58 protein-coding genes, 3 tRNA genes and 1 pseudogene (1 of these 62 running past the window's edge) are annotated in these 55,229 nt (G+C 59.3%); 37 read left to right on the top strand and 25 right to left on the bottom strand.

The window, feature by feature from the left end:
- Together EJA72_RS29200 and EJA72_RS09695 are read right to left on the bottom strand one after the other, a co-directional pair.
- Positions 1-706, bottom strand: the beginning of a protein-coding gene (locus EJA72_RS29200) for a hypothetical protein (protein ID WP_256679665.1). Its footprint begins 1,043 nt before the window's first position; 706 of the gene's 1,749 nt are visible here — the first part of the coding sequence; the start codon lies at positions 704-706; its stop codon lies off the left edge, out of view.
- Positions 707-1,156: 450 nt separating this feature from the next.
- The gene (locus tag EJA72_RS09695) at positions 1,157-2,344 is read right to left on the bottom strand and encodes a pyridoxal phosphate-dependent aminotransferase (RefSeq protein ID WP_157711246.1); all 1,188 of its coding nucleotides are present in this window, start codon (positions 2,342-2,344) and stop codon (positions 1,157-1,159) included.
- A 260-nt stretch (positions 2,345-2,604) separates the two neighbouring features.
- Here EJA72_RS09695 and EJA72_RS09690 point away from each other — a divergent pair.
- Positions 2,605-2,718, top strand: a pseudogene (locus tag EJA72_RS09690) (DUF6124 family protein); the annotation flags it as partial.
- Between the two features lie 154 nt (positions 2,719-2,872).
- On the opposite strand, the gene EJA72_RS09685 reads toward EJA72_RS09690, so the two are convergent.
- Both EJA72_RS09685 and EJA72_RS09680 read right to left on the bottom strand, forming a co-directional pair.
- Positions 2,873-4,015, bottom strand: coding sequence for a glycerate kinase (locus EJA72_RS09685; RefSeq protein WP_157711244.1), 1,143 nt, complete (start codon positions 4,013-4,015; stop codon positions 2,873-2,875).
- 193 nt (positions 4,016-4,208) lie between these two features.
- The gene (locus EJA72_RS09680) at positions 4,209-5,360 is read right to left on the bottom strand and encodes a sugar diacid recognition domain-containing protein (protein ID WP_157711243.1); all 1,152 of its coding nucleotides are present in this window, start codon (positions 5,358-5,360) and stop codon (positions 4,209-4,211) included.
- A gap of 160 nt (positions 5,361-5,520) precedes the next feature.
- On the opposite strand from EJA72_RS09680, the gene EJA72_RS09675 reads away from it, so the two are divergent.
- The 3 genes from EJA72_RS09675 to rarD all read left to right on the top strand — a co-directional run bounded on the left by EJA72_RS09675 (position 5,521) and on the right by rarD (position 9,191).
- Positions 5,521-6,831 carry an MFS transporter gene (locus EJA72_RS09675; RefSeq protein WP_157711242.1) on the top strand — a complete coding sequence of 437 codons (1,311 nt, stop codon included), beginning with the start codon at positions 5,521-5,523 and terminating at the stop codon, positions 6,829-6,831.
- A gap of 194 nt (positions 6,832-7,025) precedes the next feature.
- On the top strand, positions 7,026-8,039 hold the full coding sequence (locus EJA72_RS09670) for an aldo/keto reductase (RefSeq protein ID WP_157711241.1): 1,014 nt from the start codon (positions 7,026-7,028) through the stop codon (positions 8,037-8,039).
- Positions 8,040-8,309: 270 nt separating this feature from the next.
- The gene (rarD, locus tag EJA72_RS09665; protein ID WP_157711240.1) at positions 8,310-9,191 is read left to right on the top strand and encodes an EamA family transporter RarD; all 882 of its coding nucleotides are present in this window, start codon (positions 8,310-8,312) and stop codon (positions 9,189-9,191) included.
- 128 nt (positions 9,192-9,319) lie between these two features.
- Here the strand turns inward: rarD and hppD are convergent, their stop codons facing one another.
- Positions 9,320-10,396 carry a 4-hydroxyphenylpyruvate dioxygenase gene (gene hppD / locus EJA72_RS09660; RefSeq protein ID WP_157711239.1) on the bottom strand — a complete coding sequence of 359 codons (1,077 nt, stop codon included), beginning with the start codon at positions 10,394-10,396 and terminating at the stop codon, positions 9,320-9,322.
- A 417-nt stretch (positions 10,397-10,813) separates the two neighbouring features.
- On the opposite strand from hppD, the gene EJA72_RS09655 reads away from it, so the two are divergent.
- Together EJA72_RS09655 and EJA72_RS09650 are read left to right on the top strand one after the other, a co-directional pair.
- Positions 10,814-12,349 carry an EAL domain-containing protein gene (locus EJA72_RS09655; protein WP_157711238.1) on the top strand — a complete coding sequence of 512 codons (1,536 nt, stop codon included), beginning with the start codon at positions 10,814-10,816 and terminating at the stop codon, positions 12,347-12,349.
- A 234-nt stretch (positions 12,350-12,583) separates the two neighbouring features.
- The gene (locus tag EJA72_RS09650) at positions 12,584-12,949 is read left to right on the top strand and encodes a histone-like nucleoid-structuring protein, MvaT/MvaU family (RefSeq protein WP_157711237.1); all 366 of its coding nucleotides are present in this window, start codon (positions 12,584-12,586) and stop codon (positions 12,947-12,949) included.
- A gap of 173 nt (positions 12,950-13,122) precedes the next feature.
- Here the strand turns inward: EJA72_RS09650 and EJA72_RS09645 are convergent, their stop codons facing one another.
- Positions 13,123-13,647: a DUF4946 domain-containing protein gene (locus EJA72_RS09645; RefSeq protein WP_157711236.1), complete on the bottom strand. Its 525-nt coding sequence runs from the start codon at positions 13,645-13,647 to the stop codon at positions 13,123-13,125.
- A 144-nt stretch (positions 13,648-13,791) separates the two neighbouring features.
- On the opposite strand from EJA72_RS09645, the gene gloA reads away from it, so the two are divergent.
- The gene (gene gloA, locus EJA72_RS09640; protein ID WP_157711235.1) at positions 13,792-14,313 is read left to right on the top strand and encodes a lactoylglutathione lyase; all 522 of its coding nucleotides are present in this window, start codon (positions 13,792-13,794) and stop codon (positions 14,311-14,313) included.
- A 128-nt stretch (positions 14,314-14,441) separates the two neighbouring features.
- Here the strand turns inward: gloA and ahpF are convergent, their stop codons facing one another.
- The 3 genes from ahpF to EJA72_RS09625 all read right to left on the bottom strand — a co-directional run bounded on the left by ahpF (position 14,442) and on the right by EJA72_RS09625 (position 17,780).
- Positions 14,442-16,007, bottom strand: a complete 1,566-nt coding sequence (gene ahpF / locus EJA72_RS09635) for an alkyl hydroperoxide reductase subunit F (protein WP_157711234.1) — start codon at positions 16,005-16,007, stop codon at positions 14,442-14,444.
- Between the two features lie 132 nt (positions 16,008-16,139).
- Positions 16,140-16,703: an alkyl hydroperoxide reductase subunit C gene (gene ahpC / locus EJA72_RS09630; RefSeq protein WP_010460707.1), complete on the bottom strand. Its 564-nt coding sequence runs from the start codon at positions 16,701-16,703 to the stop codon at positions 16,140-16,142.
- A gap of 105 nt (positions 16,704-16,808) precedes the next feature.
- Complete coding sequence (locus EJA72_RS09625; RefSeq protein WP_157711233.1) at positions 16,809-17,780, bottom strand: site-specific integrase; 972 nt, start codon at positions 17,778-17,780, stop codon at positions 16,809-16,811.
- A 214-nt stretch (positions 17,781-17,994) separates the two neighbouring features.
- Here EJA72_RS09625 and EJA72_RS09620 point away from each other — a divergent pair, with 214 nt between their 5' ends.
- Entirely contained in the window at positions 17,995-19,005 is a 1,011-nt protein-coding gene (locus EJA72_RS09620) for a DNA-binding protein (protein ID WP_157711232.1), read from the top strand.
- Here the strand turns inward: EJA72_RS09620 and gorA are convergent.
- Complete coding sequence (gene gorA, locus EJA72_RS09615) at positions 19,002-20,360, bottom strand: glutathione-disulfide reductase (protein ID WP_157711231.1); 1,359 nt, start codon at positions 20,358-20,360, stop codon at positions 19,002-19,004. The genes EJA72_RS09620 and gorA overlap by 4 nt on opposite strands.
- A 131-nt stretch (positions 20,361-20,491) precedes the next feature.
- Entirely contained in the window at positions 20,492-21,331 is an 840-nt protein-coding gene (gene galU, locus EJA72_RS09610; protein ID WP_054050566.1) for a UTP--glucose-1-phosphate uridylyltransferase GalU, read from the bottom strand.
- A 270-nt stretch (positions 21,332-21,601) separates the two neighbouring features.
- On the opposite strand from galU, the gene EJA72_RS09605 reads away from it, so the two are divergent.
- The gene (locus tag EJA72_RS09605; RefSeq protein ID WP_059405464.1) at positions 21,602-21,790 is read left to right on the top strand and encodes a hypothetical protein; all 189 of its coding nucleotides are present in this window, start codon (positions 21,602-21,604) and stop codon (positions 21,788-21,790) included.
- 139 nt (positions 21,791-21,929) lie between these two features.
- Complete coding sequence (locus EJA72_RS09600; RefSeq protein WP_157711230.1) at positions 21,930-22,211, top strand: hypothetical protein; 282 nt, start codon at positions 21,930-21,932, stop codon at positions 22,209-22,211.
- Between the two features lie 11 nt (positions 22,212-22,222).
- Here EJA72_RS09600 and EJA72_RS09595 read toward each other — a convergent pair whose 3' ends face one another.
- Together EJA72_RS09595 and EJA72_RS09590 are read right to left on the bottom strand one after the other, a co-directional pair.
- A complete protein-coding gene (locus EJA72_RS09595; RefSeq protein ID WP_157711229.1) occupies positions 22,223-22,453 on the bottom strand; it encodes a hypothetical protein in 231 nt (76 codons plus the stop codon).
- Positions 22,454-22,524: 71 nt separating this feature from the next.
- Positions 22,525-22,881 (bottom strand): hypothetical protein, encoded by a 357-nt coding sequence (locus tag EJA72_RS09590; RefSeq protein WP_157711228.1) that lies wholly within the window; start codon positions 22,879-22,881, stop codon positions 22,525-22,527.
- A 213-nt stretch (positions 22,882-23,094) separates the two neighbouring features.
- Here EJA72_RS09590 and EJA72_RS09585 point away from each other — a divergent pair, with 213 nt between their 5' ends.
- The 5 genes from EJA72_RS09585 to ada all read left to right on the top strand — a co-directional run bounded on the left by EJA72_RS09585 (position 23,095) and on the right by ada (position 26,256).
- Complete coding sequence (locus tag EJA72_RS09585; protein WP_007946189.1) at positions 23,095-23,397, top strand: DUF1883 domain-containing protein; 303 nt, start codon at positions 23,095-23,097, stop codon at positions 23,395-23,397.
- 28 nt (positions 23,398-23,425) lie between these two features.
- Positions 23,426-23,602, top strand: coding sequence for a hypothetical protein (locus tag EJA72_RS28945; protein ID WP_178129225.1), 177 nt, complete (start codon positions 23,426-23,428; stop codon positions 23,600-23,602).
- A gap of 124 nt (positions 23,603-23,726) precedes the next feature.
- Entirely contained in the window at positions 23,727-24,434 is a 708-nt protein-coding gene (locus tag EJA72_RS09580) for a 2OG-Fe(II) oxygenase (protein ID WP_178129223.1), read from the top strand.
- Positions 24,424-25,104: a DNA oxidative demethylase AlkB gene (gene alkB, locus EJA72_RS09575; RefSeq protein ID WP_157711227.1), complete on the top strand. Its 681-nt coding sequence runs from the start codon at positions 24,424-24,426 to the stop codon at positions 25,102-25,104. Before EJA72_RS09580 ends, alkB begins: the two co-directional genes overlap by 11 nt.
- An 87-nt stretch (positions 25,105-25,191) precedes the next feature.
- Positions 25,192-26,256, top strand: coding sequence for a bifunctional DNA-binding transcriptional regulator/O6-methylguanine-DNA methyltransferase Ada (gene ada / locus EJA72_RS09570; protein WP_157711226.1), 1,065 nt, complete (start codon positions 25,192-25,194; stop codon positions 26,254-26,256).
- On the opposite strand, the gene EJA72_RS09565 is transcribed toward ada, so the two are convergent.
- Positions 26,257-27,240: an MDR family oxidoreductase gene (locus EJA72_RS09565; protein WP_157711225.1), complete on the bottom strand. Its 984-nt coding sequence runs from the start codon at positions 27,238-27,240 to the stop codon at positions 26,257-26,259.
- A gap of 168 nt (positions 27,241-27,408) precedes the next feature.
- Between EJA72_RS09565 and EJA72_RS09560 the strand changes: the two genes are divergently transcribed.
- The 9 genes from EJA72_RS09560 (at position 27,409) to EJA72_RS09520 (ending at position 36,089) form a co-directional block, all read left to right on the top strand.
- The gene (locus EJA72_RS09560; RefSeq protein WP_157711224.1) at positions 27,409-29,862 is read left to right on the top strand and encodes an autotransporter; all 2,454 of its coding nucleotides are present in this window, start codon (positions 27,409-27,411) and stop codon (positions 29,860-29,862) included.
- A 104-nt stretch (positions 29,863-29,966) separates the two neighbouring features.
- Positions 29,967-31,031 carry a nitronate monooxygenase family protein gene (locus EJA72_RS09555; RefSeq protein WP_157711223.1) on the top strand — a complete coding sequence of 355 codons (1,065 nt, stop codon included), beginning with the start codon at positions 29,967-29,969 and terminating at the stop codon, positions 31,029-31,031.
- Positions 31,032-31,309: 278 nt separating this feature from the next.
- The gene (gene modA / locus EJA72_RS09550; protein WP_157711222.1) at positions 31,310-32,077 is read left to right on the top strand and encodes a molybdate ABC transporter substrate-binding protein; all 768 of its coding nucleotides are present in this window, start codon (positions 31,310-31,312) and stop codon (positions 32,075-32,077) included.
- The gene (modB, locus tag EJA72_RS09545; RefSeq protein ID WP_157711221.1) at positions 32,078-32,758 is read left to right on the top strand and encodes a molybdate ABC transporter permease subunit; all 681 of its coding nucleotides are present in this window, start codon (positions 32,078-32,080) and stop codon (positions 32,756-32,758) included. It begins immediately after the preceding gene.
- A gap of 3 nt (positions 32,759-32,761) precedes the next feature.
- Entirely contained in the window at positions 32,762-33,841 is a 1,080-nt protein-coding gene (gene modC / locus EJA72_RS09540) for a molybdenum ABC transporter ATP-binding protein (protein ID WP_157711220.1), read from the top strand.
- Positions 33,842-33,916: 75 nt separating this feature from the next.
- A complete protein-coding gene (locus EJA72_RS09535) occupies positions 33,917-34,957 on the top strand; it encodes a DNA topoisomerase IB (RefSeq protein ID WP_157711219.1) in 1,041 nt (346 codons plus the stop codon).
- A 72-nt stretch (positions 34,958-35,029) separates the two neighbouring features.
- Positions 35,030-35,251: a hypothetical protein gene (locus tag EJA72_RS09530; RefSeq protein ID WP_157711218.1), complete on the top strand. Its 222-nt coding sequence runs from the start codon at positions 35,030-35,032 to the stop codon at positions 35,249-35,251.
- Between the two features lie 129 nt (positions 35,252-35,380).
- Entirely contained in the window at positions 35,381-35,611 is a 231-nt protein-coding gene (locus EJA72_RS09525; protein WP_140671772.1) for a hypothetical protein, read from the top strand.
- A gap of 193 nt (positions 35,612-35,804) precedes the next feature.
- Positions 35,805-36,089, top strand: a complete 285-nt coding sequence (locus EJA72_RS09520) for a hypothetical protein (protein WP_157711217.1) — start codon at positions 35,805-35,807, stop codon at positions 36,087-36,089.
- On the opposite strand, the gene EJA72_RS09515 is transcribed toward EJA72_RS09520, so the two are convergent.
- On the bottom strand, positions 36,086-36,769 hold the full coding sequence (locus EJA72_RS09515; RefSeq protein WP_178129221.1) for a TetR family transcriptional regulator: 684 nt from the start codon (positions 36,767-36,769) through the stop codon (positions 36,086-36,088). The genes EJA72_RS09520 and EJA72_RS09515 overlap by 4 nt on opposite strands.
- Positions 36,770-36,922: 153 nt before the next feature.
- On the opposite strand from EJA72_RS09515, the gene EJA72_RS09510 reads away from it, so the two are divergent.
- The 3 genes from EJA72_RS09510 to EJA72_RS09505 all read left to right on the top strand — a co-directional run bounded on the left by EJA72_RS09510 (position 36,923) and on the right by EJA72_RS09505 (position 39,033).
- A complete protein-coding gene (locus tag EJA72_RS09510; protein WP_157711216.1) occupies positions 36,923-37,762 on the top strand; it encodes an NAD(P)H-binding protein in 840 nt (279 codons plus the stop codon).
- Positions 37,763-37,887: 125 nt separating this feature from the next.
- Positions 37,888-38,082, top strand: a complete 195-nt coding sequence (locus EJA72_RS29195) for a hypothetical protein (RefSeq protein WP_256679664.1) — start codon at positions 37,888-37,890, stop codon at positions 38,080-38,082.
- A 132-nt stretch (positions 38,083-38,214) separates the two neighbouring features.
- On the top strand, positions 38,215-39,033 hold the full coding sequence (locus tag EJA72_RS09505) for a 2OG-Fe(II) oxygenase (protein WP_157711215.1): 819 nt from the start codon (positions 38,215-38,217) through the stop codon (positions 39,031-39,033).
- Between the two features lie 291 nt (positions 39,034-39,324).
- Here EJA72_RS09505 and EJA72_RS09500 read toward each other — a convergent pair whose 3' ends face one another.
- On the bottom strand, positions 39,325-39,522 hold the full coding sequence (locus EJA72_RS09500) for a PLD nuclease N-terminal domain-containing protein (RefSeq protein ID WP_178129219.1): 198 nt from the start codon (positions 39,520-39,522) through the stop codon (positions 39,325-39,327).
- Positions 39,523-39,708: 186 nt separating this feature from the next.
- Complete coding sequence (locus EJA72_RS09495) at positions 39,709-40,278, bottom strand: YSC84-related protein (RefSeq protein ID WP_157711214.1); 570 nt, start codon at positions 40,276-40,278, stop codon at positions 39,709-39,711.
- Positions 40,279-40,772: 494 nt separating this feature from the next.
- Here EJA72_RS09495 and EJA72_RS09490 point away from each other — a divergent pair, with 494 nt between their 5' ends.
- Together EJA72_RS09490 and EJA72_RS09485 are read left to right on the top strand one after the other, a co-directional pair.
- Positions 40,773-41,024 (top strand): hypothetical protein, encoded by a 252-nt coding sequence (locus EJA72_RS09490; protein WP_157711213.1) that lies wholly within the window; start codon positions 40,773-40,775, stop codon positions 41,022-41,024.
- 35 nt (positions 41,025-41,059) lie between these two features.
- A complete protein-coding gene (locus tag EJA72_RS09485; RefSeq protein WP_157711212.1) occupies positions 41,060-41,266 on the top strand; it encodes a DUF4224 domain-containing protein in 207 nt (68 codons plus the stop codon).
- Positions 41,267-41,378: 112 nt separating this feature from the next.
- Here EJA72_RS09485 and EJA72_RS09480 read toward each other — a convergent pair.
- From EJA72_RS09480 to EJA72_RS09445, 8 genes are all read right to left on the bottom strand, one after another.
- Positions 41,379-41,465: transfer RNA gene (locus EJA72_RS09480), tRNA-Leu, on the bottom strand.
- 162 nt (positions 41,466-41,627) lie between these two features.
- Positions 41,628-41,701, bottom strand: a tRNA-Cys gene (locus tag EJA72_RS09475).
- A gap of 46 nt (positions 41,702-41,747) precedes the next feature.
- A tRNA-Gly gene (locus EJA72_RS09470) sits at positions 41,748-41,823 on the bottom strand.
- 63 nt (positions 41,824-41,886) lie between these two features.
- Positions 41,887-42,447 carry a CDP-diacylglycerol--glycerol-3-phosphate 3-phosphatidyltransferase gene (gene pgsA, locus EJA72_RS09465; RefSeq protein WP_157711211.1) on the bottom strand — a complete coding sequence of 187 codons (561 nt, stop codon included), beginning with the start codon at positions 42,445-42,447 and terminating at the stop codon, positions 41,887-41,889.
- A gap of 32 nt (positions 42,448-42,479) precedes the next feature.
- Complete coding sequence (uvrC, locus tag EJA72_RS09460) at positions 42,480-44,303, bottom strand: excinuclease ABC subunit UvrC (RefSeq protein WP_157711210.1); 1,824 nt, start codon at positions 44,301-44,303, stop codon at positions 42,480-42,482.
- Positions 44,304-44,305: 2 nt separating this feature from the next.
- On the bottom strand, positions 44,306-44,947 hold the full coding sequence (gene uvrY / locus EJA72_RS09455) for a UvrY/SirA/GacA family response regulator transcription factor (RefSeq protein ID WP_008015884.1): 642 nt from the start codon (positions 44,945-44,947) through the stop codon (positions 44,306-44,308).
- A 126-nt stretch (positions 44,948-45,073) separates the two neighbouring features.
- Positions 45,074-45,517: a GNAT family N-acetyltransferase gene (locus tag EJA72_RS09450; protein WP_157711209.1), complete on the bottom strand. Its 444-nt coding sequence runs from the start codon at positions 45,515-45,517 to the stop codon at positions 45,074-45,076.
- Positions 45,517-46,269 (bottom strand): carbon-nitrogen hydrolase family protein, encoded by a 753-nt coding sequence (locus EJA72_RS09445; protein ID WP_178129217.1) that lies wholly within the window; start codon positions 46,267-46,269, stop codon positions 45,517-45,519. Before EJA72_RS09445 ends, EJA72_RS09450 begins: the two co-directional genes overlap by 1 nt.
- Before the next feature lie 160 nt (positions 46,270-46,429).
- Between EJA72_RS09445 and EJA72_RS29190 the strand changes: the two genes are divergently transcribed.
- From EJA72_RS29190 to EJA72_RS09410, 8 genes are all read left to right on the top strand, one after another.
- Positions 46,430-46,558 carry a hypothetical protein gene (locus EJA72_RS29190; RefSeq protein WP_256679663.1) on the top strand — a complete coding sequence of 43 codons (129 nt, stop codon included), beginning with the start codon at positions 46,430-46,432 and terminating at the stop codon, positions 46,556-46,558.
- Positions 46,559-46,892: 334 nt separating this feature from the next.
- Positions 46,893-47,966, top strand: a complete 1,074-nt coding sequence (locus EJA72_RS09440; protein WP_157711208.1) for a 3-deoxy-7-phosphoheptulonate synthase — start codon at positions 46,893-46,895, stop codon at positions 47,964-47,966.
- 228 nt (positions 47,967-48,194) lie between these two features.
- The gene (locus EJA72_RS09435) at positions 48,195-49,076 is read left to right on the top strand and encodes a triacylglycerol lipase (RefSeq protein ID WP_157711207.1); all 882 of its coding nucleotides are present in this window, start codon (positions 48,195-48,197) and stop codon (positions 49,074-49,076) included.
- A 107-nt stretch (positions 49,077-49,183) separates the two neighbouring features.
- A complete protein-coding gene (locus EJA72_RS09430; RefSeq protein WP_008150918.1) occupies positions 49,184-49,465 on the top strand; it encodes a peptidylprolyl isomerase in 282 nt (93 codons plus the stop codon).
- Positions 49,466-49,599: 134 nt separating this feature from the next.
- Positions 49,600-51,468, top strand: a complete 1,869-nt coding sequence (locus EJA72_RS09425; RefSeq protein WP_157711206.1) for an extracellular solute-binding protein — start codon at positions 49,600-49,602, stop codon at positions 51,466-51,468.
- Positions 51,468-52,529 carry a microcin C ABC transporter permease YejB gene (locus EJA72_RS09420; RefSeq protein WP_157711205.1) on the top strand — a complete coding sequence of 354 codons (1,062 nt, stop codon included), beginning with the start codon at positions 51,468-51,470 and terminating at the stop codon, positions 52,527-52,529. Before EJA72_RS09425 ends, EJA72_RS09420 begins: the two co-directional genes overlap by 1 nt.
- Positions 52,529-53,551 carry an ABC transporter permease gene (locus tag EJA72_RS09415; RefSeq protein ID WP_157711204.1) on the top strand — a complete coding sequence of 341 codons (1,023 nt, stop codon included), beginning with the start codon at positions 52,529-52,531 and terminating at the stop codon, positions 53,549-53,551. The genes EJA72_RS09420 and EJA72_RS09415 overlap by 1 nt, the downstream gene beginning before the upstream one ends.
- A gap of 18 nt (positions 53,552-53,569) precedes the next feature.
- Complete coding sequence (locus EJA72_RS09410; protein WP_157711203.1) at positions 53,570-55,141, top strand: ABC transporter ATP-binding protein; 1,572 nt, start codon at positions 53,570-53,572, stop codon at positions 55,139-55,141.
- The last annotated feature ends 88 nt before the right edge of the window (positions 55,142-55,229 follow it).

The raw sequence follows: 55,229 nt of genomic DNA, 5'->3' as shown, positions 1-55,229 counted from the left end.
CGGTGCTGTTGGTGATGCCCGGCGCGGGCGCTTTGCCAACATAAATCGGGGGTGTCGAGAGCGGGTCATCCGGGATGTTTTTTGAATCAATCAGGTAAAACGCGATTTCGTCCGAAGCGTTCCAATCCGGATAGCCCGGCACAGTGACCGTCAGCTTGCCGCCGACGGGCAAATTGGTGTCGTCAAGAAAATCCCCGGTGAACACAGGTATTTTTGGGGGCGCGTCTTCGTTAGGGGCTATCACATCGCAAATAAAGGTGTAGATCTGCGAATCAACCGCCGGATCGCCCGCGAAATTTTGAAAGGTGTATTTCAGCCGGCACGTGGCGTTCCTGGGGAGATCGTTTGGCGCAATGGTCATGGGGTTTGGAAAAGTGTCCGGAAAATCGGTTTCACCCGCAGGAATCGAAAACTCTTTCGCCGGCCCCAGGTTCACGAAAGACCCGCTGCCGCGATCGATTTGCAGCTGGATTTTGTCCGACAGCCCTGAACCGGCCGGTGGCAATACCGTCCACTTGGGGATTTTGACCGTCAGCCCTGCTGTTTTGAGTTTCGGCCCATTCAATAAGCCGCTGGGCTTGTCGGCATAGACGTCGTCGTCGATCACCATCTCCAGATCCACAAGCTGACTGCGATGCTCGGCGCGCATTTTCAGATAGGCGTAGTTTCGGTCGGCCTGCTTGTTCTTGGCCTGTTCAATTGCCATGTTCTTACCCCTCCTGCAACAGACGTTATTGGTGCCGTGGACAATTCCAGGGCCACTGCGTTGGTCAACAGCTGAGCGCTGCAGGCGCGTTCGACACACCAGGTCGCGCCGCAGGCCGAAATGACCTTGGACGGATTAAGCGCGCGTTGAAAAAAAAGCGAAACTGTCAGAGTTGACAGGTGGGGATCTGTACAGGGGAGGTATCAGACGCGGGAATCGCGGGAATGGCAGTGCCTGGCGGGGCTGAAAAATTCGGAGCCCGGCAAGCAGCAATCGCCAGCAGGCTGGCTCCCACAATTGAAATGTGTACACCTGTGGGAGCCAGCCTGCTCTCACTTTTGCAGTGCGGCATTCAGATGTGGGAGCCAGCCTGCTCCCACTTTTGCATTGCGGCATTCATTTGTGGGAGCCAGCCTGCTGGCGAAGAAGCCGCCAACAACCACACAAGTTTCAGGCCCGACGCGCCACCAGCAAATCCGCCGCACACAGCGCAATCCGCCGGCAGGCCTCCGCCAGCTTGGGCCTGTCGACCACCAGCCCAAGGCGAATATGCCCCGCCGCGCTCGGCCCGAAGGCTTCACCGGCCAGCACCGACACGCCATACCCTTCCAGCAGCCGCTCGGCGAAGTGCTGGGCAGACAACCCGGTCTGGCGCACATCGACCATCACGAACATGCCGCCGTCCGGCCGAACCGCCCGAATGCCGGGGCAATGATTGAGGCTCGCGCACACCAGGTCGCGCCGCTGGCGATACTCCTCGCGCATCAGTGCCACTTCCGGCAGGTCTTCATCCAGCGCCAATTGCGCAGCGTTCTGAACGAACTCCGGAATGCCGAACAACATGGTCATCGACAGATTCACCAGGTGTTCGCACAAGGTGCTCGGCCCGATCACCCAACCTACCCGCCAGCCGCTCATGGCGTGGGATTTGGACAGGCTGTTGATCGTCGCGGTGCGGTCGGCCATGCCCGGCAAACTCGCCGGGCTGATGTGTTCGCCCTCGTACAAGAGGTCGCTGTAGACCTCGTCGCTGATCAGCCACAGGTCGTGACGGATACACAGCGACGCCAGTTGCTGCCAGATCAAAAGTGACAGACTGGCGCCGGAAGGGTTGTTGGGGCTGTTGAGCAAAAGGGCGCGGGTGTTGGGGGTGATGCGTGACGCGACGTCGGCCGGATCGACCCGAAAGCCGTTCTGCGGCCGCACCGGCACCGGGATGACTTTAGCCCCGCAGGCGCCGAACACGCCTTCGTAGGTCACGTACATCGGTTCGGCGACGATGACCTCGTCCCCCGGATCGAGCAGGCATTGCGCGACCGAATACACCGCGCACTGCGCGCCTGGAAACACGACCACATGTTCGGCGCTTACCGCTTGACCACTGCGCTGGCGATGGCGCCGGGCGACGCTGTCGCACAAGCCTTGGCTGCCGCGTACCGCCGGATAGTGGGTATCACCGGCCAGCAAACTGGCGATGGCGGCTTGAACGATGGGTTGTGGCGTGTCGAAATCCGGGTCGCCGATCGACAGCAGCAACACATCGGCGCCCTGTTCGCGCAGTGCCAGCGCTCGATCATGAATCTGCCAGGCCGCCGCTCCGTCACCGGCGATTCGTTGGGTCAAGGCTGAATAGCGCATGTGGTTCTCCTGTCGCGCGGTCTCCAATGCCACAACCCTATCTGAAATCCCGAAACGCGCCAGCGTCGCGTTCATCTCGCGTTTTAAACATCGCCGCCCAGTGCCTGTTTAAAAGCGCTCGGGGATACTTGAGGAAAGCTACAAGAACTTGCGCCGTTGCCTACGGGTACGCCAGAATCGGCCGGCTTGTGCGCCTGGGTACTGCTCGGTAACTTGATCTCCGTCACTGCTCATCAGTGATCGGGTTTAGTCGCCTGCGGGTGGACCTGCTGGATGGCGGCTCGCGCAATGCGCTGCTGGGAATTTCCAACAGCATCATGCTGGCGGAAATCACCGCGAATCGGGTGCTGGATCAGATTGATCCGCCGGAGTAGTCGCCCCCTAATTGCCGCCCGGCACAACACACCTTTGTGGCGAGGGAGCTTGCTCCCGCTCGGGTGCGCAGCAGCCGCCGCTTTTGGGGCCGCTTCGCGGCCCAGCGGGAGCAAGCTCCCTCGCCACAGTGACCTCATTGCCTTTCGGGATGAGTCAGTCCTTGCGAGCAGCCAACCGCCACACCCGAGCAATGTCTGTCGCCCGCTCACGCAACAACTGCGGTGCGTCGGCGCACGCCTGCGCCAGTGTCATAGGCCCGCTGGCCAGGGCAAACGCCGCGTCGATGCCATGGGCATACAGCTGCTGATACCCCTCGCCCAGCGTGCCGGCGATGACGATGACGGGCACGCCCTGTTGCTGGGCAATGCGCGCCACACCAAACGGGGTTTTGCCGCGCAGGGTTTGTGCGTCGAAACGCCCTTCGCCGGTGATTACCAGATCAGCGCCGGCAACCGCATCGGCCAGGCCAACCAACTCGGCAACCACGTCAACACCGGCCTTGAACTGCGCACCGAGAAAGGCCTTGGCCGCAAAGCCCAAACCGCCCGCCGCACCGCTGCCCGGCTCGTCGCGCACGTCTTTGTTCAAGGCGTTGGCGCAGTGATCAGCGAAGTGCCCGAGGGCGTGATCCAGTAGCTGGACCTGCCCCGGCGAAGCGCCTTTTTGCGGACCGAAAATCGCCGAAGCACCGTGGGGCCCACACAGCGGATTGTTGACGTCGGCGGCGATGTCGAAGCGCACCTCGGCCAGGCGTGGATCGATATCGCTCAGGTCGATGCGGAACAGCTGTGCCAGGGCGAGGCCGCCCGGCTGCAAAGGCTGGCCTTGTGCATCGAACAGTTTCACGCCCAGGGCCTGCATCGCCCCCGCGCCGCCATCGTTGGTCGCGCTGCCACCGATGCCCAGAATCACGCGCTGCGCCCCGGCATCGAGCGCGGCGTGAATCAGTTCACCGGTGCCAAAGGTGCTGCTGATGCACGCATCGCGCTGGTCCACCGGGACGAGTTGCAAACCGCTGGCTTCAGCCATTTCGATGATGGCGGTGTGGCTCTCAGGCAACCATCCCCAGGCCGCCTCGACCGCAACGCCCAGCGGCCCGCGAACAGTGGTCCGGCGCAACTCGCCATCGCACGCCGCCAGAATCGACTCGACCGTCCCTTCCCCGCCATCGGCCATCGGGCATTTGATCAACTGCGCCTCGGGCCACACTTCTGCCAGGCCGAGGGCAATGGCATCAGCCACGCCTTGTGCGCTGAGACTGTCCTTGAACGAATCGGGGGCGATGACGATTTTCATGCGAATTCTCCAGTTCCAATGCCCCCATGCTGCCAGCCGCCATGAACAATAACGCCGGTCCGCTGCACAAGGGGCACTGAGGATTATTGTTCATTTCCACAAAACCCGTGGTGTACCACGATCCACTGTAGGAGCGAGCTCGCTCGCGATGCACTTGAGAACGCCGCGGGGTGTCAGGCGAGCAGCGTCATTGTTAACGTCCATCGCGAGCAGAGCTCGCTCCTACAGGTGGCGCGTCGGTTTCGGGGAGCAGTTGGACGCCGAGATAGAGGGCGAGCATTCCATCGAGGCGCAAGGGGTCGACGCCGCTGAGCTCGGCAATCCGCTCCATCCGGTACCTCAAACTGTTGCGATGAATCCCCAGCGCATCCGCACACGCCTGGCTCTGGCCATCGTGCTCGCACCAACTGCGCAGGGTCGCCAACAGTTGGCCGTTGCTGTCCTTGGCGATGACTTTGCGCAACGGGCTGAGCAGCTCGTCGAGCGCATCGTCGTTGCGATGGCGCCAAAGCATCACCGGCAGACGATAGCGATTGAGGGTCAACAACCGCGACCGGGGCAGCACGTCACGGCCGTAAGCCAGCAAGTCACCGACCCGGCGATAACAACGGCGCAAGCCCGACAAGCCATCGGCCTGCCCGCCCACCGCCACGCGCAAAATGTTCCAGCCGAGGCCGTCGAGCTTTTCCAGTAGTCGATCATTTTCCACGGTCTGACTGGCGGGCCGGCACCACAGCAGCGACGACTTGGCCGAACTCACGCACCAGCTGTCCGGGTAGCGGGTGGTCAGCCAAGCACTGAGCGCCTCGACGGTTTGCCCCGGGCCGTGTTCCAGGCCCAATTCAAACAGGTACGGCACCCGCGTGATCTGTGGCTTGAGCCCCAATTGCTGCGCTTCATCGATCAGCCTCGGCGAATCCCCGGTCTCACTGAGCAGCAACGCCAGCAGATCATCACAACGCTGGCGCCGCCATTGTTGCTCGGCCTGTTGATTACGCTGGCCCACCAGCATCTCGGCGGTCATCCGCACCAGCTCGGCGTAGGTGCGCAATGGCTCGGGTTCGCCGGTGATGCCCAACACGCCGATCAAGCGCTGATCGAGCATCAGCGGCAAATTGATCCCCGGTTGCACACCCTTGAGATGAATCGCGGTCTGGGCGTCGATCTCGACCACGCGACCATTGGCCAACACCAGTTGCGCACCCTCGTGCCGAGTGTTGATCCGCTCCGGTTCGCCGCTGCCGAGAATCAAGCCCTGACTGTCCATGACGTTGACGTTGTACGGCAGGATGGCCATCGCCCGGTCGACGATGTCCTGGGCCAGGTCGTGATCGAGTTCGAACATGGTGGTGGTCCTTCAAAATGCGGTTGTTCACCCGCACAGGGCTGGGTGGCAAACCCTGTGCTCAGGCACAAAGACAGCAGCCCCGAGGGTGGTCGAGACTCTCAGGGCGATCAACGTTACCCTTTGCATCGCAAAAAATCATAATAAAGAGAGAGCCGCCATGTCACAGAGCGCCGCCGCTACCCAGGCCATCGTTGACGAAAAAAACGCCGTCTACAAACGCATTACCCTGCGTTTGATCCCCTTCATCTTCATCTGCTACCTGTTCAACTACCTCGACCGGGTGAACGTTGGATTCGCCAAGTTGCAGATGCTCGACGCCCTGAAATTCAGTGAAACCGTGTACGGCCTCGGCGCCGGCATTTTCTTTATCGGCTACGTGCTGTGCGGCGTCCCGAGCAACCTGGCGTTGACCAAATTCGGTCCACGGCGCTGGATTGCGCTGATGATGATCGTGTGGGGCACGCTGTCGACCTGCTTGTTGTTCGTCACCACACCGACCGAGTTCTACACCTTGCGCCTGTTTACCGGTGCGGCAGAAGCCGGGTTCTTCCCGGGCGTGGTGCTGTACCTCTCGCAGTGGTTCCCGACCTTTCGCCGGGGCCGCATCATGGCGCTGTTCATGTCGGCGATTCCGGTGTCCGGCCTGCTCGGCAGTCCGTTTTCCGGCTGGATCCTCAACCACTTCGGTGCCGGGCAAGGCGGCCTGGCGGGCTGGCAGTGGATGTTTTTGCTGCAAGGCATTCCGACGGTGATCCTCGGCGCCCTCGCCTACTTCCTGCTTAGCGACAGCTACGCCAACGCCAAATGGCTCACGCCGTTCGAGCGCTCGGTGCTGGAAGCCGACCACGCCGAAGACCTGGCCAACAAACCTAAAACCACCACCGACTCGCTGCTGGCGGTGTTCAAGAACCCGGCGATCTGGGCGTTCGGCCTGATCTATTTCTGCATCCAGAGCGGCGTCTACGCGATCAACTTCTGGCTGCCGTCGATCATCAAGAACCTGGGCTTCAGCGATAACCTGGTGATTGGCTGGTTGAGTGCGATCCCGTACCTGCTGGCGGCGGTGTTCATGCTGCTGGTCGGCCGCTCGGCGGACTTGCGCAAAGAACGCCGCTGGCATCTGGTAGTGCCGATGTTGATGGGCGCGGTGGGCCTGTTGATTGCCGTCAACTTCGCCGCCCACCCGGCCATCGCGATTCTCGGCCTGACCATCGCCACCATGGGCGCCCTCACCGGCCTGCCGATGTTCTGGCCGGTGCCGACCGCCCTGCTCAGTGCCGGTGCGGCGGCGGGCGGGCTGGCGTTGATCAACTCGATGGGGCAGATGGCGGGTTTCCTCAGCCCGTACCTGGTGGGTTGGGTCAAGGACAGCACCGGGTCGACCGATGCGGCGTTGTATGTGCTGGCGGGTGTGATTGTCTGTGGCAGTTTGCTGGCGTTGCGCATGACCCGCACGCTGCGCGCCTAAACAACGAACATCCCCTGTGGGAGCTAGCCTGCTAGCGATGGCTGAGTGTCAGTCAGCATTGATGTGGCTGACACGCCGCCATCGCTAGCAGGCTAGCTCCCACATTTTGATTTGTGGTGTTTGATATTTCTGTTTGATACCCGCGACCGTTCTGGTATTTGATGAGCCTTTCCCACCGGTAAAAGGATGTCGTCATGAGCTACCGCACGCTGGGTCATTCGGGCCTGCAGGTGTCCACCCTGACCCTGGGCACCATGATGTTTGGCGAACAGACCCGCACCGAAGATTCCCTGCGGATCATCGACAAGGCCTGGGACCAGGGCATCAATTTCATCGACACCGCCGACGTCTACACCAACGGCCGCTCTGAAGAAATCGTCGGTGAAGCTATCGCCGGGAATCGTCACGAATGGGTGCTCGCCACCAAGGTCGGTTTCGGCCCGGTGGACGGCGTGCCGAACCGCAGCGGGCTGAGCCGCAAGCACATTTTCAACGGCATCGACGCCAGCCTTACACGTCTGGGCACTGACTACATCGACGTCTATTACCTGCACCGCGAGGACCACAACACGCCCCTTGAGGTCACGGTGTCGGCCATCGGCGACCTGATTCGACAGGGTAAAATCCGCTATTGGGGCTTGTCGAATTACCGGGGCTGGCGCATCGCCGAGGTGATTCGCGTGGCCGATAAACTGGGCGTCGACCGCCCCGTCATCAGCCAGCCGCTGTACAACATCGTCAACCGTCAGGCCGAAGCGGAGCAGATTACCGCCGCGCACAACTATGGCCTCGGCGTGGTGCCGTACAGCCCGTTGGCACGCGGAGTGCTCAGCGGCAAGTACGCGCCGGATGTGCAACCCGACGCGAACAGCCGAGCCGGCCGCGCCGACAAACGTATTCTGGAAACCGAATGGCGCGTCGAGTCCCTGCGTATCGCCCAGCAGATTCAGCAGTACACCCAAAGCCGTGGCGTGGGCATTGTCGAGTTTGCGATTGCCTGGGTGCTGAACAACAGCGCCGTGACCTCGGCCATTGTCGGGCCGCGTACTGAAGAACAGTGGGACGCCTACACCAAGGCGCAGGCGGTGAAGATTACGGCTGAGGATGAGGCGTTTATCGATTCGCTGGTGACGCCGGGGCATGCGTCGACGCCGGGGTTTAATGATGTGAGCCATTTTGTGTCTGGCCGAAAACCGCTTATTGCTTGAACTTTTTCGCGAGCAAGCTCGCTCCTACAGGTTTTGTGTCGAGCTGCTGACTAAGCTTTGACCAGGCCCAACTGTAGGAGCGAGCATGCTCGCGATGGTGGTCAACGATAACGCGGGGTGCCTGCGTGCCCGCGGTGCCTAATCGCTCATCGCGAGCAAGCTCGCTCCTACAAGGGGACATGTTGTAAATATTGATCATCCGGTCAATATTCAGCACAAAAACCACGTATCCTTCGCACCCCGTTTTACGCTCAACTTCGCGAGGACAGTTTGTCTAAAGGTATCGCTCTATCGGTGACAGCCTCGGTGCTGTTTGCCGTCATGTATTACTACACTTCGTTGCTCACCCCATTAAGCGGCGTGGAAATTTTCGGCTGGCGGATGCTCTTGACCGTCCCCTGCATGACCGTGTTCATGGTGGTGTCCGGCGAATGGAAACGTGTGGTCGAGATCGTTCGGCGCTTCAACACCCAGCGTAAACTGATTCCCGCTCTGCTCGCCTCCTCCGCGCTGCTCGCCGTGCAACTCTGGTTGTTCATGTGGGCACCGCTCAACGGCTACAGCCTTGACGTGTCGCTGGGTTATTTCCTGCTGCCGCTGACCATGGTTCTCACCGGGCGCATCGCCTATGGCGAACGCCTGTCCTACCTGCAAAAAATCGCCGTGGTGTTCGCCTGCCTCGGCGTGATCAACGAGCTGTACCAGGTTGGCGGTTTTTCCTGGGCAACCTTGCTGGTGTGCATCGGCTATCCGACGTACTTCGTGGTGCGCAAGCGCCTGGCGACGGACAATCTGGGCGGGTTATGGCTGGACATGACCTTGATGCTCCCCGTGGCATTCTGGTTCGTCCAGAGTGGCGAGCAAGGCTTCAATGTGTTCGAGCAACACCCGTGGCTGTCGCTGCTCATCCCGTTGCTCGGCCTGATCAGCGCCTCGGCGCTGGTGGTCTACATCATCGCCAGCCGCTTGTTGCCGTTCAGCCTGTTCGGGCTGCTGAGTTATGTGGAACCGGTGCTGTTGCTCGGCGTTGCGTTGCTGCTCGGTGAAAGCATCAAGGCCGGTGAATGGCTGACCTACATTCCGATCTGGATGGCGGTGCTGGTGTTGATGTTCGAGGGGTTTAAACACCTGATGCGCCACCGCAGACCTTAAGGGCATACAAAAATCAATGTGGGAGCGAGCCTGCTCGCGATGGCGTCATCAGCCTCAACATAATTGTTGACTGAAAGAACGCTATCGCGAGCAGGCTCGCTCCCACAGTTTTTTACCGCGGTATCGATTTAGTCGGTGGACAACACACCACGCCGAACCTGATCGCGCTCGATCGATTCGAACAACGCCTTGAAGTTGCCTTCGCCGAAACCATCATCGCCTTTACGCTGAATGAATTCGAAGAACACCGGCCCCATCAGGGTTTCCGAGAAGATCTGCAACAGCAGGCGCTTGTCGCCGGATTCGGAGGAACCGTCCAGCAGAATCCCCCGCGCTTGCAGCTGATCGACCGGCTCGCCGTGGTTTGGCAGACGGCCTTCGAGCATTTCGTAGTAGGTGTCCGGCGGTGCGGTCATGAAGCGCATGCCGATTTTCTTCAGGCGATCCCAGGTGTCCAGCAGGTTATCGCTGAGGAAGGCCACGTGCTGGATGCCCTCGCCGTTGAACTGCATCAGGAACTCTTCGATCTGCCCGGCACCTTTGGACGATTCCTCGTTCAACGGGATGCGAATCATGCCATCCGGCGCGGTCATGGCTTTGGAGGTCAGGCCGGTGTATTCGCCCTTGATGTCGAAGTAGCGGATTTCGCGGAAGTTGAACAGCTTCTCGTAGAAGTTGGCCCAGTAGGCCATGCGACCGCGATACACGTTGTGGGTCAAGTGATCGATGATCTTCAGGCCCGCGCCTTCAGGGTTACGATCCACCCCTTCGATGAACACGAAATCGATGTCGTAGATCGAGCTGCCTTCGCCGAAACGGTCGATCAGGTACAGCGGCGCGCCGCCGATGCCTTTGATCGCCGGCAGGTGCAGTTCCATCGGGCCGGTTTCGATGTGGATCGGCTGAGCGCCGAGCTCCAGGGCACGCTTGTAAGCCTTTTGTGAGTCCTTGACGCGGAACGCCATGCCACACACCGACGGGCCATGCTCAGCGGCGAAGTACGACGCTACGCTGTGGGGCTCGTTGTTGAGGATCAGGTTGATCTGGCCCTGGCGATACAGGTGCACGTCTTTGGAGCGGTGGGTCGCCACCTTGGTGAAGCCCATGATCTCGAAGATCGGCTCCAGGGTGTTCGGGGTTGGCGATGCGAATTCAATGAATTCGAAGCCCATCAGGCCCATCGGGTTTTCGTATAAATCTGCCATGGTGGCGCCTCATCATTTTTATCAATTAACTAATGTTAGTTGCTAGCAATGCTGAGACCGGCGGGTGGCGCACAGGAGATGCCCCGCACGCTGCGGGCGAGGAAGTCACCATAGATCAGTTGAAACCCAAAACTCTTCATTGTCGACCCAAGGCTCTTGCGGGCGAGGCTTCTGCTGCTGCCAGAAGACGTTTATTATTGTATGCGTAACCGGATTCTACACAGCGTAAATCTGTTTGTCCGCCTTCTGTATCAAATCCCCTTTCCCGCCGGTCGCGCAAGGGGTTTGTTTACACGCTGAATCACCGTTGGGCGGCATAAATGCCGAGCTCCATCTATCATGGGCCGTACTGAACTCTTTATGGATGGCGAGTCCTCCAGCATTTGAGAGCCCTTTTTATCGTCACAGGTTTCGCAAATGCCATTGACCGTCAAACCCCGCCGCAAACGCGGTACCCGGATCGTCGTGACGGTCCTGAGCGGTCTGCTCCCGGTGGTGCTCGGCTTCGCCATTCTCTACATGCAGGCCGGGCGCACCCTCTCGCAAAGTACCGCGCAGACCGCTGAAGAGGCGATCCGCCAGTTCGAACTGATGCTCGATAACAACGCCCAGGCCGCGGCCGATTTACTGCCGCTGGCCGGGCAACCTTGCGCCGATGTCAATCTGGCCTTGCGTGAACAGGTTACACGCCGTCCGTTTGTACGTTCGACCAGCCTGATCTGGGACAACACCGCTTATTGCAGCTCCTTGTTCGGTGATATTCAGGAAAAAATCAGTGCCGGCAACTACACCCACGGCCAGTTGTCGTTATTGGAAGGCAACTCGGTGACGCCGGATTCCGCGCTGTTGGTGTACCGACTCAGCGACGGAGAAAAGAGCGCACTGAGCACCCTGGACGGTTTTCACTTGAGTAACGTGCTGCGCCTGATCGGTCGCAAAACCTCGCTGGTCCTGCAAGTCGGCCCCCATTGGCTGAGCCCCGACATGACATTCCACACGGGGCCGCTGCCCGTTTTCCCGGTGGCACCTGCCACGTTGGGTTCCTCACGCTACCCCTTCACCGTGGCGGCCGGTTTCCCCGAGGGCGAAACCTGGCGCTACATGAGCAGTGAATACCCCCCCCTGTTCAGCCTGTTGATTTTCTTCGGGGTGATTGCCGGCTTTATCGGGCATTTTCTGCAGGGGCGCTCTACATCACCCAGCCATGAACTGCACCGGGCGCTGGAAGCCGCCGAGTTCATTCCGTACTTTCAACCGTTGGTCTATGGCGATAATAAAAAGTGGTCAGGGGCAGAAGTCCTGATGCGCTGGAACCACCCTAAAGAAGGCTTGGTGCGCCCGGACCTGTTTATCCCGTTCGCCGAACACTCCGGGCTGATCGTGCCGATGACCCGGTCATTGATGCGACAAACCGCGCAATTGTTAGCGCCCACCGTAGCCTCGTTGCAGGAACCGTTTCACATTGGTATCAACATCACCGCCAGCCATTGCAAGGACCTGGAACTGGTTGAGGATTGCCGTGAGTTCCTTGAAGCCTTCGCACCGGGCAGCATCATCCTGGTACTGGAATTGACCGAGCGCGAACTCATCGCACCCACTGCCATCACCCATCAACTGTTCGAACAACTTCATGCGCTGGGCGTGAAGATCGCCATCGACGATTTCGGCACCGGCCATTCCAGCCTGGGCTATCTGCGTCAGTTCAACGTGGATTATCTAAAAATCGATCAGAGTTTTGTTGCGATGATCGGCGCTGATGCGCTCTCCGGGCACATTCTGGACAGCATCATCGAACTGTCCGCCAAGCTGGATCTGGGCATCGTCGCCGAGGGTGTGGAAACACTGGAGCAAAGTGATTACCTGACCGCTCACGGGGTGAACTTCCTGCAAGGTTATCTTTATGGGCGCCCGATGCCCGGCGCAGAGTTCACTGAAGCATTAAGCCATCATTAACTAACGGTTTTAAGCGACGAGACAACGGAAAATCGCACCAATTTGAATCAATAGTTCGCTCTTGTTACATGAAGAAAACGTCAGGATTTACTCTTGGCCAATTAACTACTACAATTTTTCATGCCTGCGCTAGATTGGCAGGTGCACCACTTATCACCGAGTCGCTTCAAGGCTCTTGGCTTATAGCTTTGTTTGCGGTTGGTATCAGCCAAACACACTATTGGAGTAAAGATATTGTCCAGACTCGCTGAATTTCGTGCCGCTGAAAAGGCCCTTCAAGAGCAGCTCAAACAGCTGGAATCCCTGAAGAACGATGCCGGGCTCAAGAAAGAAATCGAATTCGAAGAGAAGCTCCAGGGGCTGATGAAAACCTACGGCAAAAGCCTGCGCGACATCATCGCCATTCTCGATCCGAACCCGGCCAAATCCGGCCTGCAACATACCGCAGCGCCTAAAACCCGTCGCGCTCGCGTGGTCAAGGTTTATCAGAACCCGCACACCGGTGAACTGATTGAAACCAAGGGCGGCAACCACCGCGGCCTGAAAGCCTGGAAGGAACAATACGGTGCAGCCACCGTTGATTCCTGGCTCCGTGGCTAAGCTCTCGCAGCGACAAAAAAAGCCCTGCCAATGCAGGGCTTTTTCATGGGTGCCACTAACAGCGGCGAATGGAATCGATCAACTCGTAACTTGCTGACTAACTTTGTGCTTAATCCGTTCGGGTATCTAAAAAAACTGAACGTTTTGAGATCTGTGATTTCACAAATCCTCAACTAAAGTTTCAAGCTGTTACGAGTAGCACCTATTTCATCTTCACTTGCCTTATAAGCCTCGGCCTGCCCGGCGTACGAAAGGACATAGGCCTTATCGGCATCCACCGCCGCGACCAATGTTTGTGACAGCACATGTCGACCGTTCTGCGTAATCGTGCAGGTAGTTTCCAGCGCCGATAAGCGGCTCAAGGTTGTCGGATGAATCCGGTTGCAAACACTTTGATAACCGCCTTGAAAAAAGCCCTTTTGCACCGACTTGCGCATCTCCAGCAGTACGCCCTGCAGGTTCACCTGATGACCGCTCTCCACCTGAGTCATGGTCAGCTCCATCACCATGACTGGCGTGCCATCCTGATCGTTTTTAACCGCGCGCTGACGGATCACCTCAGGCTTGGCGTCGGTCTGCGGGATCTCTTCGACTTCCCAGCCACTGGGCCAGGTCACGATCGGCGCGTCTGCCTGTGCTCGGGCGATACCTGAAAGCATGCACATCAGGACCAGCAGCGGTTTGGACAATCGAATCATTGCAATGAACACTCACGGGTTGAGCGGCAAAGTCTGAGCTTCGCCCGCCTGTCAGGCAATAGCCGACGCTTTCGGTTTGGTGATGTCTGAACCCTTGCGTATCATTGTCGCCATTCGTTAGCCCCACTTATGACCGGAGGGCCCATGAGCCTGCACGATTTGAACACCTTCCCGGGCGTGACCGCCCAACCTGACACCGCCACCCGGAAGTTTGTCTTCAACCACACCATGTTGCGGGTCAAGGACATCACCAAGTCCCTGGATTTCTACACGCGCATCCTCGGATTTTCGCTGGTGGAAAAACGCGATTTCCCGGAAGCCGAGTTCAGCCTGTACTTCCTGGCGCTGGTCGATAAAGACCAGATCCCGGCCGACGCAGCAGCGCGCACGGAATGGATGAAATCGATCCCGGGCATTCTCGAGCTGACCCATAACCACGGCACCGAAAACGATGCCGATTTCGCCTACCACAACGGCAACACTGACCCGCGCGGTTTCGGCCACATCTGCATCTCGGTCCCGGACATCCGCGCGGCGTGCGAACGCTTTGAGGCACTGGGTTGCGATTTCCAGAAGCGCCTGAACGACGGCCGCATGAAGAGCCTGGCGTTCATCAAGGACCCGGACGCCTACTGGGTCGAGATCATCCAGCCCGCCCCGCTCTAACCCACGCGAAAGATCCGCTGTGGGAGCGAGCAGGCTCACTCCCACAAAAGCCAGTCTCACATTTGGGATAGTCAGGACAAAAAAAACCCATGATCACTCATGGGGTTTTGTGTTTTCAGCGTCGGCGTTTATGCCGGGGCCGAGGTCCGGATCAGGTGATCGAATGCGCTCAGCGAAGCTTTTGCGCCCTCGCCCACTGCAATCACGATCTGCTTGTACGGCACCGTGGTCACGTCACCGGCTGCGAACACCCCCGGCAATGAAGTTTCACCACGGGCATCGACGATGATCTCGCCGCGCGGCGATAGCTCGACGGTGCCTTTGAGCCAGTCTGTATTGGGCAACAAGCCGATCTGCACGAAGATGCCGTCCAGGTTCACCGTGTTGAACTCACCCGAATCGCGGTCCTTGTACACCAGGCCGGTCACTTTCTGGCCGTCACCCTTGACTTCGCTGGTCAGCGCGCTGGTGATGACATGCACGTTCGGCAGGCTGAACAACTTGCGCTGCAGCACCGCATCGGCGCGCAGCTTGCTGTCGAATTCCAGCAGCGTGACGTGGCTGACAATACCGGCCAGGTCAATCGCGGCCTCAACGCCGGAGTTGCCGCCACCGATCACCGCGACACGCTTGCCTTTGAACAGCGGACCGTCGCAGTGCGGGCAGAAACACACGCCTTTGGCTTTGTATTCCTGCTCGCCTGGCACACCCATTTCACGCCACCGGGCGCCCGTGGCGAGAATCAGCGCCTTGGTCTTGAGCGTGGCGCCGCTGTCGAAGCGAACCTCGTGCAGCTCACCGGGGTTTTTCGCCGGAATCAGCGCCGTGGCGCGTTGCAGGTTCATGATGTCGACGTCGTATTGCTTGACGTGTTCTTCGAGTGCGCTGGCCAGCTTCGGCCCTTCGGTTTCCTGCACGGAGATGAAGTTCTCGATGGCCATGGTGTCGAGCACCTGACCACCAAAACGCTCTGCGGCAACACCGGTGCGAATGCCTTTACGCGCGGCGTAGATCGCTGCCGAAGCACCGGCCGGGCCACCGCCGACGACCAGCACGTCAAAGGCTTCCTTGGCACTGATTTTTTCAGCCTGGCGCTCGGCACCGCTGGTGTCGATCTTGGCGAGGATTTCTTCCAGGCCCATGCGGCCCTGGCCGAAAATCTCGCCGTTCAAGTAGATGCTGGGCACGGCCATGATCTTGCGTTCGTCGACTTCCGCCTGGAACAACGCACCGTCGATGGCGACGTGGCGGATGTTCGGGTTCAGCACGGCCATCAGGTTCAGCGCCTGAACGACGTCCGGGCAGTTCTGGCAGGACAGCGAGAAGTAAGTCTCGAAGCTGAACTGACCGTTGAGCGAGCGGATCTGTTCGATCACTTCCGCACTGGCTTTGGAGGGGTGGCCGCCGACTTGCAGCAAGGCCAGCACCAGCGAGGTGAATTCGTGACCCATTGGAATGCCGGCGAAACGCAGCTTGATGTCGGCACCCGGGCGATTGATCGAGAACGATGGTTTACGTGTGTCATCACCGTTGTCGAGCAAGGTAATCTGGCTGGAAAGACTGGCAACGTCTTTCAACAGTTCGAGCATTTCCTGGGATTTCGCACCGTCGTCGAGGGATGCAACGATCTCGATCGGCTGAGTGACCCGTTCCAGGTACGATTTCAACTGGGCTTTAAGATTGGCGTCCAACATACGGGCGATTTCCTTTTTTGCTTTGCTTGAGACATAAAAAAACGCCCGAGCGAATCTCGCCCGGGCGTTTTTGAGGGCGGTGCAGCTTACTGAGTAGGTGCGGAGTTCCGCCCTGAGTTGCGCGTCACAGACTTAGATCTTGCCGACCAGGTCCAGGGACGGAGCCAGAGTGGCCTCGCCTTCTTTCCACTTGGCTGGGCAAACCTGGCCCGGGTGAGCAGCGACGTACTGGGCAGCCTTGATTTTGCGCAGCAGTTCGGATGCGTCGCGGCCAACGCCGCCATCGTTCAGTTCAACGATTTTGATCTGGCCTTCCGGGTTGATCACGAAGGTGCCACGGTCAGCCAGGCCAGCGTCTTCGATCAGCACGTCGAAGTTGCGGGAGATGGCGTGGGTCGGGTCGCCGATCATGGTGTACTGGATTTTGCCGATGGCTGGCGAGGTGTTGTGCCAGGCGGCGTGGGCAAAGTGGGTGTCGGTGGAAACGCTGTAGATCTCGACGCCCAGTTTCTGGAACGCGTCGTAGTTGTCAGCCAGGTCTTCCAGTTCGGTCGGGCAAACGAAGGTGAAGTCAGCCGGGTAGAAGAACACGACAGACCATTTGCCTTTCAGGTCAGCGTCCGAGACTTTTACGAAGTCGCCATTTTTGAAAGCGTCAGCTTTGAACGGTTTAACTTGGCTGTTGATGATAGGCATCGGTGACTCTCCGTCATGGGTTAAGAACTTGATGGGGTGAACTCTACCCACTCGACGGACCGATGGCTCATTGGCAAACCTGATGCCGCTGATTTGTTTTCGCTATTAGCCGACGGTATTAATAGAAGAAATTGGTATCTCGGTTGTGACTGGCTTTTCCTGGAGGTGGGACATTCCGAAAAACGGGCTGGCGTCGATGTAGCGCATGGCGGACTTCATGTCCTTCCAGCCCACGTAGCTCATCAGCGATTTCAGATCCCAGCCGCTCTGGTGCGCCCAGGTGGCAAAACCGCGTCGTAGCGAGTGGCTGGTGTAGTGCTCGGCCGCAATGCCCGAGCGTTCCAGTGCCTGGCGCAACAACGGGATGACACTGTTGGCGTGCAGGCCCTCTTCGCTCAAGTGGCCCCAACGGTCGATGCCACGGAAGACCGGGCCGCGAACCAATGCCGCGTCGTTGATCCAGTTGATGTACGCCTGGACCGGGCAGAGACGCTGTAACGCCGGCGTCTGGAACGTCTTGCCGAGGTTTTCGCGGTCGCTCTTGCTTCGCGGGAGGTAGAGCGTGATGCCGGAACCGGCACTCGCCTGAACGTGCTCGATCTGCACGCGACACAGCTCATCGCTGCGAAAGCCACGCCAGAAGCCCAGCAGGATCAACGCAGTGTCGCGTCTGGCTCGCAACAGTGCCGGTCGGTCGTGTTCAGTTTGGGCGATTCGAGCTTCCTGCTCCAGATACGCCACCACTTGTTCAAGGTGCTGAAGTTGCAGCGGCTCGGCCTGTTTCTCCTGAGCCGGGTGCAGTGCGCGAATGCCCTTGAACACCTGGCGCACGACGGGCGCCTTGGTGGGATCGGCAAAGCCCTGGCTGTTGTGCCACTGCGCCAGTGCCGATAGCCGCAGTTTCAGCGTATTGATCGACAACTCCCCCGCATACGCCACCAGGTAGCGCGCCACGCTGTCAGCGGTGGCCGGTAAAAACCCGCCCCAAACGACTTCGAAATGCTCGATGGCCGCCCGATAGCTGCGGCGGGTGTTGTCGCGCGTGGCGGCTTGCAGGTAACGATCCAGCTCGGACATGGGAATCACCTTGTGGGAGCGAGCCTGCTCGCGATGGTCGTTAACGATCACGCTGGGCACCTGATGCCCCGCTGCGTTCCTGGTTTTTTCCCTTCACACGGGGTAATACCAGTATATCCCGCCTGAGTACTTCTCGTATTTATTGAAATTTTATTGCATGGTACATTATGTACTTTGGTGGTACGTACCACAGTACGAAATCGTAGGAGACTTCATGGCACGCGGTGGTGTAAACAAAGCAGTGGTGCAGGCAGCACGCCTGGCCATTCTGGCTCGTGGCGAAAACCCCAGCATCGATGCAGTACGGATCGAAATGGGCAACACCGGCTCGAAAACCACTATTCACCGGTATTTGAAAGAACTGGATGACGGCGCCGAGCCGTCAGCGCCCTCCTCCGAACCCATCGACGACGAACTGGCAGGGCTGGTGTCACGCCTGGCGCAACGCCTCAAGGAACAGGCGCAAGAACCGATCGACCAGGCGCGCGCGCAGTTCGATCAACATCGCAAAGCCTTGGAAACCCAATTGGCCGCCGCCGATGACGCCAACATCGAGTTGCAGCAGCAATACGAAATTCAAACCCTGGCGCTGACACAAGAATCGGACAACCTGCAGAACACCCACGCCATGCTGCAGACCGAGCAAACCCGTAACGCCGGGTTGAGCCAGGCCCTGGCCGATTTCGATCTACGCTTGCGCGACAAGGACGAGCAGATCCGCTCTCTGGAGGAAAAACACCTGCACGCTCGGGACGCGCTGGAGCACTACCGCAACGCCGTCAAAGACCAGCGCGAACAGGATCAGCGCCGCCACGAAGGCCAGGTGCAGCAGATTCAAATGGAGTTGCGACAGGCTCAACAAAGCGCGTTGGTGCGCCAGGATGAAATCACCCAACTGCACCGCGACAATGAACGCTTGCTGACCGAAAACCGTGGAACCCTGCGCGAGCTGAGCCTGACCCAGGAACAACTCAAGCAAACCCATGCCCGGCAGGATCAGTTGCTGGAACAGGTCAACCGCATCGACAGCGAACGCACCCTCCTCCAGGAACGCTTGCGCGCAGCGCTGCTGGAAAGCCAGTCGCTGAAGCAGAGCGTCGAGGAGCAGTCACAGGCGAACAAACTACTGGAAATCGAATTGCTCAAGACTCAGGCGAGCCTCGATGAAAGCGTGCGCCTGGCGGCTGTCGTTGCGACAGCGCCAGACGCAGCCGAGGTCGATTAACCCGCGACCGGTGTGCGCATGGTGACGAACTCTTCGGCGGCGGTTGGGTGCACGCCGATGGTTTCGTCGAAATCGCGCTTGGTCGCGCCCGCCTTCAGCGCAATCGCCAATCCCTGGACGATCTCGCCGGCGTCCGGGCCGACCATGTGGCAACCCAACACCTTGTCGGTTTTGCCATCGACCACCAACTTCATCAGCGTGCGCTCCTGGCATTCGGTCAGGGTCAGCTTCATCGGGCGGAAACGGCTTTCGAAGACCACCACGTCGTGGCCAGCTTCGCGAGCCTCTTCCTCGGTGAGACCAACGGTGCCGATGTTGGGCAGGCTGAACACGGCCGTCGGGATCATCTTGTAATCCACCGGGCGATACTGCTCAGGCTTGAACAAACGCCGCGCAACAGCCATGCCTTCGGCCAATGCAACCGGCGTCAGTTGCACACGACCGATCACATCGCCCAGGGCCAGGATCGACGGTTCGGCGGTCTGATACTGTTCATCGACCTCGACGAAGCCTTTCTTGTCGAGTTTGACGCCAGTATTTTCCAGCCCGAGATTGTCCAGCATCGGACGCCGGCCGGTGGCGTAAAACACACAATCCGCCTCCAGCTCGCGACCATCCTTGAGGGTGACTTTCAAGCTGCCATCGGCCTGTTTGTCGATGCGCTCGATGTCGGCATTGAATTGCAGGTCCATGCCGCGCTTGGTCAGTTCTTCCTGCAAATGCTTGCGCACAGCGCCGTCGAAGCCGCGCAGGAACAACTCACCGCGATACAGCAACGTGGTGTCTGCGCCCAGACCATGGAAAATCCCGGCGAATTCGACAGCAATGTAACCACCACCGACCACCAGGACACGTTTGGGCAACTCTTTGAGGAAGAACGCCTGGTTGGAACTGATCGCGTGCTCATGGCCCGGAATTTCTGGAATCTGCGGCCAGCCGCCTGTAGCAATCAGGATGTTTTTGGCGGTGTGGCGCTCGCCATTGATCTCGACCGTGTGCGGATCGACGATCTTGGCGTGCCCTTCATGCAACCTCACGCCGCTGTTGACCAGCAGCGTGCGGTAGATGCCGTTCAGACGGTTGATTTCGCGATCCTTGTTGGCGATCAGCGTCGCCCAATCGAACTTCGACTCACCCAAGGTCCAGCCGAATCCGGAAGACTGCTCGAAGTCTTCGGCGAAATGCGCGCCGTAGACCAGCAATTTCTTCGGCACGCAGCCAACGTTCACGCACGTCCCGCCCAGGTAACGGCTCTCGGCCACCGCCACTTTCGCCCCAAACCCGGCAGCAAACCGCGCAGCCCGCACACCACCGGAACCGGCACCAATCACATAAAGGTCAAAATCGTAGGCCATTTTCAATCTCCTCGGCAGGCAAACAGCATACCCGCAGACGAACGTTGGGCAAGCGTTGCGAACGATATGGGGGCGGAAAACGAAAAAGCCACCCGAAGGTGGCTTTCAAGCGACAAGCAGGTCAAACCCTATCAGTAGGCTTTACCAGTCTTGTAGAAGTTCTCGAAGCAGAAGTTGGTCGCTTCGATGTAGCCTTCAGCGCCGCCGCAGTCGAAACGCTTGCCTTTGAATTTGTAGGCAATGACGCAACCGTTTTGCGCTTGTTTCATCAGGGCGTCGGTGATCTGGATTTCGCCGCCCTTGCCTGGCTCGGTTTGCTTGATCAGGTCGAAGATGTCCGGGGTGAGGATGTAACGGCCGATGATCGCCAGGTTCGACGGTGCATCTTCCGGAGCTGGTTTCTCGACCATGTTGCGAACGCGGTAGAGGTCATCACCGATCAGGTCGCCGGCGATCACGCCGTACTTGTTGGTTTCCAGCGGATCAACTTCCTGGATCGCGATGATCGAGCAGCGGTACTGTTTGTACAGCTTGACCATTTGGGTCAGTACGCCGTCACCGTCGAGGTTAACGCACAGGTCGTCCGCCAGCACCACGGCGAAAGGTTCGTCGCCGATCAGCGGACGGCCGGTCAGGATGGCGTGGCCCAGGCCTTTCATTTCGGTCTGGCGAGTGTAGGAGAAAGAGCACTCGTCCAGCAGTTTGCGGATGCCGACCAGGTATTTTTCCTTGTCGGTGCCCTTGATCTGGTTTTCCAGCTCGTAGCTGATGTCGAAGTGGTCTTCCAGAGCACGTTTGCCACGACCGGTCACGATGGAGATTTCGGTCAAGCCAGCATCCAGTGCTTCTTCGACGCCGTACTGGATCAGTGGCTTGTTTACCACCGGCAGCATTTCTTTGGGCATGGCTTTAGTCGCTGGCAGGAAGCGAGTACCGTAACCGGCTGCTGGGAACAAGCATTTCTTGATCATATAAGTCCTTGAAAGGGCTGTGTGTACGAGTTTCGGCGCAGTCTAATCAGGCGGCGAGCACCTTACAATGCCCCGCACTGGCTAACCGATGCCATCATAGAGAAATATTCTTGCGGATAGTTCCCGCCAATCGGCAAGCCGCCTTTATTGATAGCACAGACGGCCAGATCTGCACGAGCGGACAATCGCACCCACCCTGCACCATCAGCACCGGTCCGATGCATTTGGCGGTATGATTGCGCGATTGAACCAGTCAAACGAGGCAGATCGATGTCGGTAGCAAAAAGCGTCAACGGGTACCTGATCAATCAGGCAAAAGACGGCCAGTGGTGGGTAGACAGCGTTGGCGGCGAAAATATCGCCGGACCTTTCCCGACCGAAGCGTTGGCGATCGAGGTGGCATCGGTGTTGCAGGACCAACCCGCAGGGCCCAAACGCCGCGGCAAGGACAAGTCCTGATCAGCCACTGAGCCAACCCAAGCCCTGACATAGCGCAGGGCTTTTTTGTGAGAGGCTGAAACCAAGTGGCCTTTCGCTATAACCTTTTGATTCCGGCGCTGTCACAGGCTTAGCCCATCACCCTGACGACGACCACCACATGACTAGATTCTTGCCACTGATTGCACTGCTGGCCCTCGGCGGCTGCGCCACGTCCGAAACGACCTACCTCAACAACGGCGAGCAAGGCCTGTCCATCGATTGCTCCGGGGAAGCCAATTCCTGGGCCACCTGCTATGAAAAAGCTGATGCCTCTTGTGCTGGCACCGGTTATCGCATCGTCGGTACTGACGGCTCTCCCTCAACCAAGGAGAGCGACAAGACCCTGGGCGTCGACGTCGGCAACTTCAAAACCCGCAGCGTCGTGGTGGTCTGCAAGTAAGGCGCCCTGCCCTAGATGTGAATTTCGGCGAATTTGATCCCCAGGCTTCGCACGGTCTCGATCAACGCGTCCAGGCTCGCGAAGGATTCGACTTCGTCGTTATCGTCCACCAGGAAATAACTGCGCCCGGCGCTTTTCTTGAAAAACACGATCCATTCCCCCGAATTCGCCGGATTCTGAATCACGTGGGTGGCAGAGATGTGACCCTCTGCATGGCGCTCCCGTACCTGCTCTCGCTTCATGCTTGCTCCAGAAATGACAATGCCGTCAAAGCATGGCTTTGACGGCATCGGTGCCGAATGAGGTCATTCTATCAGCCGGAAATGCAAGCGGTCGCGGCGTCGCGCACATCGTGCGGGCGCAAGGGGACGTTGGAGATGCGCTCATGCAGCTTGATGCTGCTGCCGCCGGAGCGGTTTTCAATATCGAAGACGGCGGCCGGGCCCGAGGAGAACTTTTGGGGAACGATGACGCGAACGCCGTCTTTCTCAGACTCGACTTGCAAGGCGCCCCGGCTATCGGCCAGCTTTTCAGTCAGGCACTGCGCATACTCATGGGGCTTCTTGCCTGAAATTACGTTCATGGTCGGCAGCGTCTGGTTGATTTCCGAGACTGTTGCACAACCACTCATCGCCAGCGCCAATGGCAGCAACCACACACCCCACTTCATACAAAACCTCCGATAAAGACCCTCGGACAGCACAAATGCCGTTTTTCTCCGAGAGCTCATGGCTTTAATCCCGCACAGAAACCGGAATATCTGTTTTTAATTATCGAAGCACAGACCGACGACCGGATAATAACCCCCTCGGACTGATAAACTGCGCCAATCGCCCATGCTATCGTTTTGATTTTGTAGAAAAAGCCCTTCTGGAGGCGCCTCATGAAATTTATTCACCAGCGCGAGCACCTCAACGAGGACGACATCGTCGTCATTCAGTGCTCCCAAACCTGCAACATCCGCTTGATGAACGACGCCAACTTCCGCAGCTTCAAAAATGGCGGCCGTCACACTTACCACGGCGGAGCATTCGACACCTTCCCGGCACGAATTACTGCACCGAGCACCGGTTTCTGGAACATCACCATCGACACGGTCAATCGCCGTCCGATCAGCGTGACGCGTAAACCGACCCTGACCCATTCGATCAAGATTATCCGCCGCTCCAGCACGAAACTGAGCTGAGTGACGCCCACCCCGAGGACAGGCAGATATGACCGCAACGCCAACAACCAAATATGTGATCAAGTACAAACTCAATGGCGAGCGCCGCTTCGAGTTTGCCCAGCTTGAAACAGGTACCGAAACAGAAGCCAAGGCCGCACTGGACGCCATTCATGGCCAGAGCGACGACGTGATCAGCGACATCAGTGTCAGCAAAGCGCTGTAACGAACTCCGGAGCGGCAACAAGGATGTCTGCTCCCCGCTGTAAAATTCGACCGCAAGCACCGGAGTGCCCGGCAAGGTACCGCGCTCCAGACTGCCCCCTCAACCCCGGTTAAGGAGTCAGAATGTGTCTAACGAGCCCGACCTTGCAGCACTCGACTGGAAGGCGCTGGAGCAGCAACTCGATCAGGACGGCTGCGCAATCATCTGCTCGCTGATAGACCCTGAAGTCTGTGACGCCATCAGCGCTCTCTATAGTCAGCAAGCGCCTTTCCGCTCTCAAGTCATGATGGCCCGTCACGGCTTTGGCCGGGGCGAGTACAAATATTTCCGCTACCCGTTGCCCGACCCTGTCGCCCGGCTGCGTAGCGCTCTCTACCCTCGGCTGGTGCCGATTGCCAATCGCTGGTACGAGCAGATGAGCCTGACCACCCGATTTCCTGAAACCCACGAGGCCTTCCTGGAGCGTTGCCATGCCGCCGGTCAGGAACGACCGACGCCGTTGTTGCTGCAATATGGCCCACAGGATTACAACTGTTTGCATCAGGACCTGTACGGCGAACATGTTTTCCCACTGCAGGTGGCGATTTTGCTGTCAGAGCCAGGCGAAGATTTCACGGGCGGCGAGTTCGTCCTGACCGAACAGCGCCCCCGCATGCAGTCGCGGCCTCAGGTCATCGATCTGAAAAAAGGCGATGCAGTGATCTTCGCCGTCAACCAGCGACCGGTCAAAGGCGTTCGCGGCTATTACCGGGTCACCCTACGTCACGGTGTAAGTCGCTTGCACAGCGGAAAAAGGCATACCCTTGGAATCATCTTTCACGATGCGTCATGACCCCATGCACCCGACCACCCTGGACCTGTTTGCCGACGCCGACCTTGAGCAGCAGCCCAGGCGCGAGCAGATTGGCGAACAGTCCTACGTGCTGAGGGGCTTCGCCCTGCCTTGGTTCGACCGATTGTTGCCCGCACTGCACGCGGTACTGGCAGCTGCGCCGTTTCGACAAATGATGACTCCGGGTGGCTTCACCATGTCAGTGGCCTTGAGCAGTTGCGGCACGCTGGGCTGGACCACCGACCGTAGCGGTTATCGCTACACCCGCCATGACCCGCAAACCGGCCGACCCTGGCCAGCAATGCCGGAGGTGTTTTTCGAACTGGCGCAAGCGGCGGCGCGCGAGGCCGGGTTCTCGGATTTCGTGCCTGATTCCTGCCTGATCAATCGCTACGTCGCCGGGGCGAAAATGTCATTGCACCAGGACAAGGACGAAGGTTCCTACGCGGCGCCGATTGTTTCCGTGTCGCTCGGGTTACCGGCGATGTTTCTGTTCGGCGGGTTTGAACGCAGCGACAAGAGCCAGCGCATCCCCTTGTTGCATGGCGACATCGTGGTGTGGGGCGGCGTGGACCGGTTGCGTTATCACGGCGTATTGCCCATCAAGGATGGCGTTCATCCACGCCTGGGCGAACAACGGATCAACTTCACGTTTCGTACCGCCGGATGAAATACTGGAATTTGACCGCAAGACCCGGAGTGTCTCCCGCTTGGTCGCTGGTTAATCTGGACCAAACCCGTCAACGGACATAACGCCATGACCCGCCAATCGCCCATCATTGCCACCGAAAACGATCCCCGCTGGGCCGCCGTCGTCGCGCGTGATCCCAGAGCAGACGGGCAGTTTGTGTACGCGGTGAAAACCACCGGCATTTATTGCCGCCCCAGCAGCCTGGCGCGCTTGCCGAAACCGCAGAACGTCGAGTTTTTCGACACTGCCGAACAGGCCCAGGCCGCAGGTTATCGCCCAAGCAAACGGTCGGCGAAGGACCAGAGTGATGTCGCCGCACAACACGCCGCAACCGTGGCTGGCGCGTGCCGCCAGATCGAAACTGCAGAAAATCTGCCCGCACTGAGCGAACTGGCCGACGCCGCAGGCCTCAGCAGTTTTCACTTTCATCGGGTATTCAAAGCAGTGACTGGCCTCACCCCCAAAGGATACGCAGCGGCCCATCGCTCGCGCAGGGTTCGGGATCGGTTGGCGGATGGAAGTTCGGTGACCGACGCCTTGTACGACGCCGGCTTCAACTCCAACAGCCGCTTCTATGAGGCGGCGGATCAACTATTGGGCATGAAACCCGGCGACTACCGCGCGGCAGGCCAGAACAACGAGATTCGCTTTGCCGTTGGCCAGTGCTCGCTCGGTGCAATCCTGGTGGCGCAAAGTGAACGCGGCGTGTGCGCGATCCTGTTGGGTGACGATCCACACCAGTTGGTGTGCGACCTGCAGGACAAATTCCGCCAGGCCACGTTGATCGGTGCCGATCACTCTTTCGAGCAACTGATTGCCAAGGTGGTCGGTTTTATAGAAGCGCCCGCCATTGGCCTGGACTTGCCGCTGGACGTCCGTGGCACTGCGTTTCAGGAGCGGGTGTGGCAAGCGCTGCGAGAAATCCCGGTCGGCAGCACCGCCAGCTACGCCGAAATCGCCCAGCGCATCGGCGCGCCCAAAGCCTTCCGCGCCGTGGCCCAGGCCTGCGGCGCGAATAGCCTGGCGGTGGCGATTCCGTGCCACCGCGTAGTGCGCAGCGACGGCGACCTTTCAGGCTATCGCTGGGGGGTGGAACGCAAACGGCAGCTATTGGATCGTGAAGCGCATTGATCAGCGATTCACATCCACCACCACCCGCCCGCGCAGCTGGCCGGCGAGCAACCGTGGCGCGGCATCGATCGCTTCACTCAATCCGATTTCGTGGCTGATCAGTGGCAGCAAGGCGAAGTCCAGGTCCTTGGCCAGACGGTTCCAGGCCACGATTCGTTTGGCTTTGGGTTGCGTCACGCTATTGATCCCGGCCAGGGTCACGCCGCGCAGGATGAACGGCGCGACTGACGCCGGGAAGTCCATGCCTTGGGCCAGCCCGCAGGCAGCGACGGTGCCGTTGGCTTTCGTGCTGGCACAGGCGTTGGCCAGCGTGTGACTGCCGACAGAGTCGATGACCGCCGCCCAGCGCTCCTTGGCCAGAGGTTTGCCAGGCTCGGACAGGGTCGCGCGGTCAATGATCTCGCTGGCGCCCAACTGCTTGAGGTAGTCATGCTCGGACGTGCGACCGGTGGACGCCACCACGCGGTAACCGAGCTTGCTCAACAGCGCGATGGCAAAACCGCCGACACCGCCGTTGGCCCCGGTGACCAACACTTCGCCTTGCTCAGGCGTCACACCGTTGTGCTCCAGCGCCAGGATACTCAGCATGGCCGTGTAACCCGCGGTGCCGATCGCCATCGCCTGCGCGGCCGTGAATTCACCGGGTAGCGGGATCAGCCAGTCGCCATTGAGACGGGCCTTCTGCGCCAGTCCACCCCAATGCTCTTCGCCGACACCCCACCCATTGAGCAACACCTGGTCGCCGACCTTGTAGTCCGGATGGCCACTGACTTCGACCGTCCCTGCCAGATCGATCCCCGGCACCATGGGGAATTTTCGCACCACCGGGCTGCTGCCGGTGATCGCCAGGCCATCCTTGAAGTTCAACGTGCTGTACGCCACGCGCACCGTCACATCACCTTCGGGGAGTTGATCGTCATTGATCTCTTGCAGGACGGCCCGGTAACCGCTGTCATCTTTGTCGATCAAAATGCCTGTGAACATTAGTGCCTCCGAATGGAATCGCTCTGGTTGTCGTGTAGTTGAATACCACAAGGCAACATTTTGCCGTACACGACTTTAAGCCAATCCGGGCGTTTATCCCGTCGGCGGCTATGCTTTTTTCGCGGCACTGAAATGCCGGAAGAAACTGCCTCGTCGATGGAGCTGACAATGTCTCACCTGCGCTCGCTTACCGCTTTGCTGATGTTCAGCCTGCTACTTTTTACCGGTGCCCAGGCCGCGCCAGCACAACCACCCGCAGCGCCCGCCGACCAGGCTCCGGCAAGCCCGAGCTGGCCGCAAGTCCTGACCAGCGGCGACACCAAACTGACGGTCTATCAGCCGCAACTCGACAGTTGGGACGGTTACACCCTTCAAGCGCGGGCCGCCGTCGAGGCCACGGAGAAGGACGGAAAATCCACCTACGGCATCGCCCAATTCAGTGCGCACACGCTGGTCGACAAGGCCACCCGCTGGGTCGCGCTCGATCAGTACACCTTGGTCAAGGCCGATTTCCCCTCCGGTGCGACGAAGGCCGATGCGTGGGTCGCCACACTGAAATCAGACGCAGCGACCCGCAAGAAAACCATCTCCCTCGACCAACTCGAGGCGGCCGTGGGCGTAATGGCCGCCGAACAGAAATCCGATGACCAGCCACTGGAAAATACGCCGCCGAGCATCATCACTTCCGATGTTCCAGCCTTGCTGGTGTACATCGACGGCGAACCGGCGTATCGCCCGGTCGATGGCACGTCATTGCAACGCGTCATCAACACTCGGCCGCTGCTGCTCAAAGACGCACAAGGCAAACACTTTCTGCATGTGTTCGATGGCTGGATGGCCGCCGATCAGCTGGGTGGCCCGTACGCCCCGTTACCGTCGCCTTCGACGGAGCTGGAAAAAGCCAAGAAAGCAGCGATCCAGAGCCGTCAGGTTGACCTGCTGACCGGCCAGAGCGATCCGAAGGAAAAAATACCGACCCTGGCTAAAACGCCGATTCCGCAGATTTACATCGCCACAACCCCGACCGAGCTGATCGTCACCGACGGCGCACCTCAATGGCAGCCGATCCAGGGCACCCAGCTGCTCTATGTCACCAACACCACGGGGCACATTTTCAAGGAAATCGGTGACCAGAACAGTTATGTACTGATCTCCGGTCGCTGGTTTCGTGCCAGTGACATGAACGGTCCCTGGACCTTCGCCCCCGCCGATAAATTGCCGGCAGACTTCGCCAACATTCCCGACGACAGCGCTAAGGAAAACGTAAAAGCCTCCGTTGCTGGCACGCCGCAAGCCAGGGAAGCCGCCATCGCCGCCACTATCCCGCAGACGTCGGCGATCAAGAAAAGCCAGGTCAAAATGACCGCGCCGCACTACGACGGCGAACCGCAGCTCAAGGCGATCAGCGGCACGCCTCTGCAATACGTGGTGAACACTGCAACGCCGATCATCATGGTCGACGCACAGAGTTGGTATGCGGTGGAGAATGGCATCTGGTTCACCGCCACCTCGGCTCAAGGGCCGTGGTCGGTGGCCACGTCGGTGCCGGCAGTGATCTATTCGATTCCGCCCAGCTCACCGATGCACTACATCACCTATGTCAAAGTCTATGAAGCCAATGGCGACACCGTCGTGGTGGGTTACACGCCGGGTTATCAGGGCTCCACCGTGGACCCCGCCAGCGGCGTGGTGGTGTATGGCACCGGCTACCCGTATACGCCGTGGGTCGGCAACGTTTGGTACGGGCCGCCGGTGACTTATGGTTTTGGCGTCGCGATGCGCTATACCCCGTGGACAGGCTGGACCTTCGGTTTCGGTTTCGGCTGGAGTTGGGGTGGCAGCACCGTGGCCGTGGGCTGGGGCTGGGGCTGGGGCGCCTACCCGTGGTGGGGCAATTACGGCTGGGGTTATGCGTGGGGCCCACACCTGTACCCGGCGCCTATGCCATGGGGCGGCGCGGCCTATGGTTATCATGGCGGCGCCGTCGCCTGGGGTCCCGGCGGTTGGGCGGGCACGACGGGCAACGTTTATCGCCAATGGGGCGATCGGGCCTCGGTCAGTCGCTACGGTGCCGGGTACAACGCCTGGACCGGCAATCAGTGGGCAGGTCAGGTCGGTGCCTCCTACAACTCTCGTACTGGCGTTGCAGCGGCAGGCCAGCGCGGCGCAGTGCATAACGTCTACACCGGCAACTACGCCGCCGGCCGCAGCGGTGTGGCGGTCGGCCCTAACGGCGGCGCCATCGCCGGTCAGCAGGTGACCGCAGGCAATGCGCGCTATGGGACTCAGGTCACGGCCGGTCGCGGTGCCGTCTACAACCCCAACACCGGCAACACCACGCAGGTCAGCGGAGTACACGGGCGTAACAGCGGTGCAGCCAGAATCGGCGATAACGTTTACGCGGGGCACGACGGCAACGTGTACAAAAAGACCGACGACGGTTGGCAATCAATGGTCGGTGGTGCGAACCGCGCCAGCCCCGCCAACACTGCGCAAGTGCAAAACCTCGACCGGGATTCCGCGGCGCGCTCCCTGGGCAATGAACGGCTCAACAATTTTCACAACTCGTCCCAGGTGATGAACCACTCGTTTGGTGGCGGTGGCGGGTTCCATCGGCGCTGAAGGTCACGGGTCTTCTGAAAACACGACTGGCCTTGCGCCAGTCAATGCTGATACAAAACCGGCTCTACCGTCCCTGCCCTGTTTCACGCCGGAGAACCCTTGAAATGAACCAATGGCCAGACACCCGCATTCTTGACTTGCTCGGGATCGAACTGCCGATCATTCAGGCACCCATGGCCGGAGCCACCCTTTCAGCGATGGTGATTGCCGCGAGCAACGCTGGCGGCCTCGGCTCCATGCCGGCGGCGATGTTGACCACCGAGCAGTTGCGCGAAGAACTGCGCACGATTCGCCAGCACAGCCAGCGCCCATTCAACGTCAACTTCTTCTGCCATCAGCCGCCTGCGCCTGACGAGCAACGTGCCCGCGACTGGAAAAATCTGCTGGAACCGTATTACCGGGAACTGGGCATCGATTTCGACGCGCCGACGCCAGTCTCCAATCGCGCGCCGTTCGATATCGCAGCCTGCGAAGTGCTCGAAGAGTTTCGCCCGGAAGTCGTGAGCTTTCACTTCGGCCTGCCGGAAAAATCCCTGCTGGATCGGGTAAAAGCGACCGGGGCAAAAGTGCTGTCTTCGGCTACTACCGTGGAAGAGGCCATCTGGCTGGAACAGCATGGCTGCGACGCGATCATCGCCATGGGCTACGAAGCCGGCGGCCATCGCGGGATGTTCCTCAGTGACGACTTGAGCAGCCAGGTGGGGATTTTCGCCTTGGTGCCGCAGATCGTCGATGCGGTGAAAGTGCCAGTGATTGCCGCAGGCGGCATTGCTGATGCCCGAGGCGTTGCGGCAGCGTTTATGCTCGGTGCTTCAGCGGTGCAGGTCGGCACCGCGTATCTGTTTACACCCGAGGCCAAGGTCAGCGCATCTCATCACAAGGCATTGCGCACCGCCAAGGAAAGCGAAACCGCCGTCACCAACCTTTTCACCGGGCGCCCGGCGCGCGGGATTCTCAATCGGGTCATGCGTGAACTCGGACCGATGAGTTCCAAAGCGCCAGCCTTTCCTCTGGCGGGCGGCGCACTGATGCCGTTGCGGGCCAAGGGTGAAGCGGACTTCAGCAACCTGTGGGCCGGGCAAGCGTTCACGCTGGGCGTTGAAATGACCACGGCCGAATTGACCCGGCGCCTGGCGGAGGAAGGGTTGGCGAAGTTGACTGGCCGTTAACTCACCTGTAGCTGCTGCCGAAGGCTGTGTCCGACTGCGCAGCCGTCGTAAATCCTGCAGACACGGATTCAATCATGGACCCCGTTGCCTGGTTTTACGACTGCTGCGCAGTCGGACGCCGCCTTCGGCAGCTGCTACTAAATCGCGTAACAGCGAACCACCACGTTGCAGTTGTATACAATTTCTCCCAACAAGTTCCGTTTGCAGGCATTTCGCTATATATTTCGCTACATAGCGCTTACCCCCCTTGAAGTACCTGCCAACTACGGAGCCGTTTCATGACCATTCGCGCCTCACGTTTTGCCCCTACTTGCCTTGCGACCCTTCTCGCTGCATTCGCCTTCGGATCGGCCCAGGCAGATGAGGTCCAGGTCGCAGTCGCCGCCAACTTCACCGCGCCAATCCAGGCCATCGCCGCCGATTTCGAGAAGGACACCGGGCACAAACTGGTGACCTCCTTCGGTGCCACCGGCCAGTTCTACACCCAGATCAAAAATGGCGCGCCGTTCGAAGTGTTCCTCTCGGCAGACGACACAACACCGCAAAAACTCGAGGCTGAAGGGGATACGGTCAAGGGATCGCGCTTCACCTACGCCATCGGCACCCTGGCGCTGTGGTCGGCCAAGGAAGGTTATGTCGATGCCAAGGGTAAAGTGCTGAGCGACAACCAGTATCAGCACCTGTCCATTGCCAACCCAAAAGCCGCCCCTTATGGCCTGGCCGCGACCCAGGTACTGGCCAAGCTGGGCCTGACCGACAAGGTCAAGGACAAGATCGTTGAAGGCCAGAACATCACCCAGGCCTACCAGTTCGTGTCCACCGGTAATGCCGAAATCGGTTTTGTCGCCTTGTCGCAGATCTACAAGGACGGCAAAGTAACCGGCGGCTCGGCCTGGATCGTTCCGGCCGACATGCACGATCCGATCAAGCAAGACGCGGTGATCCTCAACAAGGGCAAAGACAACCCGGCTGCCAAGGCGCTGGTTGAATACCTCAAAGGGCCAAAAGCCGCTGCCGTCATCAAGTCCTACGGTTACCAACTCTAAATGACGCTATCGAGTGCCGATTTTTCCGCCATCTGGCTGACCCTGAAACTGGCGTCGCTGACGACCGTCATCCTGTTGGTGATCGGTACTCCGATCGCGTTATGGCTCTCGCGCACGCAATCCTGGCTGCGCGGCCCGGTCGGGGCGATTGTCGCCCTGCCCCTGGTGTTGCCACCCACGGTGATTGGTTTTTATCTGTTGCTGGCGCTCGGCCCTAACGGGTTCGTCGGCCACTTCACCCAGTCACTCGGGCTTGGCACCCTGACATTCAGTTTTGCAGGCCTGGTCATCGGCTCGGTGCTCTACTCGATGCCGTTCGTGGTCCAGCCGCTGCAGAACGCCTTTTCCGCCATCGGCACTCGCCCTCTGGAAGTGGCCGCGACCTTGCGCGCCAATCCTTGGGATACGTTTTTCAGCGTAATACTGCCGCTGGCCCGTCCGGGGTTTATCACCGCGGCCATTCTCGGTTTTGCCCACACCGTCGGCGAGTTCGGCGTGGTGCTGATGATCGGCGGCAACATTCCCGACAAGACGCGCGTGGTCTCGGTGCAGATCTACGATCACGTCGAAGCGATGGAGTACGCGCAGGCCCATTGGCTGGCCGGGGCCATGCTGGTGTTCTCCTTTGCGGTGTTGCTGGCGCTCTACTCCAGCCGTAAAACCAAAGCGGGCTGGAACTGATCGATGATTCAAACGCGTCTGAAACTGAGTTATCCGGATTTCGCCCTGGCGGTGGACCTGCAATTGCCCGGCCGTGGCGTCACCGCGCTGTACGGCCATTCCGGTTCGGGAAAAACCACCTGCCTGCGCTGCATCGCCGGCCTGGAACGCGCAGAAGAAGGCTTCATCCAGATCAACGATGAAGTCTGGCAGGACAGCGACAGGAATATTTTCGTGCCACCGCACAAACGTGCGCTCGGCTACGTCTTCCAGGAAGCCAGCCTGTTCCCGCACCTGTCAGTGCTGGCCAACCTGGAGTTCGGCCTCAAGCGCATCCCGAAACAACAACGTCGCGTCGACATGGGCCACGCGACCGAGCTGCTCGGCATCGGCCATCTGCTGGATCGCCATCCGCTAAACCTTTCCGGGGGTGAACGACAGCGAGTCGGCATCGCTCGCGCCCTGCTCACCAGCCCGAAACTGTTGCTGATGGACGAGCCGCTGGCGGCGCTGGACGCCCAACGCAAAAGCGAAATTTTGCCGTATCTGCAACGCCTGCATGATGAACTGGACATCCCGGTGCTGTACGTCAGCCACTCACAGGATGAAGTCGCGCGGCTCGCCGACCACCTCGTCTTGCTCAGCAACGGCAAGGCACTGGCCAGCGGCCCGATCGGCGAAACCCTGGCGCGCCTCGACTTGCCCTTGGCACTGGGTGACGACGCCGGCGTGGTGATCGAGGGACGCGTCAGTGCCTATGACGCGGACTATCAGTTACTGACGCTGCAACTGCCGGATACGGCGCTGAACATTCGGGTCGCACATTCGCCGATGACCCCAGGCCAGGCGCTGCGCTGCAAGGTCCAGGCGCGGGATGTCAGCCTGAGCCTGCAAAGCGTCGAGCAAAGCAGCATCCTCAATCGCCTGCCGGTCACCGTGATCAGCGAAATGGGCGCGGACAATGCCGCCCACGTCCTCATCCGCCTGGACGCTGCCGGCACCCCGTTGCTGGCACGGATTACCCGCTACTCTCGGGACCAGATGGGCGTCCACCTCGGCCAGCAACTCTGGGCACAGATCAAAGCGGTGGCGGTACTGGCGTAAATCCGCTGGCACGTCTGCATCGGCGCGCGGTCAATGGCTGTAACGGCCCCTGATTCCACGCCAAGGACTTCCGCCATGCCCGACATCGCCCTGCCCGATGTGTTGCCCCCCGACCTGCACTACGTCGACGACACCCAGCCCGGCATTACCCGCAAGAAACTGCGCGGCAAGTTCTGCTATTTCGACCTTGCGGGTCAGCGCATCACCGACCCGGACGAGATCAAACGCCTCAATGCTCTCGCGGTACCGCCGGCCTACACCGATGTGTGGATCTGTGCCGACCCGCGCGGCCATCTGCAAGCCACCGGCCGTGACGCCCGAGGTCGCAAGCAATACCGGTATCACGCGCGGTGGCGAGAGGTGCGCGACGCCGACAAATACTCGCGCCTGAGGGACTTCGGCCTGGCACTGCCAAAACTGCGCAAACAACTGGAAGCCTTGCTTGCAGCACCTGGTTTCAGCCGCGATAAAGTCATGGCCACGGTCATTACTCTGCTCGATGCCACGCTGATCCGCGTTGGCAATACCCAGTACGCACGGGACAACCGCTCGTATGGCCTGACGACCCTGCGCAACCGGCATGTCGAGGTCAACGGCAGTGCGATCCTGTTCCAGTTTCGCGGCAAGAGCGGCGTCGAGCATCAGATCACCGTGAAGGACCGGCGCCTGGCGCGGATCATCAAGCGCTGCCTGGAAATCCCCGGACAGAACCTGTTTCAGTACCTCGATGAAAACGGTGAGCGACATACCGTCAGCTCCTCTGACGTCAACGCCTACCTGCAAACCCTCACGGGCGCGGACTTCACCGCCAAGGACTACCGGACCTGGGCCGGCAGCGCGCTGGCGTTGGCCGTGCTGCGCAAGCTGCAATGGGAGCCGGAGTCGGACGCGAAACGGCACGTGGTGGAAATGGTCAAGAATGTCGCCAAACAGTTAGGCAATACCCCGGCCGTCTGCCGCAAGTGCTACATCCACCCGGCGGTGCTCGACGGGTTCATGCTCGGGGCGCTGGCGCAACTGCCCAGGCCGCGCGTGCGCAAGGGGCTCAGGGCGGAAGAAGTCGGGCTGGCGATGTACCTGGAGAAGATGATCGAGAGGGCAGAATCGACGAACTGACCCGCCGATTTTTTGCACAATTGCCAATGACTTCTATAGTTGATGTGAACACGAATCAGCAGCGGAGAGGCCATGGACGACATTTTCGTCGTGAAGCGTTGCAACAGGATCATCATCCATGGCCGACGAGCCGGGGACGCCAGTCACCCGCCACCCGATGCCGCTGTCTGGTATCGCATCGCCGATACACGTACTCGCGGCTTCATCGGCGACGGTTATGACCTTGAAGAAGACGCCGAAAAAGTCTGCCGCCAACTGAACGCGAGATCACAAGTGACAGCCCGACAAGGCTGAACAATCACCTGCCTTTTCCGGGTCTATACTTGCAATTAGCTGAAGGATCGGCGACCCCATCGGCAGAAAGCTCGCACTTAGCGGGCTTTTTGCTGCCAGCTACAGGTTTCTTGAACGGAGGTGTATGCCATGTCCGAAAAAGAGTCCATCACCACCCTGCTCACCCTGCTCGATTCGCGCCAGGCCCGCTTGGCAGCGGCGTGCAAGGAGATCGCCGATTGGGTCGATCATCAAGGCGGACACCCGACCGCCCTGAGAATTCGCGATCGCCTGAACGACATCGAGAAGGACACACCGCTGATTCGCAACACGCTGTCGTCACTCAAACCTGTCGATCGGCCGCTGCCAAGGTTCAGATGAATCGATCTGGGCACCCGACACGAAGACACGGTCTGTTTCTGGACGCATGAACGGCGACGTTATCGTCACCGAGTGCGTCCCTGCCTGATCCCTCCACCCCGGCCTGGCGCTGGGTATTTTTTTGCCTGCCGAACACGCAACTCCTTTCGCCGGTTGGAAGTCCAATGATCACACGTCACGAAGGAGGCGTCTGATGGTTACTCATTTCAAAGTCGGTGGGCACCTGGCCTGTGGTCACAAAGGCAACAAACTCACCTCAAGCACCGAACTGGCTCGCGTCAAATGCAGAAGCTGCCGAAACACGGACGCGTTCAAAGACGCACGCAAGAATGAACGCAACGCTGCGCGTCGAGCCGCACGCAAGGCCAAGGTCACCCACACCACCATGGATTGGCGCGCCGCCTGGGTTGAACGGCTTACCGCGATGGCCGGCCTTCAGAGGTTGCCTCGCGGCTTCACCGGTCAACCTTTCGTTTAGTCAATTCCAGCGGCTGCGTCGGGTTCGCTCGATTCAGCCGCTGGCTGCATGATTTCCCGCAACGACATACGCTTGAAGGCTTCGACCAGACGACGTCCTTCCTCGGGCGTGCAGGAAATGGCGAGGCGCATGGTGGCTTCGCCCAATTGCCAGATCAGAAACGCCGACTCCTCAATCTGCTGCGCATCACTGCCGGGGAACACCCGCAGCACTGCGTCCGCCAGCAGTTTGCCTGCGATTCGGCTTTCCTGGAGCTCCAGCGCCATCAGCTGCTTGTCTGCCTGCATGCCGGAATAGATATCCCGCATCGCAGGCGTTGCCAGAACGACCTTGTAATACAAATCCAGAAGTCCCGAATACGCAGCACACAGACCCGGGGCATCGTTCACCGTGCTCAGCGCTTCTTCAATGCAACGACGGCTCTCGGCGTTGTAACGCTCGGCCAGCGTACGAATGACCGAACTCTTGTCGGGGAAATACTGATACAGCGATCCGATCGATATCTCGGAGCGCTCGGCGATCTCGCTCATCTTCACCTGATCGCTGCCTTTGGTCGCGATCAATTGAGTAGCGACCGCAAGGATTCGCTCCTGACGCTCACGACTGCGCTGCTGTGTAGGATTGCGCCGCGTTGGCTCCGCCGCTATCGGCGACGGCACTTCAATGGACTTCTTTGGCACTGGCGGGCTTCCCGATCAATACGTGACATTGGCTCACCTTAGCATTGGCCGTACGTCGGCTTCATCGGTTCTGTCGGTTGACGACAGAATATGAGCGTTTATCATCTTTTAAACATGAGCATCACTCACATTGAACCGATGGAGATGAAGGCGATGAAAACCAACCCACAACAAACCACCCTGATTCTTGGTGCTACCGGTAAAACCGGCCGGCGCATTGCGCAACGGCTTGAAGACGCAGGCCGCCCGGTCCGCCTCGGCTCTCGTGCGGCAACCCCGCCTTTCGATTGGGAGGACCGAACCACTTGGGAGGCTGCGCTGGACGGTGTTCGCGCGGTCTACATCGCCTATCAACCGGACATCGCCATCCCCGGCGCGCTGGAAACCGTGCAAGCGTTTACCGATCTCGCCGTCAAAAGCGGCGTTGGCAATCTGGTGTTGCTCTCGGGTCGTGGAGAGGTTGAAGCGCAACAGGCTGAACGCGCGGTGCAGAACAGCGGCGTCGACTGGACCATCCTGCGCTGCAGCTGGTTCTGCCAGAACTTCAGCGAAGGGCATTTCTTGGAGCCGATTCAACAGGGTGAACTCGCCCTTCCCGTCGGCAACATCCCGGAGCCTTTCATCGATGTTGAAGACATCGCTGATGTCGCTGCCCTGGCGCTGACTGAACCCGGCCACGCCGGCCAACTCTACGAACTGACGGGGCCACGGGCGCTGACTTTTTCAGAGGCTGTCGATGTCATCGCCCGGGAGACAAACCGCACGATCAATTTCGCGTCGGTGCCAGCGGACGCCTATCGCGAGGCACTGGTACAGGCACAACTTCCCGATCAACTGATCGACTTGGTGCTGTACCTCTTTACGACCGTGCTCGATGGCCGCAACACACAGGTCGCCGATGGCGTGGAGCGTGCGCTGGGTCGACCGGCGCGTGACTTTGCCGAGTATGTGCGGCGCACGGCCGCGACGGGCGTATGGGGAAATCAGGGTTGAAATCGAAGCCGCAAGCGCTAAGCGGCACAGTCATTGGATGGCGCCAGACAGGTTCGTCAACTAGGGTTTCTAGCGCATAGAAATGCAGCGCCTTATTGGTGGGCGCCTAATCAAGGAGGAGACCGATGACACCCATTAATACTGCCGAACAAACCTACCGCGCCTGGTCCAGCCCGATCCTGCTCGAGCTCAAGGAGAGAGAGCACCAGCTGGACCCTGACGCCCGCCAGGCCCTTCATAATGTCCTGGAAGAGCGAAGGCTTGTCGATACCGGCAACCCTTCGGGAAAGGATCGTCGCTCTGGCGATTCGACTCGATAGCCGAAAATGAATATGCAGAGAGACGCAGGACCGCGCGGCAAAAGATAAAAGTCATGTATCAAGTTTGATGCAGCGCGGATTTATGGGGAGAATATTGGCCGTCGATTTAGAAGACCATCTTTAGGATCCCAAATGGAAGTAGTGCAAATTGCAGCGCTCATCGTCAAACGACTGGATGAGGTGGGCGCGGATATTCAACAACAATGGAGCAACCCCGAGGGCACGCATACCCGCCACTTCGTTGTGGATGAGCTGCTTACCGACAAGATGGCACAGGAAATCTATGACGCATTCCCACGAAATGCAGATGGTTTTTTTGACCGACAATCTTTTCGCGAGAAGAAAAAAACACTCACCGATCTTTCGGACTATCCACAGATTCTGAGTGCCATTACCTACGCGATGCAGCACGAATCCGTGGTGGCCAAGGTTGCGCAGCTGGTCGGGATCAACGATATCGTGCCGGACCCAAGCCTTTACGCCGGAGGCCTGTCCATGATGTTCGAAGGCGACTTTCTGAATCCCCACATCGACAACAGCCACGATGGCGAACGCAACCTGTACCGCCGTCTGAACCTGCTCTATTACGTTTCCCCAAACTGGTCATTGGAGAATGGCGGCAATTTCGAGTTGTGGGATCTCCAGGTAAAAAATCAGAAGACCCTCGTATCCCGTTTCAATCGCCTGGTGGTGATGGAAACGAACAAACTCTCCTGGCATTCCGTGAGTGGTGTTCGAACGGAGATGCCCCGGTGCTGCGTTTCCAATTACTACTTTTCCGCCACCTCACCCGACGATCACGAATACTTTCATGTGACGTCCTTTAGCGGCCGCCCGGATGAACCTGGTCGCCGTTTGCTCGGAATCGTGGATAACAATCTGCGGAATATGGTTTCGAAGGCACTGCGGGTAGGCAGAGGCAAGAAGCTGGTCAATAAAACCAAGGAGTGAGGATTTCCGGAGCCCTGGCAGGAAGTCACTCCTGTCAGGTGAATCGCGGCCCCACTGCAAAATAACGGACCGGAAACAAACAAGGGCTCGCATCAGCTTTCGCCCGCAAACCCTTGATTAGAAGTGCGAAACTACCAGATGGTCTCTTCACGAAACGATCTGGACTATGCCGATTCAGCATATCGTTCAACCCCTCCTCCCGGCGTTCTGCCGACCAAACACCTTCCTTCAGCACTACGTTTTTCAGATGCTACGTTGACCTTCTTTCATGAAGAAATCGCGATACCCAATTTAGGCCTGCTCTCTTCCATACGCTCGTGGGCCAGCGAAAGCCCAAATCATTAGACCGATCACAGGAAGCAATGCAATCAGCACCACCCACAGCACCTTCTTGAAAGTTTCAGCATCGCTTCTCACCACCTGGACGATCGCCCAGATATCCACGACAAAAATGGCAAACGCGACTAAGTCGTACAAGAAAGAGCTCACGGCAACACTCCAATGCGATGGATTGCAGCTGAGAATAGGCAAAATACCCCGCTATTCAAGGCGAACCTCTTTACACCCGTAATTTTTACGTTGACCGTGGTTTGACCTCCTTCGCATTCTTGACGGCAACGAGGAGGCTCGCAAGCTGTCGCTCCAGACTCCAGCTGAAACGGCCGACTGACGGGTTCAGCGATTGAGCTTAGTAATTTTTGAACCCTGCAGTCCCAGCCCGGCCATTAAGCCCTTTTGATCAAAGATAAACGCATAAACATCAGACTGAGCCGTTGAAGTAGTCAGCGACTTAGCCATGCCTGAGTCTACGACCACGATGCTTGGGCCCACGCCGACCTCAAAGCCATTAACATTCTTCAGATCGTTCATCGCTGAATAGGTCATGAAGAACATCACGTAACCAAACTTCTGCGCGCCCGCCTGAAGACCGTATGAGGCAGCAGTGGTCGAGTAATATCCCGTGACTTTGCCGTTCTCGATCAATTCGCCTTCGCCATGGTGTGCGCCGACGATGAGACCCGCCTTCAGCACTTCCGGAAAAACGAGGATACCCTTGGCTTTCTGCGCTAAGACACGCGCTTCTGGCGTACTGATATATAAACTCTTTAACGCCGCTTTTGCCTCCTGATCCATCTGGGCGTTCGCAGCTTTCGCACCGGTTGCGGAAGTCGATTGATCCGTTTGGCACCCCGCAACGATCGCGAAGATAGAAACCAATGCCATTATTTGAAGGTGTTTGATCATGAGGAATACTCTTTTGCTACCCCCACTACTGATGAACCTGCGTGACGACAACCGTTGCTGATTAACGTCTGACAGGTCCGACCTTTATTGCATCGTGCTCACAAGCAACTGGACTTTAGCCCTGCTAAGCGTTTGGTCAAATACGATGCGATGAACGCTTCGAACCCTTGGATATGGGTTTTCGAGTTCCAGCGGGTGGCGCCATGATCGCCCTCGCCTGGTTCGCCTACGGGTACTGCTACAAGGGCCCGCGAAGAGGCGGAGATTTTCACTTGCTCCTCTGCGCCCATCCAATCAGCAACAAAGTGCACCCTGAGACTAAAACGGCAAAAGCCAAGTAACCGACACTTCGCCCCCAAATTAGTTGGTTCAGGCAAACGCCGAGTCCAATAATCACCATCGGAACCCCGGTGAGGAATAGCTTGTTTCGAAAAGCGTTATGCATCACCGCCCCCTCCCCTGAATATCTATTCCATTAAAGCAGAAGCCTGCCAGTGAACCGCGGGCGAGGAATTCGCATCACCGAATTAATCGTTGCACGACTGATGGCCTTTCGCACTGAAAGCGAGGACTGCATCGCCGAAGAAGCTGTTCTGCTCGAGGTTGTAGACTTTTCGAAGAGTGGCAAAATTGAGATGACCCTCACCGCCACAAAGCTGATCGGCAAGCCCTGCATCTATCTGACCGTATCTCTGCCTGACCTTCTCGCCAAAGGCATGGCCATGGTCGGCACGAACAAACCCTAACCACCTTCTGCCGCCACGCGCGGTATGGAGCATTCATGAGCATCCAGTTCCTTTCACATGAAGAGGTTTGCAAGCTCACCGGCGCGCGGACCAAAGCAGGTCAGATTCTCAACCTGAAGAGAAGCGGCGTCAGACACACTATCAAAATGAGTGGCTGGCCAAGCGTTACTGCCATGGCCGTGACTGCAGTCGGTATGTTTGAAGCTGAAAAACCCGCATGGAAACCACGTAAGGCAAGCTGACATGGCAGAAAGGTTTCTCCTACCAAATGAATTGCGGCCCAACTCAATAATTGCGACCCGGAAACAAACAAGGGTTTGCATCAGCTTTCGCCCGCAAACCCTTGATTTAAGATGGTGCCCGAAGCCGGAATCGAACCGGCACGCCCTTACGAGCGGGGGATTTTAAGTCCCATGCGTCTACCAGTTTCGCCATTCGGGCGGTAGCGCGTTACAGCAGTCTGCCTTGCTCGGCAGAGGGGGAAATATATACATCCCGCCCCAGTGAAGCAAGTTCGCGAACTCCCTTTTCAAGACTAAATCTTTCAAAGGAGCACAAATAAAAAAGCTCCGTAAATCAAAGATCTACGGAGCCTGTTTATAGTGGAGGCCGAGGTCGGAATCGAACCGGCGTAGGTGGATTTGCAATCCACTGCATAACCATTTTGCTACTCGGCCTCAAACATTTGATGTCATGTAGCGCAACAACAAATGTGTACAAACTTGGAGCGGGAAACGAGACTCGAACTCGCGACCCCGACCTTGGCAAGGTCGTGCTCTACCAACTGAGCTATTCCCGCGTCTTGGTGTGGCGCATTCTATAGAATCCAGAAGCCCCGTCAACCCTTTGATTCAAAAAAGTTTTATTTCTTTTCTACGTCGGTCTTCAGATGAGGCCAGGCAGCCCGCAAGTACTGGACCATGGACCACAACGTCAGGCCTGCCGACACCATCAGCAAGGTGTAACCTACCAGGACCCAGAAGCTGAAGTCTGACGGATTGGCCAGCAGGATCACCAGCGCCAGCATCTGCGCGGCGGTTTTCCATTTGCCCAGGTTGGACACCGCGACGTGGGCGCGAGCGCCAAGTTCGGCCATCCACTCTCGCAATGCCGAAACAACGATCTCGCGACCGATAATCACGGCGGCCGGCAGCGTGAGCCACAGGTTGCCGTGTTCTTGCACCAGCAGTACCAGCGCAACGGCGACCATCAGCTTGTCGGCCACAGGATCGAGAAAGGCCCCGAATGGCGTGCTTTGCTCCAGACGGCGGGCGAGGTACCCGTCCAGCCAGTCGGTGGCGGCGGCAAACGCGAAGACCGAGGCGGACGCCACGTAGCTCCATTGGTAAGGCAGGTAGAACAGTAAAATGAAGATCGGGATAAGCAGGACGCGTAGAACGGTAATCAGATTAGGGATATTCATCGGCACAACTGGCTACGAGGTGAGGTGGCATTCTACTCGCTGTGCAGATTTGCATAAATCAACTCTGCGAGCTTTTTACTGATCCCGGGTGCTTTGGCGATCTCTTCGATGCTGGCACGAGACAGCTCCTGCAATCCACCAAAATGTTTCAGCAAATCGCGGCGACGTGTCGGTCCGACCCCGGCTACGCCCTCCAGTGTAGACGTGCGGCGGGTTTTGCCACGGCGTGCGCGGTGCCCGGTGATTGCGAAACGGTGAGCTTCGTCGCGTATCTGCTGGATCAAATGCAGCGCGGGGGAGTCACCGCGTAACGTGAACTCATGGGCGGCATCGTTCAGGTACAGGGTTTCGAAGCCGGCCTTGCGCGTTGCGCCTTTGGCCACGCCCAGCAGGATCAGGTCGGGCACCGCCAGCTCATTGAGCACATCGCGGGCCATGGACAGCTGGCCCTTGCCGCCGTCCACCAACAGGATGTCCGGCAGCTTGCCCTCCCCGTCCTTCAGCTTGCTGAAGCGCCGGGTCAGGGCCTGATGCATCGCGGCGTAGTCATCGCCCGGCGTGACGCCTTCAATGTTGTAGCGACGGTAGTCGGACTTGATCGGACCTTCAGGGCCAAACACCACGCACGAGGCCACGGTCGCTTCGCCGCTGGAGTGGCTGATGTCGTAACATTCGAGGCGCTGCGGGGGCTCGTCCAGGTTAAGCACTTCCGCGAGGGCATCGAAGCGTGCCGCCACGTGTTGACGGTTAGCCAGGCGCGCGCCAAGGGCCTGTTCGGCATTGGTCACTGCCAATTGTTGCCAGCGTGCCCGCGTCCCGCGCACCCTGTGACTGATGGTCAGCTCGCGACCGCGCAACTCTTCAATGGCCGCGATCAAGGTCGGGAAGTCTTCGTGAACCACGTTGACGATGAGTTCGCTCGGCAAATCGCGTTCAGGGCTGCTGATGAAGTACTGGCCGAGAAACGCCGCCATGACTTCGGACACGTCCTCTTCAATGCCCACCTGTGGGAAGAAGTTCTTGCTCCCCAGCACCCGGCCGCCACGCACGCTGATCAAATGCACACACGCGCCGCCCGGGTTGATGAACGCGGCGATCACGTCGACGTCGCCCGTCCCGCCTTCCATGCTTTGCTGATCCTGGACCCGGCGCAGCAGCGAGATCTGATCACGCAATTCGGCAGCACGCTCGAACTCAAGGTTGATCGCCGCCTCTTCCATTCCGGCGGACAACTCGTCCGTTAGCGCATTGCTGCGGCCTTCAAGGAACATCACCGAGTGGCGGACGTCTTCGGCATACACCTCGGGCTCCACAAGACCGACACAAGGCGCCTTGCAGCGTTTGATCTGGTATTGCAGGCACGGGCGCGTGCGGTTCTTGTAATAGCTGTCTTCGCACTGGCGAACGAAAAAGGTCTTTTGAAGCAGGCTCAGGCTTTCGCGAATCGCCCCGGCGCTGGGGTAAGGGCCAAAATATTTGCCTTTGGCCTTCTTCGCCCCGCGATGGATGCTCAGACGCGGAAACGGACCGTCCGAGAGAAAGACGTACGGATAGGATTTGTCGTCGCGCAGCAGGATGTTGTAGGGCGGGCGCCATTCCTTTATGAGCGTCTGCTCGAGCAACAAGGCTTCGGTTTCATTGGCCGTGATCGTCGTCTCGACCTGCGCGATCCGCGCGACGAGCGCAGCAGTCTTCGGTGCAAGGCCGGATTTTCGAAAGTAACTCGACAGGCGATTCTTGAGGTTTTTGGCCTTGCCGACGTAGAGCAGGCGCGCGTCGCTGTCGAACATGCGATACACACCGGGACGCCCGCTGACCGTGGACAGAAAGGCGCTTGGATCGAAGGTTTCAGTCATTGTCAGAGGCTGGCATCAACCATGCCGTGACGAACCGCCAACAACGTCAACTCGACATCACTGCTGATCGAAAGCTTCTCGAAAATGCGGTATCGGTAGGTGTTCACGGTTTTTGGCGACAGGCACAACTTGTCGGAAATGATCTGGACTTTCTGACAGCCGACAATCATCAACGCGATCTGGATTTCCCGCTCCGACAGCGCGTCGAACGGCGAATCGTTGGTCGGCTGGAAAGACTTGATCGCCAGCTGCTGGGCTATCTGCGGACTGATGTAGCGTTGCCCGGCAAACACCAGGCGAATGGCCTGGACCATTTCCGGCAACCCGGCGCCCTTGGTCAGGTAACCGGCCGCCCCCGCCTGCAACAAGCGTGTAGGAAACGGGTCCTCTTCGCACACAGTGACCGCAACGACCTTGATGTCCGGATGACTGCGCAACAACTTGCGCGTGGCTTCGAGACCGCCGATACCCGGCATCTTGACGTCCATCAACACCACATCGGGTTTCAGCTCGCGCGCCTTGAGCAGGGACTCTTCCCCTGACTCGGCCTGGCCGACTACTTGCAGGCCATCGATGTCAGCCAGCATTCGTGTAATGCCTGTACGAACGAGATCATGGTCATCGACTACTAGCACCCTAATCAAGCAGACACCTCGCGATATGGTCTTATTGGGTTGCCGACACCTTAGCAAAAAGCAACTGGCAGACCTAGCGGCAAGCGTCATATAAAAAGTTTCAATACATCTTGAAAGGCTTGCCGTATGCGTGTTTCAGCGATCCGCAGCCGTCACATCACGCTGCATTCTCAGGAAACACTCGTCTTCGCCGACCACCGTCAGGCCCTTTCTTTCATACAAGGCTTTTGCCGGGTTATTGGCAAAAACCGTCAAGCGCAATGCCGGACACCGCTCCCTGCACGCCATCGCAAATACCTGATCGATCGTCCAGGAACCGGCGCCCTGCCCTCGAAACGATTCCACCATGTGCAATTCACGGATATACAACGCCTTGGCATCTCGGCTCAGGCTGACATACCCCAGCGACACATCTTCTCGCACAACCAGCCAGTTTTCACGGCCGGCCCACGCCACGTCAAACGCTTCGTCCTGCCACAGCAGGTCGTGCTGAATGTAATAGCGCAGCATGTTGCGTCGGGTCAGGTCGCGAGCAAAGTCGAGGTCAGCGGACTTCGCCGGACGTAATTCAAAACCCATCACACCTCCGCGACCGCAACGACCTGCCCCGTCCAACCGTCGGTGTTGCGGCGAGCAATCACCATAAGATTGCCGGTGCCCGCCGCGGCCGCGACCAGCGAACCGTCCGACGCCCAGATCGCGCTACGTCCTGCAGGCTCCCAGCCACCCGTCGCACCGCCGTGGTTCGCCATCAGCACCGCCATCGAATGCGTGCGGGCATAGCCTTGCAAGAGCGTGGTGTCCGGGACGTAGCCGCTTTCCGTGATCAGCACACCTGCCGCATACACATCAGCGCCTTGCTGTGCCGCCGCGGCCGCATGGCTTGCGTGGGAAAAATCCGCGCACACCGCCAGCGCGACCGTGTCGGCGCCAATGGTCAGGGGCGAGCCACCGGTGCCGGGCGCGAACGCCACCTCCTCACCTGGGTGCAAATGTTGCTTGCTGTAGACCCCCAGCGAACCTTCGGCGCCCAGGACCAGCGCACCGATCAATACCGGCGAATCACCTGACAGCCGAATCGGCATGCCGACGACAGCCGTTACACCGACTTCCCGCGCACAATCACGCAGCGGCTGAAGGACCGAGTCATCCGGTGCAATGGCCAACGAAGCCGCCAGACCGCGCTCATACCCGGTCAGCGACAACTCAGGGAATATCAGCAATTGCACGCCCTGCTCGGCCGCCACCTGCATGAAACGTCGATGCACGGCGATATTGGCGGCAAGGTCACCGGCGATGGAGATCGATTGAGCGGCGGCAATGGCGGTCACGGGGTGTCCTTTAAACAGTGTGTTGAGCCCAGCCCGCGAGTGTGCCACACCCTACAACGCACTCAAGCAATAGAAAACGCCATCGGCCATCGATAGCAATTTCTGATTGAATCCGCGTACCGGCCTCTAGTAAGCTCGGCGCATCCATCGGAGACAGACCATGTTCAACGCCCTCTCACAGCTTCGTACCGCCAGCGCCCTGCGCTCGGTTGCGGCTGCCCGGGTGAACGAAGTCTGCGCTCCGGTCAGCTTTTATTTTGGGTATTGGTTTAGCCACTGGCGCGCCTGATACCCACACGGCGCCCATTTTAAACGGGTCGCCTACCAGAGAATTCTCAACCCCCGGTCGGCCTCCCGACCGGGGGTTTTGTTTTTCTGGCCCCACATTTTTTGCGACACCAGACATCTAGAGGATTTTGAAAATGAACTACGCCACTTATTACCGTTACGACAGTTTTACCGCCTGGCGATTTACCAGCCTCCGCTCGGGACAGCCTGCCGCCTCCGATCGGTCACCCACAGGTGGCAAGCACACACACGCAGCCAATCCGGCCAATTGTCGAACACCCCACTAGGGCCGAGCGCGCGGGAACGAACCCGCCGCCAGCCCAGGAAGCCTGAATATGAACTCGTCCGTCTCCGCTTTGCCACTGTCCACCCTGAGCCCTGCCAATGAAGCGCTGACCCTGCGTCTGCCCAGCTCGTTGCAACTCAAGCAGCAACTGCCACTCAGCAACGCCCTGACCCAGCAAGTCGCCACCCACCGCGACGCGGTTCGCGCGATCCTCAACGGTGAAGACTCCCGTTTGCTGGTGATCGTCGGTCCTTGCTCGATTCATGACCCGCAATCTGCCCTCGAATACGCCAGCCACCTGGCCAGACTCGCCGCCGACGTCAGCGATGAAATGCTCCTGGTAATGCGCGCCTACGTCGAAAAACCGCGCACCACCATCGGCTGGAAAGGCCTGGCCTACGATCCGCATCTGGATGGCAGTGATGACATGGCCGCTGGCCTGACCCTGTCCCGCGAGCTAATGCGCGAGATGCTCCACCTCGGTTTGCCGATTGCCACCGAGTTGCTGCAACCGATGGCCGCCGGCTACTTCGACGATCTGCTGAGCTGGGTCGCCATCGGCGCGCGCACCACCGAATCGCAAATCCACCGGGAAATGGCCAGCGGCCTGGGCATGCCGGTCGGTTTCAAGAACGGTACCGACGGCGGCATCGGCGTCGCCAGCGACGCCATGCGCTCGGCCGCGCATCCGCACCGCCACTTCGGCGTCGATAGCCAGGGCCACCCCGCGATCATCCAGACCCCGGGCAACGCGGACACCCATCTGGTGTTGCGCGGCGGCCATCGCGGCCCCAACTATGACCGCGACAGTGTCGCCCAGGTAAACAACGACCTGACCCGACTGAAAATCCCGGCGCGCATCATGGTCGACTGCAGCCACGCCAACAGCGGCAAGGACCCGCTGCGTCAGCCGGCAGTGTTCAACGATGTGCTTGAACAACGCTTGCAAGGCGATCGCTCGCTGATCGGCATGATGATCGAGAGTCATCTGTTCGAAGGTTGCCAGCCGTTGGGCGCGATGTTGCAATACGGCGTGTCGATTACGGATGGCTGCCTTGGGTGGGCCGGCACTGAAGACTTGCTGCGCGACGCGGCTCAGCGAATGCGAGCGAAACGCCGCTGATAGGCAAATGAACTTCTGGAGGTAGGCCATTGCACCAATGTGCGCTGCCTCCGGTTAATGGACGTCCGGTTAGTCCGACAAAGACTTCATCCACATCCGACTTTTCATACCTTTCCTATACCGTTTTCGTCAGGTTACAGCGGCTTTTTCAGACATCGCCTTCACGCTTGAGTGCATTAGAGTGAGTCGCAAGCACACCCATGAACTCCTGCGAAGAAAGGTATGAACATGCAACGGAATGCAGCGACGCAACACCCGATCCTCCTTATCCACGGGCTTTTCGGCTTTGATCGCATCGGCAACGCCGAGCTGTTTCATGACGTCAAACAAGCGCTCAGAAATGCCGGTGCCCGAGTGTTTGTCCCGTACCTGTCGGCAACCCACAGCAACGAAGTCCGAGGCGAACAACTACTGACGCAGATCCAACGGGTACTCGAAGGAACGGGCGCGACCAAGGTCAACCTGATCGGGCACAGCCAAGGCGCACTCGCCGCGCGTTATGCGGCGGCGATTGCACCGCATGCCGTTGCCTCGGTGACCTCGGTCAGCGGGCCGAACCACGGCTCCGAACTGGCCGACTTCCTGCGCAAGGCGCTGACACCCGGGAGATTGCCGGAACACATCGCCGAGACGGTCGCCACCCTGTTCGCCGACTATCTGTCATTACTGAGCGGCCACCGCGACCTGCCGCAGAACGCTGTCGCGGCGCTCAACGCCCTGACCACAGAAGGTGTCGGCGCCTTCAACGATAAATACCCTCAGGGGCTGCCGAAAACCTGGGGTGGCAAGGGCCGCGAATGGGTCAACGGTGTGGGCTACTATTCCTGGAGCGGCGTCCTGGCAAAGAATGTCCTCGATGAAGGGCTCAATGCTTTCGATCCGCTGCAGGGGTTATCCCGGGCCTTTTCCCGGTATTTCACCACCGAAGCCGAGCAGAACGATGGCATGGTCGGTCGCTTCAGCTCGCACCTGGGCAAAGTGATTCGTTCTGATTATCCGTTGGATCATCTGGACAGCCTCGGCCAGACCGCCGGTCGAGTCCACAAACGCGTCGACCCCGTCGGCCTGTATGTGCAGCATGCGGAGCGCCTCAGGAACGCCGGTTTGTAAGGGAGTGCCATACTGGCTGTGCGGTACCGACGGAACTTTGAGAAGAAATAGACTACTGAATCCGGTAGGCTCCCCACTTTACTGAACATTGAAAGGAGTATTTTCCCATGGCTAAAGCCACTGCCCGTCACATCCTGGTTGCCTCGGAAGCCAAGTGCAACGAACTCAAGGCCCAGATCGAAGGCGGCGCTGATTTCGCTGAAGTTGCCAAAGCCAACTCCACCTGCCCGTCCAGCCGTCAAGGCGGTGACCTGGGTTCGTTCGGCCCGGGCCAGATGGTCAAGGAATTCGACACCGTGGTATTCAGCGCGCCGATCAACGTCGTGCAAGGCCCGGTCAAGACCCAGTTCGGCTACCACCTGCTGGAAGTGACCAGCCGTCAGGACTGATCAACGCCTGAGTCTGTGCACATCGGCCCGCCTTTTGGTGGGCCGTTGTGTTTGGGATACGTGATACGGCTGGCGAGGGACGCGCCGCTAGCGTACAAATTGCGGTTATTGACCACCCGGCTCTAAGGCTGACGATGCGACTGGCTTTCCCTACTTTGTTGTTCACTGCCGTGGCCCTGCTGTCGGGCGCCGCCGGTGTGAATGCTGCCCCGCAACATGCGTTGACCGTGTACGGCGAACCGGCGAAGTACCCTGCCGGCTTCAGTCATTTTTCCTACGCCAACCCGCAAGCGCCGAAGGGCGGCACGATGCGTCGCTCGGCGATTGAAATCGGGCACTTCGACCACATCCTGCCCTACATCGACAAAGGCATCGGCGTCTCGCAAGTCGACGGCCTGCTCTACTCGCCCCTGGCCCAGCGCTCGCTTGATGAGCCTTACACCGTGTACGGCCTGGTTGCGCAGAAAATGGAGCGTTCCGAGGATGGCTTGTCCCTACGCTTCTACCTCGACCCGAAGGCGCGTTTCGCCGACGGGACACCGATCACCGCCGAAGACGTGCGCTACACCTACGACTTGCTGATGACCCAGGGCAGCATGCGCTATCGCACTCAGTTTTCCGACGTCAAAGGCGTTGAAGTGGAATCACCGCTCACGGTTCGGTTCGACTTCAAAAGCAACGAAAACCGCACGCTGCCGCTGGATGTCGCGACGCTGCCGGTGTTTCCCGAGCACTGGTGGAAGACTCGTGACTTTGCCGGCGGTGGCGGTTACGAGGCGCCATTGGGCAGCGGCCCGTACACAATCAGCAAGGTCGACTCCGGCCGCAGCATCACTTTCGAACGCAATGCCAACTGGTGGGGCAAGGACCTGCCGGTCAGTCGCGGCCTCTACAACTTCGATCATTTCAGCATCGAGTACTTCGGCGACACCGACGTGGCGCGCCAGGTATTGCGTGGCGGCGCCTACGACTACAACCGGGAATTCTCCGCCACCGGTTACTCGATCGGCTACGAAAGCCCGGCCCTGAGCGACGGTCGCTTACAGAAGGCGCATCTTGCCCAGCAGGCCCCGCAACCGAGCCAGGGCTTTGTGTTCAACCTGCAAAACCCGATTTTCCAGGATCGCCGGGTGCGCCAGGCTCTGGCCATGCTGTGGGATTTCGAATGGAGCAACCGGCAGATGATGCGCAACATGTACATCCGCCAGCAGAGCTTCTTCTCCAACACCGACCTCGCCGCCCGGCAATTGCCGGATGCCGGTGAGCTGGCGATTCTTGAACCCTTGCGCGGGCAGATCCCTGACGAAGTGTTCACTAAGGTATTCGAAGCGCCGAAGACCGACGGCAGCGGCGTGATCCGCGACAAGCAACTGCAAGCCCTGGCCTTACTGGAGCAGGCCGGCTGGAAACCCGACGGTGATCAACTGGTCAACACTGAAGGGCAACCGCTGAGCTTCACGTTCCTGGTCAGCCAGAACGGCATGGACCGATTGCTGCTGCCTTATAAACGCACGCTGAAACAGATCGGCATCGACCTCAACATCCGGCGCATCGATTCGTCGCAGTACGTCAATCGCCTGATGAGCCGCGACTACGACATGATCGTCACCGGCTACCCGGTCACCACGTCGCCGGGGGGTGAGTTGCTCAACTATTTCGGCTCGGTCTCGGCCACCGATCCCGGCGCCAACAACTACATGGTGCTGAAGAACCCGGCCGTAGACACCCTGATCACCGGGCTGATCCGCGCCACCACCCAGCCGGACATGCTGCGTTATGCCCACGCGCTGGACCGGGTGCTGCAATGGAACTACTACTGGATTCCCAACTATTACCCGCCGGGCACCTCCACCGTCTGGTGGAACCGCTTCGGCATGCCCACCCAGCAGGCGAGCAATGACGAAGCCATCGAGAGTTGGTGGGAAACGAGCACCACGCCGCTGACCAACCAACAGATGACCAACGAGCTGATCAGCCGTGGCAGACCCGGAGGACCGCACTGATGTGGGCTTATATAGCGCGGCGTCTGCTGCTGATCCTTCCGACGCTGGTGATCATTCTTCTGGTCAACTTCGTCATCGTCCAGGCCGCGCCGGGCGGTCCGGTGGAACAGGCCATCGCGCACCTCCAAGGCATTGGCGGCGCGAGTGTCGGCGGTGGTGCCGGCGAAACTATGTCGGGCACCTCACGCGCCAGTCGCGGCCTCGACCCGCAAATGATCAAGGACATCGAAAAACAGTACGGCTTTGACAAGCCGGCCCACGAACGCTTGTGGTTGATGCTCAGCAGCTACGCGCGCCTGGACTTCGGCAAGAGCTTCTTCCGGGGCGCCACGGTCACCGACCTGATCCTGGAAAAAATGCCAACAACCATTTCCCTCGGGCTGTGGGCGACGCTGATCACCTACCTGGTGTCGATTCCGCTGGGTATCCGCAAGGCCGTGCACCATGGCAGCCATTTCGATATCTGGAGCAGCACCGCGATCATCATCGGTTATGCGATGCCGGCGTTCCTGTTTGCGATGTTCCTGATCGTGGTCTTCGCCGGCGGCACCTCGCTGAACTGGTTCCCGGTGCGGGGGCTGGTTTCCGACAACTTCGACTCGCTGTCGACCGTGGGCAAGATCGCCGACTACTTCTGGCACCTGGTATTGCCCGTCACCGCGCTGGTGATCGGCGGTTTTGCGACGCTGACCATCCTGACCAAAAACTCGTTCCTCAATGAAATCACCCGCCAGTACGTGGTCACCGCCCGCGCCAAAGGCATGAGCGAACGCCGCGTGCTGTACGGCCATGTGTTCCGCAACGCGATGTTGCTGGTGGTCTCGGGCATTCCGCAGGCGTTCATCAGCGTGTTCTTCGCCGGGTCCCTGTTGATCGAGGTGATTTTCTCCCTCGATGGCCTCGGTCGCATGAGCTACGAAGCGGCAGTTTCGCGGGACTACCCGGTGGTGTTCGGCTCGCTGTTCATCTTCACTCTGTTTGGACTTTTGATAAAACTGGTCGGCGACCTCTGCTACACCTTGGTGGACCCGCGCATCGACTTCGCCGCGAGGAACGCCTGATGTTCAAGCTCTCGCCGTTGGGCCGTCGGCGTTTCGAACGCTTCAAGAAAAACCGTCGCGGCTGGTGGTCACTGTGGTTGTTTGTCGGGCTGTTCATCTTGACCCTCGGCGGCGAACTGATCGCCAACGACAAACCGCTGATCGTCAGTTACCAGGGTTCGCTGTACTTCCCCGCTTTCAAGCGCCACACCGAACAGGAATTTGGCGGGCAACTGCCGTTCCAGGCCGACTACCGCAGCGAGTACGTGCAGAAGCTGATCAAGCAAGGTGGCGGCTGGATGCTGTTCCCGCCGATCCCGTTCAGCGACGACACGCCCAACTACGACCTGAACAAACCCGCGCCGAGCCCGCCCACCAGCGTGAACTGGCTGGGGACTGACGACCAGGCCCGGGACGTACTGGCGCGGGTGATTTTCGGTACGCGGGTGTCGATCCTGTTTGCGCTGATGCTGACCTTTGTCAGTGCGCTGATCGGCATTGCGGCAGGCGCACTGCAAGGCTATTACGGCGGCTGGATCGACCTGATCGGCCAGCGGTTGCTGGAGGTGTGGTCCGGGTTGCCGGTGCTGTACCTGCTGATCATCCTCTCCGGGTTCGTCGAACCGAATTTCTGGTGGTTGCTGGGGATCATGGCCCTGTTTTCGTGGCTGGCGCTGGTGGACGTGGTGCGCGCCGAGTTCCTGCGCGGGCGCAACCTGGAATACGTCAAGGCCGCCCGGGCGCTGGGCCTGACCGACCGTAAAGTCATCGTGCGGCACATCCTGCCCAACGCGATGAACGCGACCCTGAGCTATTTGCCGTTCATTCTGACCGGGGCGATTTCCACGCTCACAGCCCTTGATTTCCTCGGCTTCGGCATGCCGGCCGGCAGTGCGTCGCTGGGTGAATTGATCGGCCAGGGCAAGCAGAACCTGCAAGCGCCGTGGCTGGGGCTGACGGCGTTTTTCTCGCTGGCGCTGATTCTTTCTTTATTGGTGTTTATCGGGGAGGCGCTGCGTGATGCATTTGACCCTCGGTCTTGAACACGGCGGACGATTGATATGAGTAACCTGATCGAGATCCGTGACCTCAGTGTCGCCTTCAATGGCCAGACCGTGGTGCGCAACCTGTGCCTGGACATCCTGCCGGGCGAGTGTCTGGCGTTGGTCGGCGAGTCGGGGTCCGGCAAATCGGTGACGGCGCATTCGATCCTGCAATTGCTGCCCGAAACCGGCACCGAATCCACCGGCAGCATCCGCTATCGTGGCAAGGAACTGCTGGGCGCCTCGTCCAAGGTGCTGCGAGAGCTGCGCGGTAACAGGATCGCGATGATCTTCCAGGAGCCGATGACCTCGCTGAACCCGTTGCACAGCATTGAAAAACAGATCGGCGAAACCCTGCTCTTGCACAAGGGCCTTACCGGCAAAGTCGCCCAAGCGCGGATTCTTGAGTTGCTGCACCTGGTGGGCATCCAAAAGCCCAAAGAGCGGCTCAAGGCTTACCCGCATCAGCTGTCCGGCGGCCAGCGGCAACGGGTGATGATCGCCATGGCCCTGGCCTGCGAGCCGGAATTGCTCATCGCCGATGAACCGACCACGGCACTGGACGTGACGGTGCAGCGCAAGATCCTGCTGCTGCTCAAATCCCTGCAACAGCGGCTGGGCATGTCATTGCTGCTGATCAGTCACGACCTCAACCTGGTGCGCAGCATTGCCCAGCGTGTGTGCGTAATGAAGGCCGGGGAAATCGTCGAGCAGGCCCCCTGCGAAACACTGTTTACCGAACCGAAACACCCTTACAGCTGCGTGCTGCTGAACGCCGAGCCGGAAGGCGAAGCGTTGCCCCGGGACGAGCGTGAGAAAGTCCTGGAAGTGGACAACCTGAGCGTGAAGTTCGCCCTCAGTGGCGGGCTGTTTCAACGCAAGACCTACCTCACCGCCGTCGACGGTATCAGCCTGAATGTCCAGCGTGGAAAGACCCTGGGCATCGTCGGCGAGTCCGGTTCCGGCAAGTCGACACTCGGCCAGGCGATTCTGCGTCTGCTCGATTCCGAGGGCGGCATTCGCTTCGAAGGCGAGGCGCTGGACAGCCTGACGCAAAAGCAGCTGCGACCCTGGCGCAAACGGATGCAGGTGGTGTTCCAGGACCCCTATGGCAGCCTCAGCCCGCGCATGTCCGTGGCGCAAATCATCAGCGAAGGCCTTGAAGTTCACAGCCAGCTGACTGACGACGAATGCAAGGCCGAAGTGATCCGGGCGCTGGAGGAAGTCGGCCTCGACCCGCAAAGCCGTCATCGCTATCCGCACGAGTTCTCCGGTGGCCAACGCCAACGCATCGCCATCGCCCGGGCGTTGGTGCTGAAACCGGCGCTGATCCTGCTGGACGAACCGACCTCGGCGCTGGACCGCACCGTGCAGAAACAGGTGGTCGCCCTGCTCCGCCAGCTTCAGGAAAAACACGGCCTGACCTACCTGTTCATCAGCCATGACCTGGCCGTGGTCCGCGCGCTGGCCCACGACATGATCGTGATCAAGGACGGTAAGGTCGTGGAAAGCGGTGCCAGCCACGACGTGTTCGATTCACCGCAACACCCATACACCAAAGAGCTGTTGGCGGCGGCGCATCCGCGGTAGGCATAATTTTGGGTTCGCAGTTGGACCGAGTCGCCCCAATCGCGAGCAAGCTCGCTCCCACAGGGGATTTGTGAACGACACAGACCCA

This window comes from Pseudomonas sp. PB120, from assembly GCF_009761815.1.
GTDB lineage: Bacteria > Pseudomonadota > Gammaproteobacteria > Pseudomonadales > Pseudomonadaceae > Aquipseudomonas.
Note: the sequence above shows the minus strand (reverse complement) of the source record. Positions and strands in the feature narration are given on the sequence as shown.

Excerpts from the sequence above, each read along its gene's own strand:
- EJA72_RS09695 (WP_157711246.1), bottom strand. The coding sequence starts at position 2,344 with ATGCGCTATTCAGCCTTGACCCAACGAATCGCCGGTGACGGAGCGGCG.
- EJA72_RS09685 (WP_157711244.1), bottom strand. The coding sequence starts at position 4,015 with ATGAAAATCGTCATCGCCCCCGATTCGTTCAAGGACAGTCTCAGCGCA.
- EJA72_RS09680 (WP_157711243.1), bottom strand. The coding sequence starts at position 5,360 with ATGTTCGAACTCGATCACGACCTGGCCCAGGACATCGTCGACCGGGCG.
- EJA72_RS09675 (WP_157711242.1), top strand. The coding sequence starts at position 5,521 with ATGTCACAGAGCGCCGCCGCTACCCAGGCCATCGTTGACGAAAAAAAC.
- EJA72_RS09670 (WP_157711241.1), top strand. The coding sequence starts at position 7,026 with ATGAGCTACCGCACGCTGGGTCATTCGGGCCTGCAGGTGTCCACCCTG.
- hppD (WP_157711239.1), bottom strand. The coding sequence starts at position 10,396 with ATGGCAGATTTATACGAAAACCCGATGGGCCTGATGGGCTTCGAATTC.
- EJA72_RS09655 (WP_157711238.1), top strand. The coding sequence starts at position 10,814 with ATGCCATTGACCGTCAAACCCCGCCGCAAACGCGGTACCCGGATCGTC.
- EJA72_RS09645 (WP_157711236.1), bottom strand. The coding sequence starts at position 13,647 with ATGATTCGATTGTCCAAACCGCTGCTGGTCCTGATGTGCATGCTTTCA.
- gloA (WP_157711235.1), top strand. The coding sequence starts at position 13,792 with ATGAGCCTGCACGATTTGAACACCTTCCCGGGCGTGACCGCCCAACCT.
- ahpF (WP_157711234.1), bottom strand. The coding sequence starts at position 16,007 with ATGTTGGACGCCAATCTTAAAGCCCAGTTGAAATCGTACCTGGAACGG.
- ahpC (WP_010460707.1), bottom strand. The coding sequence starts at position 16,703 with ATGCCTATCATCAACAGCCAAGTTAAACCGTTCAAAGCTGACGCTTTC.
- EJA72_RS09625 (WP_157711233.1), bottom strand. The coding sequence starts at position 17,780 with ATGTCCGAGCTGGATCGTTACCTGCAAGCCGCCACGCGCGACAACACC.
- EJA72_RS09620 (WP_157711232.1), top strand. The coding sequence starts at position 17,995 with ATGGCACGCGGTGGTGTAAACAAAGCAGTGGTGCAGGCAGCACGCCTG.
- gorA (WP_157711231.1), bottom strand. The coding sequence starts at position 20,360 with ATGGCCTACGATTTTGACCTTTATGTGATTGGTGCCGGTTCCGGTGGT.
- galU (WP_054050566.1), bottom strand. The coding sequence starts at position 21,331 with ATGATCAAGAAATGCTTGTTCCCAGCAGCCGGTTACGGTACTCGCTTC.
- EJA72_RS09605 (WP_059405464.1), top strand. The coding sequence starts at position 21,602 with ATGTCGGTAGCAAAAAGCGTCAACGGGTACCTGATCAATCAGGCAAAA.
- EJA72_RS09600 (WP_157711230.1), top strand. The coding sequence starts at position 21,930 with ATGACTAGATTCTTGCCACTGATTGCACTGCTGGCCCTCGGCGGCTGC.
- EJA72_RS09595 (WP_157711229.1), bottom strand. The coding sequence starts at position 22,453 with ATGAAGCGAGAGCAGGTACGGGAGCGCCATGCAGAGGGTCACATCTCT.
- EJA72_RS09590 (WP_157711228.1), bottom strand. The coding sequence starts at position 22,881 with ATGAAGTGGGGTGTGTGGTTGCTGCCATTGGCGCTGGCGATGAGTGGT.
- EJA72_RS09585 (WP_007946189.1), top strand. The coding sequence starts at position 23,095 with ATGAAATTTATTCACCAGCGCGAGCACCTCAACGAGGACGACATCGTC.
- EJA72_RS28945 (WP_178129225.1), top strand. The coding sequence starts at position 23,426 with ATGACCGCAACGCCAACAACCAAATATGTGATCAAGTACAAACTCAAT.
- alkB (WP_157711227.1), top strand. The coding sequence starts at position 24,424 with ATGCGTCATGACCCCATGCACCCGACCACCCTGGACCTGTTTGCCGAC.
- ada (WP_157711226.1), top strand. The coding sequence starts at position 25,192 with ATGACCCGCCAATCGCCCATCATTGCCACCGAAAACGATCCCCGCTGG.
- EJA72_RS09565 (WP_157711225.1), bottom strand. The coding sequence starts at position 27,240 with ATGTTCACAGGCATTTTGATCGACAAAGATGACAGCGGTTACCGGGCC.
- EJA72_RS09560 (WP_157711224.1), top strand. The coding sequence starts at position 27,409 with ATGTCTCACCTGCGCTCGCTTACCGCTTTGCTGATGTTCAGCCTGCTA.
- EJA72_RS09555 (WP_157711223.1), top strand. The coding sequence starts at position 29,967 with ATGAACCAATGGCCAGACACCCGCATTCTTGACTTGCTCGGGATCGAA.
- modA (WP_157711222.1), top strand. The coding sequence starts at position 31,310 with ATGACCATTCGCGCCTCACGTTTTGCCCCTACTTGCCTTGCGACCCTT.
- modB (WP_157711221.1), top strand. The coding sequence starts at position 32,078 with ATGACGCTATCGAGTGCCGATTTTTCCGCCATCTGGCTGACCCTGAAA.
- modC (WP_157711220.1), top strand. The coding sequence starts at position 32,762 with ATGATTCAAACGCGTCTGAAACTGAGTTATCCGGATTTCGCCCTGGCG.
- EJA72_RS09535 (WP_157711219.1), top strand. The coding sequence starts at position 33,917 with ATGCCCGACATCGCCCTGCCCGATGTGTTGCCCCCCGACCTGCACTAC.
- EJA72_RS09530 (WP_157711218.1), top strand. The coding sequence starts at position 35,030 with ATGGACGACATTTTCGTCGTGAAGCGTTGCAACAGGATCATCATCCAT.
- EJA72_RS09525 (WP_140671772.1), top strand. The coding sequence starts at position 35,381 with ATGTCCGAAAAAGAGTCCATCACCACCCTGCTCACCCTGCTCGATTCG.
- EJA72_RS09520 (WP_157711217.1), top strand. The coding sequence starts at position 35,805 with ATGGTTACTCATTTCAAAGTCGGTGGGCACCTGGCCTGTGGTCACAAA.
- EJA72_RS09510 (WP_157711216.1), top strand. The coding sequence starts at position 36,923 with ATGAAAACCAACCCACAACAAACCACCCTGATTCTTGGTGCTACCGGT.
- EJA72_RS29195 (WP_256679664.1), top strand. The coding sequence starts at position 37,888 with ATGACACCCATTAATACTGCCGAACAAACCTACCGCGCCTGGTCCAGC.
- EJA72_RS09505 (WP_157711215.1), top strand. The coding sequence starts at position 38,215 with ATGGAAGTAGTGCAAATTGCAGCGCTCATCGTCAAACGACTGGATGAG.
- EJA72_RS09495 (WP_157711214.1), bottom strand. The coding sequence starts at position 40,278 with ATGATCAAACACCTTCAAATAATGGCATTGGTTTCTATCTTCGCGATC.
- EJA72_RS09485 (WP_157711212.1), top strand. The coding sequence starts at position 41,060 with ATGAGCATCCAGTTCCTTTCACATGAAGAGGTTTGCAAGCTCACCGGC.
- pgsA (WP_157711211.1), bottom strand. The coding sequence starts at position 42,447 with ATGAATATCCCTAATCTGATTACCGTTCTACGCGTCCTGCTTATCCCG.
- uvrC (WP_157711210.1), bottom strand. The coding sequence starts at position 44,303 with ATGACTGAAACCTTCGATCCAAGCGCCTTTCTGTCCACGGTCAGCGGG.
- EJA72_RS09450 (WP_157711209.1), bottom strand. The coding sequence starts at position 45,517 with ATGGGTTTTGAATTACGTCCGGCGAAGTCCGCTGACCTCGACTTTGCT.
- EJA72_RS29190 (WP_256679663.1), top strand. The coding sequence starts at position 46,430 with ATGTTCAACGCCCTCTCACAGCTTCGTACCGCCAGCGCCCTGCGCTCG.
- EJA72_RS09440 (WP_157711208.1), top strand. The coding sequence starts at position 46,893 with ATGAACTCGTCCGTCTCCGCTTTGCCACTGTCCACCCTGAGCCCTGCC.
- EJA72_RS09435 (WP_157711207.1), top strand. The coding sequence starts at position 48,195 with ATGCAACGGAATGCAGCGACGCAACACCCGATCCTCCTTATCCACGGG.
- EJA72_RS09430 (WP_008150918.1), top strand. The coding sequence starts at position 49,184 with ATGGCTAAAGCCACTGCCCGTCACATCCTGGTTGCCTCGGAAGCCAAG.
- EJA72_RS09425 (WP_157711206.1), top strand. The coding sequence starts at position 49,600 with ATGCGACTGGCTTTCCCTACTTTGTTGTTCACTGCCGTGGCCCTGCTG.
- EJA72_RS09420 (WP_157711205.1), top strand. The coding sequence starts at position 51,468 with ATGTGGGCTTATATAGCGCGGCGTCTGCTGCTGATCCTTCCGACGCTG.
- EJA72_RS09415 (WP_157711204.1), top strand. The coding sequence starts at position 52,529 with ATGTTCAAGCTCTCGCCGTTGGGCCGTCGGCGTTTCGAACGCTTCAAG.
- EJA72_RS09410 (WP_157711203.1), top strand. The coding sequence starts at position 53,570 with ATGAGTAACCTGATCGAGATCCGTGACCTCAGTGTCGCCTTCAATGGC.